Annotated in this window: 55 protein-coding genes, 1 tRNA gene and 1 riboswitch (1 of these 57 only partly in view); of the genes, 27 read left to right on the forward strand and 29 right to left on the reverse strand. The window is 65.2% G+C overall.

What is annotated here, in order from left to right; translation table 11 throughout:
• The 3 genes from LX70_RS19375 to LX70_RS19380 all read right to left on the reverse strand — a co-directional run.
• Positions 1-266 (reverse strand): transposase (locus LX70_RS19375; RefSeq protein WP_146111662.1); only part of this gene is annotated, 266 nt, incomplete at its 3' end.
• 62 nt (positions 267-328) lie between these two features.
• The gene (locus tag LX70_RS20550; RefSeq protein ID WP_146111663.1) at positions 329-661 is read right to left on the reverse strand and encodes a hypothetical protein; all 333 of its coding nucleotides are present in this window, start codon (positions 659-661) and stop codon (positions 329-331) included.
• A 123-nt stretch (positions 662-784) separates the two neighbouring features.
• The gene (locus tag LX70_RS19380) at positions 785-1,543 is read right to left on the reverse strand and encodes an NAD kinase (protein WP_105516452.1); all 759 of its coding nucleotides are present in this window, start codon (positions 1,541-1,543) and stop codon (positions 785-787) included.
• Positions 1,544-1,715: 172 nt separating this feature from the next.
• On the opposite strand from LX70_RS19380, the gene glyA reads away from it, so the two are divergent.
• Positions 1,716-3,011, forward strand: coding sequence for a serine hydroxymethyltransferase (gene glyA / locus LX70_RS19385; RefSeq protein ID WP_105516453.1), 1,296 nt, complete (start codon positions 1,716-1,718; stop codon positions 3,009-3,011).
• Between the two features lie 120 nt (positions 3,012-3,131).
• Here the strand turns inward: glyA and LX70_RS19390 are convergent, their stop codons facing one another.
• Positions 3,132-3,503: a hypothetical protein gene (locus LX70_RS19390; RefSeq protein ID WP_105516454.1), complete on the reverse strand. Its 372-nt coding sequence runs from the start codon at positions 3,501-3,503 to the stop codon at positions 3,132-3,134.
• A gap of 96 nt (positions 3,504-3,599) precedes the next feature.
• On the opposite strand from LX70_RS19390, the gene LX70_RS19395 reads away from it, so the two are divergent.
• On the forward strand, positions 3,600-4,361 hold the full coding sequence (locus LX70_RS19395) for an alpha/beta fold hydrolase (RefSeq protein ID WP_105516455.1): 762 nt from the start codon (positions 3,600-3,602) through the stop codon (positions 4,359-4,361).
• On the opposite strand, the gene LX70_RS19400 is transcribed toward LX70_RS19395, so the two are convergent.
• Together LX70_RS19400 and LX70_RS19405 are read right to left on the reverse strand one after the other, a co-directional pair.
• Positions 4,362-4,544 carry a hypothetical protein gene (locus LX70_RS19400; protein ID WP_105516456.1) on the reverse strand — a complete coding sequence of 61 codons (183 nt, stop codon included), beginning with the start codon at positions 4,542-4,544 and terminating at the stop codon, positions 4,362-4,364.
• Between the two features lie 78 nt (positions 4,545-4,622).
• Positions 4,623-4,934 (reverse strand): hypothetical protein, encoded by a 312-nt coding sequence (locus tag LX70_RS19405; RefSeq protein WP_245885150.1) that lies wholly within the window; start codon positions 4,932-4,934, stop codon positions 4,623-4,625.
• A 104-nt stretch (positions 4,935-5,038) separates the two neighbouring features.
• On the opposite strand from LX70_RS19405, the gene LX70_RS19410 reads away from it, so the two are divergent.
• Positions 5,039-5,176 carry an entericidin A/B family lipoprotein gene (locus tag LX70_RS19410; protein WP_105516457.1) on the forward strand — a complete coding sequence of 46 codons (138 nt, stop codon included), beginning with the start codon at positions 5,039-5,041 and terminating at the stop codon, positions 5,174-5,176.
• Between the two features lie 64 nt (positions 5,177-5,240).
• On the opposite strand, the gene LX70_RS19415 is transcribed toward LX70_RS19410, so the two are convergent.
• From LX70_RS19415 to LX70_RS19440, 6 genes are all read right to left on the reverse strand, one after another.
• The gene (locus LX70_RS19415) at positions 5,241-5,663 is read right to left on the reverse strand and encodes a F0F1 ATP synthase subunit epsilon (RefSeq protein WP_105516458.1); all 423 of its coding nucleotides are present in this window, start codon (positions 5,661-5,663) and stop codon (positions 5,241-5,243) included.
• Positions 5,664-5,672: 9 nt separating this feature from the next.
• Positions 5,673-7,115, reverse strand: a complete 1,443-nt coding sequence (atpD, locus tag LX70_RS19420; protein ID WP_105516459.1) for a F0F1 ATP synthase subunit beta — start codon at positions 7,113-7,115, stop codon at positions 5,673-5,675.
• Between the two features lie 18 nt (positions 7,116-7,133).
• Entirely contained in the window at positions 7,134-8,009 is an 876-nt protein-coding gene (locus LX70_RS19425) for a F0F1 ATP synthase subunit gamma (protein WP_105516460.1), read from the reverse strand.
• Between the two features lie 21 nt (positions 8,010-8,030).
• Complete coding sequence (gene atpA, locus LX70_RS19430; protein ID WP_105516461.1) at positions 8,031-9,569, reverse strand: F0F1 ATP synthase subunit alpha; 1,539 nt, start codon at positions 9,567-9,569, stop codon at positions 8,031-8,033.
• Positions 9,569-10,129 carry a F0F1 ATP synthase subunit delta gene (locus LX70_RS19435; RefSeq protein ID WP_105516462.1) on the reverse strand — a complete coding sequence of 187 codons (561 nt, stop codon included), beginning with the start codon at positions 10,127-10,129 and terminating at the stop codon, positions 9,569-9,571. The genes atpA and LX70_RS19435 overlap by 1 nt, the downstream gene beginning before the upstream one ends.
• Before the next feature lie 294 nt (positions 10,130-10,423).
• A complete protein-coding gene (locus LX70_RS19440) occupies positions 10,424-11,176 on the reverse strand; it encodes a class I SAM-dependent methyltransferase (protein WP_105516463.1) in 753 nt (250 codons plus the stop codon).
• A gap of 62 nt (positions 11,177-11,238) precedes the next feature.
• Between LX70_RS19440 and gloB the strand changes: the two genes are divergently transcribed.
• Together gloB and clpA are read left to right on the forward strand one after the other, a co-directional pair.
• Positions 11,239-12,006: a hydroxyacylglutathione hydrolase gene (gene gloB / locus LX70_RS19445; protein ID WP_105516464.1), complete on the forward strand. Its 768-nt coding sequence runs from the start codon at positions 11,239-11,241 to the stop codon at positions 12,004-12,006.
• Between the two features lie 214 nt (positions 12,007-12,220).
• On the forward strand, positions 12,221-14,542 hold the full coding sequence (gene clpA, locus LX70_RS19450) for an ATP-dependent Clp protease ATP-binding subunit ClpA (protein ID WP_105516505.1): 2,322 nt from the start codon (positions 12,221-12,223) through the stop codon (positions 14,540-14,542).
• Positions 14,543-14,657: 115 nt separating this feature from the next.
• Here clpA and LX70_RS19455 read toward each other — a convergent pair whose 3' ends face one another.
• The 5 genes from LX70_RS19455 to LX70_RS19475 all read right to left on the reverse strand — a co-directional run bounded on the left by LX70_RS19455 (position 14,658) and on the right by LX70_RS19475 (position 19,380).
• Positions 14,658-16,004 carry a pilus assembly protein TadG-related protein gene (locus LX70_RS19455; RefSeq protein WP_105516465.1) on the reverse strand — a complete coding sequence of 449 codons (1,347 nt, stop codon included), beginning with the start codon at positions 16,002-16,004 and terminating at the stop codon, positions 14,658-14,660.
• Positions 16,005-16,007: 3 nt separating this feature from the next.
• Positions 16,008-16,478, reverse strand: coding sequence for a TadE/TadG family type IV pilus assembly protein (locus tag LX70_RS19460; RefSeq protein ID WP_105516466.1), 471 nt, complete (start codon positions 16,476-16,478; stop codon positions 16,008-16,010).
• A 229-nt stretch (positions 16,479-16,707) separates the two neighbouring features.
• Positions 16,708-18,075: a sensor histidine kinase gene (locus LX70_RS19465; RefSeq protein WP_105516467.1), complete on the reverse strand. Its 1,368-nt coding sequence runs from the start codon at positions 18,073-18,075 to the stop codon at positions 16,708-16,710.
• Entirely contained in the window at positions 18,072-18,731 is a 660-nt protein-coding gene (locus LX70_RS19470) for a response regulator (RefSeq protein ID WP_105516468.1), read from the reverse strand. The genes LX70_RS19465 and LX70_RS19470 overlap by 4 nt, the downstream gene beginning before the upstream one ends.
• A 130-nt stretch (positions 18,732-18,861) precedes the next feature.
• A complete protein-coding gene (locus LX70_RS19475) occupies positions 18,862-19,380 on the reverse strand; it encodes a PepSY domain-containing protein (protein WP_105516469.1) in 519 nt (172 codons plus the stop codon).
• A gap of 181 nt (positions 19,381-19,561) precedes the next feature.
• Here LX70_RS19475 and LX70_RS19485 point away from each other — a divergent pair, with 181 nt between their 5' ends.
• Entirely contained in the window at positions 19,562-20,515 is a 954-nt protein-coding gene (locus tag LX70_RS19485; RefSeq protein WP_211301758.1) for a hypothetical protein, read from the forward strand.
• A gap of 213 nt (positions 20,516-20,728) precedes the next feature.
• On the opposite strand, the gene LX70_RS19490 is transcribed toward LX70_RS19485, so the two are convergent.
• Positions 20,729-20,804 (reverse strand) — tRNA-Ala (locus LX70_RS19490).
• 114 nt (positions 20,805-20,918) lie between these two features.
• Between LX70_RS19490 and LX70_RS19495 the strand changes: the two genes are divergently transcribed.
• On the forward strand, positions 20,919-22,193 hold the full coding sequence (locus LX70_RS19495; RefSeq protein ID WP_105516471.1) for a DUF2254 domain-containing protein: 1,275 nt from the start codon (positions 20,919-20,921) through the stop codon (positions 22,191-22,193).
• On the opposite strand, the gene LX70_RS19500 is transcribed toward LX70_RS19495, so the two are convergent.
• The 3 genes from LX70_RS19500 to LX70_RS19510 form a co-directional block, all read right to left on the reverse strand.
• A complete protein-coding gene (locus LX70_RS19500) occupies positions 22,182-22,616 on the reverse strand; it encodes a thioredoxin domain-containing protein (protein WP_105516506.1) in 435 nt (144 codons plus the stop codon). The genes LX70_RS19495 and LX70_RS19500 overlap by 12 nt on opposite strands.
• 77 nt (positions 22,617-22,693) lie before the next feature.
• On the reverse strand, positions 22,694-23,011 hold the full coding sequence (locus LX70_RS19505) for a DUF3775 domain-containing protein (RefSeq protein WP_105516472.1): 318 nt from the start codon (positions 23,009-23,011) through the stop codon (positions 22,694-22,696).
• 87 nt (positions 23,012-23,098) lie between these two features.
• Positions 23,099-24,385 carry an Nramp family divalent metal transporter gene (locus LX70_RS19510; RefSeq protein ID WP_105516473.1) on the reverse strand — a complete coding sequence of 429 codons (1,287 nt, stop codon included), beginning with the start codon at positions 24,383-24,385 and terminating at the stop codon, positions 23,099-23,101.
• Between the two features lie 164 nt (positions 24,386-24,549).
• On the opposite strand from LX70_RS19510, the gene mntR reads away from it, so the two are divergent.
• Positions 24,550-24,966, forward strand: a complete 417-nt coding sequence (mntR, locus tag LX70_RS19515) for a manganese-binding transcriptional regulator MntR (RefSeq protein WP_105516474.1) — start codon at positions 24,550-24,552, stop codon at positions 24,964-24,966.
• Positions 24,967-25,065: 99 nt separating this feature from the next.
• On the opposite strand, the gene gcvP is transcribed toward mntR, so the two are convergent.
• Genes gcvP through gcvT form a run of 3 tightly spaced genes read right to left on the reverse strand, consistent with a single transcriptional unit; the run spans position 25,066 to position 29,429 of the window.
• Positions 25,066-27,915 carry an aminomethyl-transferring glycine dehydrogenase gene (gene gcvP / locus LX70_RS19520; protein WP_105516475.1) on the reverse strand — a complete coding sequence of 950 codons (2,850 nt, stop codon included), beginning with the start codon at positions 27,913-27,915 and terminating at the stop codon, positions 25,066-25,068.
• Positions 27,916-27,926: 11 nt separating this feature from the next.
• Complete coding sequence (gene gcvH, locus LX70_RS19525) at positions 27,927-28,286, reverse strand: glycine cleavage system protein GcvH (RefSeq protein ID WP_105516476.1); 360 nt, start codon at positions 28,284-28,286, stop codon at positions 27,927-27,929.
• Between the two features lie 18 nt (positions 28,287-28,304).
• The gene (gene gcvT, locus LX70_RS19530; RefSeq protein WP_105516477.1) at positions 28,305-29,429 is read right to left on the reverse strand and encodes a glycine cleavage system aminomethyltransferase GcvT; all 1,125 of its coding nucleotides are present in this window, start codon (positions 29,427-29,429) and stop codon (positions 28,305-28,307) included.
• Between the two features lie 148 nt (positions 29,430-29,577).
• Positions 29,578-29,678, reverse strand: a riboswitch (glycine riboswitch).
• Between the two features lie 44 nt (positions 29,679-29,722).
• Between gcvT and LX70_RS19535 the strand changes: the two genes are divergently transcribed.
• On the forward strand, positions 29,723-30,361 hold the full coding sequence (locus tag LX70_RS19535; RefSeq protein ID WP_342747727.1) for a gamma-glutamylcyclotransferase family protein: 639 nt from the start codon (positions 29,723-29,725) through the stop codon (positions 30,359-30,361).
• A 15-nt stretch (positions 30,362-30,376) separates the two neighbouring features.
• Positions 30,377-31,615 carry a peptidase T gene (gene pepT / locus LX70_RS19540; RefSeq protein ID WP_105516479.1) on the forward strand — a complete coding sequence of 413 codons (1,239 nt, stop codon included), beginning with the start codon at positions 30,377-30,379 and terminating at the stop codon, positions 31,613-31,615.
• A gap of 124 nt (positions 31,616-31,739) precedes the next feature.
• Here pepT and gltX read toward each other — a convergent pair whose 3' ends face one another.
• Positions 31,740-33,062, reverse strand: coding sequence for a glutamate--tRNA ligase (gene gltX, locus LX70_RS19545; RefSeq protein ID WP_105516480.1), 1,323 nt, complete (start codon positions 33,060-33,062; stop codon positions 31,740-31,742).
• 81 nt (positions 33,063-33,143) lie between these two features.
• On the opposite strand from gltX, the gene LX70_RS19550 reads away from it, so the two are divergent.
• The 5 genes from LX70_RS19550 to LX70_RS19570 all read left to right on the forward strand — a co-directional run bounded on the left by LX70_RS19550 (position 33,144) and on the right by LX70_RS19570 (position 36,861).
• A complete protein-coding gene (locus LX70_RS19550) occupies positions 33,144-33,551 on the forward strand; it encodes a metallopeptidase family protein (protein ID WP_105516507.1) in 408 nt (135 codons plus the stop codon).
• A gap of 225 nt (positions 33,552-33,776) precedes the next feature.
• Positions 33,777-34,130 (forward strand): CidA/LrgA family protein, encoded by a 354-nt coding sequence (locus LX70_RS19555; protein ID WP_105516481.1) that lies wholly within the window; start codon positions 33,777-33,779, stop codon positions 34,128-34,130.
• On the forward strand, positions 34,123-34,839 hold the full coding sequence (locus LX70_RS19560) for an LrgB family protein (protein WP_105516482.1): 717 nt from the start codon (positions 34,123-34,125) through the stop codon (positions 34,837-34,839). Before LX70_RS19555 ends, LX70_RS19560 begins: the two co-directional genes overlap by 8 nt.
• Positions 34,840-34,914: 75 nt before the next feature.
• The gene (locus LX70_RS19565) at positions 34,915-35,844 is read left to right on the forward strand and encodes an MBL fold metallo-hydrolase (protein WP_105516483.1); all 930 of its coding nucleotides are present in this window, start codon (positions 34,915-34,917) and stop codon (positions 35,842-35,844) included.
• A gap of 72 nt (positions 35,845-35,916) precedes the next feature.
• On the forward strand, positions 35,917-36,861 hold the full coding sequence (locus tag LX70_RS19570; protein WP_105516484.1) for a 1-phosphofructokinase family hexose kinase: 945 nt from the start codon (positions 35,917-35,919) through the stop codon (positions 36,859-36,861).
• 95 nt (positions 36,862-36,956) lie between these two features.
• On the opposite strand, the gene wrbA is transcribed toward LX70_RS19570, so the two are convergent.
• Complete coding sequence (gene wrbA, locus LX70_RS19575; protein ID WP_105516485.1) at positions 36,957-37,550, reverse strand: NAD(P)H:quinone oxidoreductase; 594 nt, start codon at positions 37,548-37,550, stop codon at positions 36,957-36,959.
• Positions 37,551-37,744: 194 nt separating this feature from the next.
• The gene (locus LX70_RS19580) at positions 37,745-39,403 is read right to left on the reverse strand and encodes an NAD+ synthase (RefSeq protein ID WP_105516486.1); all 1,659 of its coding nucleotides are present in this window, start codon (positions 39,401-39,403) and stop codon (positions 37,745-37,747) included.
• 198 nt (positions 39,404-39,601) lie between these two features.
• Here LX70_RS19580 and LX70_RS19585 point away from each other — a divergent pair, with 198 nt between their 5' ends.
• From LX70_RS19585 to LX70_RS19620, 8 genes are all read left to right on the forward strand, one after another.
• Positions 39,602-41,113 carry an MORN repeat-containing protein gene (locus tag LX70_RS19585; RefSeq protein WP_425430606.1) on the forward strand — a complete coding sequence of 504 codons (1,512 nt, stop codon included), beginning with the start codon at positions 39,602-39,604 and terminating at the stop codon, positions 41,111-41,113.
• Between the two features lie 250 nt (positions 41,114-41,363).
• On the forward strand, positions 41,364-42,920 hold the full coding sequence (locus LX70_RS19590; RefSeq protein WP_105516487.1) for a 2-isopropylmalate synthase: 1,557 nt from the start codon (positions 41,364-41,366) through the stop codon (positions 42,918-42,920).
• A gap of 181 nt (positions 42,921-43,101) precedes the next feature.
• Positions 43,102-44,139, forward strand: coding sequence for a rod shape-determining protein (locus LX70_RS19595; RefSeq protein ID WP_105516488.1), 1,038 nt, complete (start codon positions 43,102-43,104; stop codon positions 44,137-44,139).
• Positions 44,140-44,174: 35 nt separating this feature from the next.
• Positions 44,175-45,107, forward strand: coding sequence for a rod shape-determining protein MreC (gene mreC, locus LX70_RS19600; protein WP_105516489.1), 933 nt, complete (start codon positions 44,175-44,177; stop codon positions 45,105-45,107).
• Positions 45,100-45,639 (forward strand): rod shape-determining protein MreD, encoded by a 540-nt coding sequence (locus tag LX70_RS19605; protein ID WP_105516490.1) that lies wholly within the window; start codon positions 45,100-45,102, stop codon positions 45,637-45,639. The genes mreC and LX70_RS19605 overlap by 8 nt, the downstream gene beginning before the upstream one ends.
• Positions 45,636-47,582: a penicillin-binding protein 2 gene (mrdA, locus tag LX70_RS19610; RefSeq protein ID WP_105516491.1), complete on the forward strand. Its 1,947-nt coding sequence runs from the start codon at positions 45,636-45,638 to the stop codon at positions 47,580-47,582. Before LX70_RS19605 ends, mrdA begins: the two co-directional genes overlap by 4 nt.
• A complete protein-coding gene (rodA, locus tag LX70_RS19615; protein WP_105516492.1) occupies positions 47,579-48,718 on the forward strand; it encodes a rod shape-determining protein RodA in 1,140 nt (379 codons plus the stop codon). Before mrdA ends, rodA begins: the two co-directional genes overlap by 4 nt.
• Positions 48,719-48,817: 99 nt before the next feature.
• The gene (locus LX70_RS19620) at positions 48,818-49,756 is read left to right on the forward strand and encodes a 2-hydroxyacid dehydrogenase (protein ID WP_105516493.1); all 939 of its coding nucleotides are present in this window, start codon (positions 48,818-48,820) and stop codon (positions 49,754-49,756) included.
• Here LX70_RS19620 and LX70_RS19625 read toward each other — a convergent pair.
• Together LX70_RS19625 and LX70_RS19630 are read right to left on the reverse strand one after the other, a co-directional pair.
• Positions 49,753-50,514, reverse strand: a complete 762-nt coding sequence (locus LX70_RS19625) for an SseB family protein (protein WP_245885151.1) — start codon at positions 50,512-50,514, stop codon at positions 49,753-49,755. The two genes, LX70_RS19620 and LX70_RS19625, sit on opposite strands and share 4 nt — an antisense overlap.
• Before the next feature lie 31 nt (positions 50,515-50,545).
• Entirely contained in the window at positions 50,546-51,169 is a 624-nt protein-coding gene (locus LX70_RS19630) for a uracil-DNA glycosylase family protein (protein WP_105516495.1), read from the reverse strand.
• 107 nt (positions 51,170-51,276) lie between these two features.
• Here LX70_RS19630 and LX70_RS19635 point away from each other — a divergent pair, with 107 nt between their 5' ends.
• From LX70_RS19635 to kdsA, 4 genes are all read left to right on the forward strand, one after another.
• Positions 51,277-52,530, forward strand: coding sequence for a Na+/H+ antiporter NhaA (locus LX70_RS19635; RefSeq protein ID WP_105516496.1), 1,254 nt, complete (start codon positions 51,277-51,279; stop codon positions 52,528-52,530).
• Between the two features lie 138 nt (positions 52,531-52,668).
• Entirely contained in the window at positions 52,669-53,322 is a 654-nt protein-coding gene (locus tag LX70_RS19640; RefSeq protein WP_105516497.1) for an ABC transporter ATP-binding protein, read from the forward strand.
• Positions 53,323-53,401: 79 nt separating this feature from the next.
• Positions 53,402-54,916, forward strand: coding sequence for a KpsE/RkpR family capsule polysaccharide export protein (locus LX70_RS19645; protein ID WP_342747729.1), 1,515 nt, complete (start codon positions 53,402-53,404; stop codon positions 54,914-54,916).
• Positions 54,917-54,935: 19 nt separating this feature from the next.
• Positions 54,936-55,185, forward strand: partial view of a 3-deoxy-8-phosphooctulonate synthase gene (gene kdsA, locus LX70_RS19650; protein ID WP_105516499.1) — the beginning only. 584 nt of this gene lie beyond the right edge of the window; only the first 250 of its 834 coding nucleotides appear in the window; the start codon lies at positions 54,936-54,938; the stop codon falls past the right edge of the window.

Genomic DNA, 55,185 nt, shown 5'->3' on the forward strand with positions numbered 1-55,185 from the left:
CAGAAGTTTTTTCCGAGCATCTCTTTCAGTGTCGCCACATCCATCATCTGCTCGGCCAACATCTTCTTGAGCTTCGTGTTCTCGGCTTCGAGCGCCTTCAGCCGCTTCGCATCGGCGACCTCCATGCCGCCATACTTGCGCCGCCAGTTGTAGAAAGTCGCGTCGCTGATCCCGTGCTTGCGGCACAGATCCGGCGCGCTCATGCCCGCCTGATGCTCCTTCAGAATACCAATGATCTGCGCTTCGCTGAACCGTGATCTCTTCATCGTCTGTCTCCTCAGTTGGAGAACAGGCTAACCTCAAATCGAGGACTTTTCAGGGGAGCAGGTCACTCTTGATATTCATACTGGCTCATTGGAATGAGAATCTCATTTCTTGCCGCAGATCTTACAACATCCAAAATGCTATCTGATCTATAGTCGGATGGTTCCAGGTGGAGAAAGTGACCGTTTTCTCCAAATACACGAAAAACTGCAATTTGATCGCTCAAATACGGAGAAGAAACAACGGCAATTCTTTTAAGTTTTTCTGGCTCCAGATTCTGCAACGCCTCTTGGATTATAGCTGCAAAATAACCGTTATCCATTTTGCGCGCTCGCTCTTCTGCATTGGAAGGTAAAGACAACGCCATACAGAGAGACAAAAAGATTGTCTCTATCATTTTTCTGCATAACCAAGTTGACCGCATCATCTGGAACTTTCGGATTTCTTTTGTAAGGGATACCTGAGGGAGGTGGTGCCAAGGTAGCCGGAGCCGTCGGAATGCTAACTGGTGAAAAGGGGTTTAAACGAACTGCTCGCGCGTCAGCCTTTCCTCAAGCCCGTGGCCAGGATCGAAGAGGATGCGGTGGCGGATGCGATCCTCGGAACTCACCTCGACCCAAAGGATGTCTCGCGCCGACCGCCCATCGGCATCGGCCATGACCGGGCGTTTACCGGCGTCCAGCACGTCGAACCGCACCTTCGCCGTCTTCGGCAGCAACGCCCCGCGCCAGCGCCGGGGCCGGAAGGCGGCCATCGCGGTCAGGGCCAGAACCTCGGCCCCGATGGGCAGGATCGGGCCATGGGCGGAATAATTATAGGCCGTCGATCCCGCCGGGGTGGACACCAGCGCCCCGTCGCAGACCAGTTCCTCCATCCGCACCTTGCCATCGACGCTGATGCGCAGCTTCGCCGCCTGCGGCCCCGCGCGCAAAAGCGACACCTCATTGATCGCCAGCGCGCGGTGTTCCTTGCCATCGACGCTGATCGCGAGCATCGCCAGCGGGTTGACCACCTCTTCCTCCGCCACGCCCAGCCGCTCGGGCAGGTCCTCCTCACCGTATTCGTTCATCAGAAAACCGATGGTGCCGCAGTTCATACCATAGACCGGCACGTCAAGATGTTCGGTCGCATGAAGGGTCTGAAGCATGAAGCCGTCCCCCCCCAGCGCGACGATCACATCGGCCTTGTCCATCGCGGAATTGCCATAGCGCCCGACCATCCGCTGAAGGGCGGATTGCGCGACCTCGGTCTCGCTCGCGGTGAAGCAGATCTTCTGCATCCTGGCCCTTTCGGTTGTCGTTGCGCGCAATCATCCACCCCCGGCACGGGAAGGCAACCCCCTGCCCCTTCCGCGCCCGTTCGGGGCCGGATGCAAAGAGGTCGGATTCATCCTTTCCGCAAGGGACGCGCTGGGATAAAGAGCCAGCAAGCCTGATCCTGAGGAGATGCCCATGAACGCCCCGCAGCGCGATGCCGGATTTTTCACCGAAGACCTGTCCAGCCGCGACCCCGAACTTTTCGGCACCATCACCGATGAGCTGGGCCGCCAGCGCGACGAGATCGAGCTGATCGCCTCGGAAAACATCGTGTCCCTTGCCGTGCTTCAGGCGCAGGGGTCGGTCCTGACCAACAAATATGCCGAAGGCTATCCGGGCAAGCGCTACTATGGCGGCTGCCAGTTCGTCGATGTGGCCGAAACGCTGGCGATCGAACGGGCGAAAGAGCTTTTCGGCTGCAACTTCGCCAACGTCCAGCCGAACTCTGGCAGCCAGATGAACCAGGCGGTGTTCCTGGCGCTTCTGAAGCCCGGCGACACCTTCATGGGTCTTGACCTGAACTCCGGCGGTCACCTGACCCATGGCTCGCCCGTCAACATGTCGGGCAAGTGGTTCAACGTGGTGTCCTACGGCGTGCGCCAGCAGGATCAGCGGCTGGACATGGAAGACGTCCGCGCCAAGGCGCTTGAGCATAAGCCGAAGCTGATCCTTGCGGGCGGCACCGCCTATAGCCGCGAATGGGACTGGGCCGCGTTCCGCGCCATCGCGGACGAAATCGGCGCCTATCTTCATGTGGATATGGCCCATATCGCGGGCCTGGTGGCGGGCGGCGTCCATGCCTCCCCCCTGCCCCATGCGCATGTCGTGACGACCACCACGCACAAATCGCTCCGCGGTCCGCGCGGCGGCATGATCCTTTGCAATGACGAGGACATCGCGAAGAAGATCAACTCTGCCGTCTTCCCCGGCCTTCAGGGTGGCCCCTTGATGCATGTCATCGCCGCCAAGGCCGTCGCCTTTGGCGAGGCGCTGCGGCCGGGGTTCAAGACCTATGCGGCACAGGTGAAGAAGAACGCCGCCGCCATGGCGGATGAGCTGATGAAGGGCGGCATCGACATCGTGTCGGGCGGCACCGACAACCACCTCTGCCTGGCCGACCTGCGGCCGAAGAAGGTGACCGGCAAGGCCGCCGAGGCCGCCCTTGGCCGCGCCCATATCACCTGCAACAAGAACGGCGTGCCTTTCGACCCGGAAAAGCCCTTCGTGACCTCCGGCATCCGCCTGGGTTCCCCCGCCGGGACCACGCGCGGGTTTGGCGAGGAGGAATTCCGCCAGATCGCCCGCTGGATCGTCGAGGTCGTCGACGGCCTTGCGGCCAACGGTGAGGATGGCAACGGCGCCGTCGAGGAGAAGGTCAAGGGCGAGGTTGCGGCCCTCTGCGCCCGCTTCCCGCTTTACCCCGGCCTTTAAGGTCGAGGACCTGCTGACGAAAGGCCCGGACCGCCCCCGCGCGTCCGGGCTTTTCCTTGCCTAGAGCATGTTGCACAAAAGCGGGAACCGGTTTTGTGCTTCTCGAACATGCGACACGATCTAGACGTAGCCGCGCCAAGCCAGGACCAGGATCACCAGAAGCCCGGTCATGAAGACCGCCGCCCCGACGCCGGTCAACACCTGCAAGGCCAGCGCACGGCGCCGTTCGGACGCGCCGATGGGGCGCAGGTAGCGCAGGCAGGCGTCATAGGCATGGGCGGCGCGGGCGTGGTCGATCTGGACCATCAGCCGGGGGATCTGCGCCTGCTGGGCGACCTCGGCCAGATAGGCGGCCTCGCGCCGGACCCTGCGCGGCAGGCGCCGCCCGCCCCGGCGCAGCTTTTCGGCCAGCGTCCGCCCGCCGACATTCAGCCGCGCCTCGAACAGTTCGGCGACACGGGCCGCCATCTGCTGCACATTCACCGCGCTCATTCACCCCTCCAGACCCCACGGGCCAAGTCTAGCCGCCAAAGCCCCTGCCCCGCAACGCACTGGAAAAGCGGATCGGCCTGCTTTACGCAGCAAGCTATGTTGAATGTCATCGAATACGGCACTTCGGGCGCGCTGCCGACGCTTCTGATCGTTCACGGGCTTTACGGCTCGGCCCGGAACTGGGGCGCCATCGCCCGGCGCATGGCCGATTCCCGGCGCGTGGTCAGCGTCGACATGCGCAATCACGGCGACAGTTTCCGCGCCGACAGCCAGACCTATCCCGACATGGCGGGCGATCTGGCCGAGGTCATCCGCTGGATCGGCGGGCCGGTCGATGTGGTGGGGCATTCGATGGGCGGCAAGGCGTCGATGCAACTGGCGCTGACAGAGGGCGCGCTGGTCAACCGGCTGGTGGTCGCCGATATCGCCCCGGTCGCCTATGGCCATTCGCAGGCCCATCTGGCGCAGGCGATGCGCGATCTGGACCTGACCGGGCTGACCCTGCGATCGGACGCGGATGCGCGGCTGTCAGCACGGGTCAAAGACGCCTCGGTCCGCGCCTTCCTGCTTCAGTCGCTGGACCTGAAGCAGCAGCCGCCGCGCTGGCGTCTGAACCTTGACGTGCTGGAGCGCGACATGGACCTTATCACCGGCTGGCCGGGGACCGAGGGGCGTTATGACGGGCCGGTGCTGTTCCTGTCGGGCGCGGCGTCGGACTACGTGAAATCCGACGACCGGGCGCGGATCAAGGCGCTGTTCCCGAACGCGCGGATGGCGAAGATCCCCGGCGCGGGCCATTGGCTTCACGCCGAGAAACCGCGTGAGTTCGAGGCCGCGCTACGCGCCTTCCTGACCTGATCAGGCGTCCGAAAGCTGCTTGGCGACGACCCAGGCGACCGGAATGGCCACCAGCGCGCCAAGGGCGGCGGCCACGATGATCGAATAGGTATCGAAGCGGTTCATCGTCAGCGCGGCGACCACGGCCGATCCGGCCAGCGTGGAGCCGGCGAGCGTGTAGATGATCAAGAAAAGACGAAACATCGGAAGTCCCCTGTCCGGTCGTGATGCGGTTCCTGCCGCCCAACTATCAGACCGGAAAGGTGAAATCCTTGATCTGGATCATCCGGGGCAGTTCAGGTCGAACCGCGCCACGCCGGTATCGCCGGGGATCTTAGTCGTCATGGAGCCGGGGACGACCGGGCAGCCCGTCGCCTCTTCCACCGCCTCGGCCATCAGGCGCGGGACCGCGGCGCGGGCGGGGCGCGAGAGATAGCCCATGCGCACCACCTCAACCTCCGCGCCGGAGCGATAGATGACGAAACGGATGCCGCCGCGCGTGACCTCCTGCCGCTCTGCCCCGAAGAAATCCGGGGCGGGCGACACGCAGGCGGCCAGCAGGAGAAGCGGGAAAAGGGGGATAAGGCGCAACATCCCCGGACTTTGCGCGGGGAATGGTAAAGGATGTCTTAACGGAACCGGGCCTGCCCCACGGGCGTTACAAGCAGGCAAGACATGCCTGACAGGAGAGATCGACCATGACCCGCATTGCCGTTCTGCTGACCGCCCTTCTCGCGCTTGGCGCCTGTGAAACCATCAAGGGCGCGGGCCAGGACATCGAAAGCGCCGGTCAGGTGATCCAGGATGAGGCGGCCGAGACCCAGGCCGATATGTAACCCGGCCCCCTGAGACGCAAAACGGCCCCCGAGGGGGCCGTTTGCTTGACTAGGTATCGCTCGCTCAGCGCGACGAAATTCCCATGTGATCGCCCATGGCGACCATGTCGGCCAGAAGCTTTGTCGCATCGTCGACAACGTCGTGGCTGCCGTTTTCCTTGGCGGCGCGCAGTTGTTCTTCCGCCCGCGCGACATAGCCCTTCACGATCTCCGGGGTGACCTCGGACACGTGCAGCGACTCTTCCGCCAGAAGCGAAACGCCCGCCTCGGAAATCTCGGCAAAGCCGCCGGTGACGGCGTAGTCGTCCGTCGCGCCGTCGGCCTTGACGATATGAAGGATGCCCGGCCGCAGCGTGGTGATGAGGGGCGCATGCCCCGGCATCGCCGTCAGGTCGCCATCGGCGCCCGGAATGCGCACCTCGCGCGCCTGAACGGAGGCAAGCCGCCGTTCAGGGCTGACGAGGTCGAATTGCATCGTATCGGCCATATCGCCCCCTTACGCCGCTTCCGCGGCCAGACGCTGCGCCTTGGCTTTCACTTCCTCGATGCCGCCGACCATGTAGAAGGCCGCTTCCGGCAGATGGTCGTATTCACCGGCAACCACCGCCTTGAACGAGGAGATGGTTTCCTCCAGCGGCACCTGAACGCCGTCAGAGCCGGTGAAGACCTTCGCCACGTCGAAGGGCTGCGACAGGAAACGCTGGATCTTCCGGGCGCGGGCCACGGTCAGCTTGTCCTCTTCGCTCAGTTCGTCCATGCCGAGAATGGCGATGATGTCCTGAAGCGACTTGTAGCGCTGAAGGATGCCCTGCACGTCACGGGCGACCTGGTAATGCTCTTCGCCCACCACGGCCGGATCGAGGATACGGCTGGTGGAGTCGAGCGGGTCAACCGCCGGGTAGATGCCAAGTTCGGAAATCGCACGCGACAGAACCGTCGTGGCGTCGAGGTGCGCAAACGAGGTCGCCGGCGCCGGGTCGGTCAGGTCGTCGGCCGGAACGTAGATGGCCTGAACGCTCGTGATCGAGCCGGCCTTGGTCGAGGTGATGCGTTCCTGAAGCGCGCCCATGTCGGTCGCCAGCGTCGGCTGGTAGCCCACGGCCGAAGGAATACGGCCGAGAAGCGCGGACACTTCCGAACCCGCCTGCGTGAAGCGGAAGATGTTGTCGACGAAGAACAGAACGTCGGTCCCCGACTGGTCGCGGAACTGTTCGGCCAGCGTCAGGCCGGTCAGCGCGACGCGGGCGCGCGCCCCCGGCGGTTCGTTCATCTGGCCGTAGACCAGCGCCACCTGCGATTTTTCCAGCTCGTCCGGCTTGATGACGCCCGATTCGATCATCTCGTGGTACAGGTCGTTGCCCTCACGGGTCCGCTCACCAACCCCCGCGAACACCGAGAAGCCCGAGTGGACCTTGGCGATGTTGTTGATGAGTTCCATGATGAGAACGGTCTTGCCCACACCGGCGCCGCCGAAGAGGCCGATCTTGCCGCCCTTCGAATAGGGCGCCAGCAGGTCGATGACCTTGATGCCGGTGACGAGAATCTCGGACGAGGTCGCCTGTTCGGAAAACTCCGGCGCGGGCTGGTGGATGGCGCGGGTTTCCTTGGCCGAGACGGCACCCTTTTCGTCCACCGGCTCGCCGATGACGTTGAGGATACGGCCCAGCGTCGCGTTGCCGACCGGAACCGAGATCGGGTGGCCGGTATCGGTCACCTTGGCGCCGCGGACAAGACCCTCGGTCGCGTCCATGGCGATGGTCCGCACGGTGTTCTCACCAAGGTGCTGGGCAACTTCCAGAACCAGACGCTTGCCGTTGTTCTCGGTTTCGAGCGCGTTCAGAATTGCGGGAAGGTGTTCGTCGAACTGAACGTCCACGACGGCGCCGATGACCTGGGTCACCTTGCCGGTAGCGGCGGCAGTTTTCGGTGCTCTTGCCATGTGCTTTCTCCGGTTCCGTTAGAGCGCCTCGGCGCCCGAAATGATTTCGATGAGTTCCTTGGTGATCGCGGCCTGACGCGAGCGGTTGTACTCGATGGTCAGGCGGTCGATCATCTCGCCCGCGTTGCGCGTCGCGTTGTCCATGGCGGACATCCGCGCCCCTTGCTCCGACGCGCCGTTTTCCAAGAGCGCGGTGAAGATCTGGGTGGCAACGCCGCGCGGCAAGAGATCGGCAAGGATGCCTTCTTCCGACGGCTCATACTCATAGAGCGTCGAAGCGGCGTCGGCCTCACCCGCGTCGAAACTCGCCGGGATGATCTGCTGCGCGGTCGGGATCTGGCTGATCACCGACTGGAAGCGGTTGAAGAAGATCGTGGCGACGTCGAACTCACCCGCATCGTAGCGGCGCAGCAGGTCCCGCGCGATGGATTGCGCGTTCTCATAGCCGACCCGCTTGACCTCGGAGAGATCGACATGGGCGACGAAGAGGTCGGCGTAGTCACGCTTCAACTGCTCGCGGCCTTTCTTGCCGACGGTCAGGATCTTCACCGTCTTGCCTTTGGCGATCAGCTCCTGAATCCGCGCGCGGGCAAGCCGCACGATGGTGGAGTTGAAGCCGCCGCAAAGGCCGCGTTCGGCGGTCATCACGACCAGCAGATGGGTCTTGTCCGACCCGGTTCCGGCCAGAAGGCGCGGCGCCGAATCCGACCCGCCGACCGAGGCGGCAAGGCCCGACATGACGGCCGTCATCCGCTCGGCATAGGGCCGGGCGGCTTCGGCCGCTTCCTGGGCGCGGCGGAGCTTGGCCGCCGCGACCATCTGCATGGCCTTGGTGATCTTCCGCGTCGACTTGACGCTTCCGATCCGGTTTTTCAGGTCCTTAAGGCTGGGCATATCGCTTTTCCCCTCCCCCGCTTACGCGAAGGTCTTGGCGAATTCGTCGATCGCGGCCTTGAGCTTGTCCTCGGCATCACCCTTGATCTTGGGATCGTCGTTGGTGATCCAGTCGAGGATGTCCTTGCGGTTCGAGCGCAGGTGCTTGAGAAGACCGGCCTCGAAGCGGCCGACTTCGCGCACCGGCAGCTTGTCGAGGTAGCCCTTGATGCCGGCGAAGATGACCGCGACGATTTCCGCGTTGGTCAGCGGCGAATACTGGGCCTGCTTCATCAGCTCGGTCAGGCGCGCGCCACGGTTCAAAAGCCGCTGCGTCGCCGCGTCGAGGTCGGAACCGAACTGCGCGAAAGCCGCCATTTCGCGGTACTGCGCCAGCTCCAGCTTGACCGAACCCGCGACCGATTTCATCGCGTTGGTCTGCGCGGACGAACCGACGCGCGACACCGAAAGGCCGGTGTTCACGGCCGGGCGGATGCCCTGGTAGAACAGTTCCGTCTCAAGGAAGATCTGGCCGTCGGTGATCGAGATCACGTTGGTCGGAATAAAGGCCGACACGTCGCCGCCCTGGGTTTCGATGATCGGCAGCGCCGTCAGCGAGCCCGCGCCATGATCCTCGTTCAGCTTCGCCGAACGCTCCAGCAGGCGGCTGTGCAGGTAGAAAACGTCGCCCGGATAGGCTTCACGCCCCGGCGGGCGGCGCAGAAGCAGCGACATCTGGCGATAGGCCACGGCCTGCTTCGACAGGTCATCATAGACGATCAGCGCGGCGCGGCCGTTGTCGCGGAAATATTCCGCGATGGCGGTCGCCGAATAGGGCGCGAGGAACTGCATCGGCGCCGGGTCCGACGCGGTCGCGGCGACGACGATGGAATAGGCCATCGCGCCGGTTTCTTCTAGCTTCTTCACCAGCTGGGCGACGGTGGACCGCTTCTGGCCGATGGCGACATAGACGCAGTAAAGCTTCTTCGCCTCGTTGTCGCCCGCGGCTTCGTTGTAGGATTTCTGGTTCAGGATCGCGTCGAGCGCGACGGCGGTCTTGCCGGTCTGGCGGTCGCCGATGATAAGTTCCCGCTGGCCACGGCCGATCGGGATCATCGAGTCGATGGCCTTGAGGCCGGTCGCCATCGGTTCATGCACCGATTTGCGCGGGATGATGCCCGGCGCCTTCACGTCGGCGATGGCGCGCTTCTTGGTCTTGATCGGGCCCTTGCCGTCGATCGGGTTGCCAAGGCCGTCCACGACCCGGCCCAGCAACTCGTCGCCCACCGGCACGTCCACGATGGACTTGGTTCGCTTGACGGTGTCGCCTTCCTTGATGTCCTGGTCCGAACCGAAGATAACGACACCGACGTTGTCGACCTCAAGGTTCAGCGCCATCCCGCGGATGCCGCCGGGGAATTCGACCATCTCACCGGCCTGGACGTTGTCCAGCCCGTAGACGCGCGCGATACCGTCACCGACGGACAGCACGCGGCCGACTTCGGTCACTTCTGCTTCCTGACCGAAGTTCTTGATCTGCTCCTTAAGGATCGCAGAGATCTCGGCTGCCTGGATTCCCATTATCCGACCTCTTTCATAGCATTCTGGAGGGAGGCGAGCTTCGAGCGGATCGAGGTGTCGATCATCTTCGAGCCAACCTTGACGATAAGACCACCGATAAGGCTGTCATCGACGGTCGTATTAAGCTTCACGGTCTTGCCGACCGAAGCGGAGAGCGATTTCGCAAGCCGGTCGGCCTGTGTCTTTGTCAGCGCCTCGGCCGCGGTCACGTCGGCGGTCACTTCGCCCTTCTCTTCCGCGATCATCGCCTGAAGGGCGGCGATCAGCTGCGGCAGGACGAACAGGCGGCGCCCCTGCGCCATCAGGCCAAGCGTGTTGGACAGCGTCTGCGACAGGCCCATCTTGGTGGCCAGCGCGCCGATCGCCCTGGTCTGCTGATCGCGCGTGTAGATCGGCGAGGAGATCAGCGCGCGCAGGTCGGCGCTGTCCTTCACGGCCCCTTCCAGCGCGGCCACATCGGCCTCAAGCGCCTTCAGCCCTTTCGCTTCCTTGACAAGTTCGAAGACGGCCGTCGCATAGCGACCGGCAATGCCTGCTGAAATCGAAGCTGGTTCGGACACGTCGATCCTTCCGATTTGTTGTACCCCGCGCCCCTTGGTTCAGGTCAGGGGCTACCCTTAGGGTGCGCTGGCGCGCACTCTTGATCGCGGCGGGGTGTAGCAGAGGTCCCCGCCCCTCGCAACTGCCTAGGTCAACAGAAAGTGAATGCTTTGGCCCATAATCCGGGCCGTTTACGGTATCAGTCGGAAAATGTTCCGGCGTGGTCGGGCGTGAAGCCACGCCCAGGGCCGGACCGGGCGTGTTGCGGCGGCAGAGATTCGGGCGCTGCGGCGCGGCATGGCGCGGCGGCGCGGTCAGGCCGGTTCGGCATTGGGCGTCGGCGCGGGCAGCGCGTCCAGCACGCGCATCGGGCGGCGCACCGTCGCGGCAAGCCCCGGCCGCTGCGGGGCATGGACCTGTTTCGACACTTCCAGCATCAGGACACCCCCGGCCACGACGCTGGACACCCGCAGGCCGAAGCGTTCCCACATCGGCGCCGTGCGCAGCCAGAAACGCTGCGTCGAGGGCGGCGCGAACAGCGCCGATTGCTGCCGTTCGGCGGCGAAGTTGTGCTTGCGAAGCTGCGCCTCAAGCTGGCTCATCGAATAGGGGCGGCCAAAGCCGAAGGGCGTCTTGTCCGACCGCGACCAGAGGCCCGAGCGGTTCGGCACGATGAACAGCGCCCTGCCCCCCGGCCCCAGCACACGCCAGCATTCGTCCAGAAGCGCCGTCGCGCTGTCCGAGGTTTCAAGCCCGTGCAACAGCACCAAACGGTCCACCATGCCGGTGTCGATGGGCCAGGCCGTTTCTTCGCACAGGACGGAAACATTGTCGCCCCCGGCGGGCCAGGGCATCACCCCCTGCGGCCCCGGCATCAGGCCGATCACACGGCGGGCCTGGTCCAGATAGGGGCGCAAAAGCGGCACCGCAAAGCCGTATCCGGCGACCGTCTGGCCCTTGACGTCGGGCCAGAGCGCCACGACCTGTTCGCGGATCGCGCGCTGCGCCACGCGGCCCAACTGGGTGCGATAGTAGAAATTCCGCAGATCGAGAACATCAAGATGCATTGCGCTGGGGCCAAGCTTGGGCAAAAGTCGCGATGACAATAAGCGAACAGAACCGAAAAGCCATGCCCCTGGAGATCGTTACCGTCCCCTGCCTGTCGGACAACTACGCCTACCTCGCCAATGACCCGGCCACCGGCGCGACCATGGTCGTGGACGTGCCAGAGGCGGCGGCGATCCTGAATGCGCTGGCCGAACGCGAATGGCACGCGAGCCACATCCTTATCACCCATCACCATGACGACCATATCGCGGGCGTCCGGGCGCTGGCCGCCGCGACCGGCGCGCGGGTGATCGGGGCCGCCGCCGACGCCCACCGCCTGCCCCATCTGGATGAGGCAGTCGCCCCCGGCGACACGATCCGCATCGGCATGTTCGAAGGCCGGGTGATCGACGTCTCGGGCCACACGATCGGCCATGTCGCCTATTATTTCCCCGATGCGGGGGCCGTCTTTACCGCCGACAGCCTGATGGCGCTTGGCTGTGGGCGGGTGTTCGAAGGCACGCCCGCGATGATGTGGGACAGCCTGTCGCGCCTTGCCGCCCTGCCGCCCGAAACGCTGGTCTATTCCGGCCACGAATACGCCCAGTCGAACGCCCGTTTCGCGCTGACCATTGAACCGGACAATCCCGCGCTTATATCCCGTGCGAACGCAATCGCCGAAGCCCGGAACGCCGGGCGGCCCACAGTCCCCACAACCCTCTCGCACGAACTTGCCACCAACCCCTTCCTGCGCGCCAACCTTCCCGGCGTGAAGGAGTTGATCGGAATGCCCGGCGCCAGCGACGCCGAGGCCTTTGCCGAAATCCGCGGCCGCAAGGATCGTTTCTGAACGATCCCGCAATCCTTCGGATTTCCGACAATCCTGTCGCACCACCATCACAGGTGCCGTCAATCCGATCACAATTTGGGCTCTGCCCCGCGAACGGGCAATTAATTGCGAGAAAAGACTTGCAGCCGCCCCAATTCCACCGATCTTTAAAGGTATGAGGCGACGGTGGACCGGGGCCACGCGGCCCTTCCGCCCGAAGGAAAGGAGCACGCAGGTGCCGTCATTTTCGAACACGCTCGAACAGGCAATCCACGCCGCGCTGGCGCTCGCCAATGCGCGCAGACACGAACTCGCGACGCTGGAACACCTGCTGCTCGCGCTGCTGGACGAACCGGACGCGACCAAGGTGATGCGCGCCTGTTCGGTCAATATCGAGGAGTTGCGGCAAACGCTGGTCGATTTCATCGACGATGACCTCTCGACCCTGGTGACCACTGTCGAGGGGTCCGAAGCGGTGCCGACCGCCGCTTTCCAGCGCGTGATCCAGCGCGCGGCGATCCATGTCCAGTCCTCCGGCCGGACCGAGGTGACCGGCGCCAACGTTCTTGTCGCGATCTTTGCCGAACGCGAAAGCAACGCCGCCTATTTCCTTCAGGAACAGGACATGACGCGCTATGACGCGGTGAATTTCATCGCCCATGGCGTCGCCAAGGACCCGTCCTTCGGCGAAAGCCGCCCGGTTTCCGGCGCGCCGGAGCAAGAGGACCATCAGGCCGCCGAGACGCATGGCGAGGCCAAGGAAAGCGCGCTTGCGAAATATTGCGTCGACCTGAACGCCAAGTCGCTGAAAGGCGATGTCGACCCCCTGATCGGACGTGAGTCGGAGATCGAGCGCTGCATTCAGGTCCTTTGCCGTCGGCGCAAGAACAACCCGCTTCTGGTCGGTGATCCCGGCGTCGGCAAGACCGCCATCGCCGAGGGTCTCGCGCTGAAGATCACGCGGGGCGAGACGCCCGAGGTACTGAAAGGCTCCACCATCTATTCGCTCGACATGGGCGCGCTTCTGGCCGGAACCCGCTATCGCGGCGATTTCGAGGAACGGCTGAAAGCCGTCGTGAAAGAGCTTGAGGATCACGAGGACGCGGTCCTCTTCATTGATGAGATCCACACCGTCATCGGCGCGGGCGCCACCTCGGGCGGGGCGATGGATGCATCGAACCTGCTGAAACCCGCGCTTCAGGGCGGCAAGCTGCGCTGCATGGGATCGACCACGTATAAAGAGTTCCGCCAGCATTTCGAAAAGGACCGCGCGCTTTCCCGCCGGTTCCAGAAGATCGACGTGAACGAGCCTTCGGTGGACGACACGATCAAGATCCTGATGGGCCTCAAGCCCTATTTCGAAAAGCACCACGACCTGCGCTATACCCATGACGCGATCAAGTCGGCGGTGGAACTGTCGGCGCGCTACATCCACGACCGCAAGCTGCCCGACAAGGCCATCGACGTGATTGATGAGGCGGGCGCGGCGCAGCATCTGGTCGCCGAAAGCAAGCGCCGCAAGACCATCGGCCCGAAAGAGATCGAGGCGGTGGTGGCCAAGATCGCCCGCATCCCGCCGAAGAACGTGTCCAAGGACGATGCCGAGGTGCTGAAGGATCTGGAAAGGACCCTCAAGCGCGTCGTCTTCGGTCAGGACAAGGCGATCGAGGCGCTGTCATCCGCCATCAAGCTGGCCCGCGCGGGCCTGCGCGAACCGGAAAAGCCGATCGGCAACTACCTGTTCGCCGGGCCGACCGGCGTCGGCAAGACCGAGGTGGCAAAGCAACTGGCCGACAGCCTCGGCGTGGAACTGCTGCGCTTCGACATGTCGGAATACATGGAAAAGCACGCGGTTTCCCGCCTGATCGGCGCGCCTCCGGGCTATGTCGGCTTTGACCAGGGCGGCATGCTGACCGACGGCATCGACCAGCACCCCCATTGCGTCCTGCTGCTGGACGAGATCGAGAAGGCGCACCCGGATGTCTACAACATCCTGTTGCAGATCATGGACCACGGCAAGCTGACCGACCATAACGGGCGGCAGGTGGATTTCCGCAACGTGATCCTGATCATGACGTCGAATGCCGGCGCCGCCGACATGGCCAAGGCCGCCATCGGCTTTGGCCGCGACCGGCGCGAGGGCGAGGATACGGCAGCCATCGAACGCATGTTCACACCGGAGTTCCGCAACCGGCTGGACGCGGTCATCTCGTTCGCGCCCCTGTCGCGCGACGTGATCCTTCAGGTCGTCGACAAGTTCGTCCTGCAACTCGAAGCGCAGCTTCTGGACCGCAACGTCCATATCGAGCTGACGCCCGAGGCGGCGAGCTGGCTGGCCGAGAAGGGCTACGACGACAAGATGGGCGCACGTCCCCTTGGCCGCGTGATCCAGGAGCATATCAAGAAGCCGCTGGCGGAAGAACTGCTCTTTGGCAAGCTGACCAAAGGCGGCGTGGTCAAGGTCACCCTCAAGGACGACCAGATCGCACTTGAGGTCGAGGAACCGCAAAAGCCGCGCCTGACCGGATCGAAGCCGCCCCTGCTGACGGCGGACTGACCGGCAAAACGGCCCCCGCCCGCCGGGGGCCGCCCTTTCCCCTGCGACAAAAAATCTCCGCCCGAGAGGGGCGGAGAGTTTTGACACGAGGGACTTGGTCGTTTCTTGCGGCTGGCTACTTCGCCAGCCGGAAATAGGCCGCCTGATAGGTATTGCCCAACCCGTCGCCTCCGCAGAAGCCGAACGTGCCGTTCGAGGTCACGTCAAGCTGACCGCCGGACACGATCGACGCGCCTTCCATGCCATCAGCGTTGGAGGTAACGGACACATCGCCCACGGCAAGGATCTGGCTGCCGTAAAGGCCAAGGCCAGAGGGGAAGGACACGCCGCCCAGCGTAATCAGCGTCGATCCGCCACCTTCAGCGCAATGGTCGTCGCGGCCAATCGTGATGTTCGCAGAACCATTCAGCGCCGCCACATCGGTGTTGGTCGAAACGATGATGCTGTCCTCGATGACCGTCCCGGACGAAAAAGTCAGAATACAGTCCGAGACGATGACGGTGTCATGGATCTCGAACCCGTCAGCGAAGGTCTTGTGCTGGTTATCGTTCTTGCAGGTCATGTAGTTGACCTGGCCCGTCTTGAAGTAATTGGGGTCCAGGTTCGTCTTGCCCCTGGCTTTCACCTGGTTGACCGTCGCATTGGTGATGTAGGGCCGGTAATAGGGCGAGGTCGGCGTCATGATCCCGTAAAGCGGGTCAGTCGGGTTTTCGATGCCTGCGATGATATCCTTGATGCGCCCGATGATCTTGATCTGGCGCTGCCCGGCCAGAAGCGCGTCGGCAAGACCCGTGTTCGACTCGAGACCCGAGCTGGGCAGTTCCACATCGGCCAGCCGCGGCATCGAGACGACCGATCCCGTCTCGAACGTATTGCCGGAGTTGAACGAGGCGTAATGTTCGGAATGGATGCAGAAGCCCGAGGCAAAGAGGTTATTTGACTGGATTTCAACGCGCTCCTGCGCCACCAGCCCTTCCTTGAAACAGGTCGGGTAATAGGTTTCGAACACCGAGCCTGCATTGACGTCCAACTGCTCGCGCCCGGCAAGCCGCATCAGGAAGGTCACGACGCCGTTGCCGTTCGCCTGGGTCCGGTGGGTCTGCACCATGACCGCGTCTTTCAGGGTCGGGTCGATGGTAAAGACCTGGGCATCACGGTCCCAGCTTCCGAAATTGACATCGCTGGCCGTCATCACGTTGCCGTACTTGCCGGCAGGCATGTTCAGCGCGCCAATCTTCACCGCCTCCTCGGCGGATGCATCCGCCGAATGGAACTCGCGCGTCACGAGGGCGGCATGGGCCGTCGCGTCGGCAGCGACCTGCAACCTAGTCTGCGCGCTCATCCCGTTGCCGAAATCGACGGCAAGCGCGCCGATGGCGCAGGTGGCCAGGAACATCTGAAGGCTGAGCGCCGTGATCGCGCCGTCTTCGTCGCGCAGGAAGTCTGTGATCTTGGCAGCCATCCCTCACATCTCCTTGAGCTGATCGGCCTGAACGCGCATTTGGCCGTTGCGGAAGATGCCCGCGACACCGAAGAGGTCCAGATCATCCATCGGAACCGTCGCAACCGTCGTGATGATGCCATCGGCCGACACGGTGGTGACGGCGCTGACATTCTTGCTGAGCGGCTGAACGCGGCTGATGACATAGTCCTGCGTCTCGGTCGTCGTGGTGAAGCGGCCGATCGACATGGTCCGGTTCGCGTCCTGCACGATCCGCAGAAGGCGCGACTGGTTGAAGAACACCATCGACACATCGGCGAGCGCGCCGAAGAGCATGAAGAAGAAAGGAAGCCAAAGCACGGCTTCAATCGTGGCGGCCCCGTCTTCCTTCGACCTGAAGCGGTTCAGAGGCCTCAGAACATATCCAAAGCAACGCATGTCGAGTTCCGTTTCCCTTCGATCACCGTTGACCGGCAATCTGTTTCCCACCCCCATATGGGTTGCCCAAATGTGTCCAAAATGCGGCGACTGCGCCCGGATCCGTGTAAAATCCCTTTATTTCATTAGGATTGGCGCTTCTGTTAATGGTGGGTTCATGTTCAGGATAGGGCGTTAATCTGGCGTTCATCTTGCGACGGATCGCGTTCATGGAGCGTTCACCACGGCGTTCCAGCAGATTCGGGGGCGATTCGCGGCCTATGCGTTACCCTGTGAGGGTGCGCAATCAGAGGTTGCGTCCCTCGCCCCCCACCCCGCCGGGTGTCAGCGTGTTGGGGACCATGATGCGGACGGACAGGCCGCCAAGCACCTCCGCCACGCCAAGCTCCACCGTCCCGCCATAGGCCGAGACGAGGTCGTTGACGATCGTCAGGCCAAGCCCCGAGCCGGGCATAGAGACATCCAGCCGCGCGCCGGGGCGCAGGGCCTCCTCCCGCGCCGCCTTCGCGATGCCGGGGCCGTCATCCTCAACGCTCAGCATGACCCCGTTCGGAACCGGCACGGCACGGACCCGCACCTTCTTTCGCGACCACTTGAAGGCGTTTTCAAAGAGGTTGCCGAGGATCTCCTCCAGGTCCTGCTGATCCATGCGCACCCGCAACCCCTCCGGCACGTCAACCTCAAGCTGCCGCCCCTCTGCACCGGTCGCACGGAACAGCCGCGCCATCCGGTCGGCGGACACGCGCAGGTCGGTCTGAAGCCGCGCATCCGCCCCGCTCGCCGCCGCGCGGACGCGCGCCAGCGAGCGCATGATCTGCGCATCGACCCGGCCCAGCGCGATCTCTGCATCCGCCACGTCCACGCCCTGCCCCGCCAGCGCCTCAAGCTCATTGCGCAGGATGGCCGAAGGCGTCTTCAGCGCATGGGCCAGATCGGCCGCCTGCCGCCGCCCGCGCTCGACAATATCGCGGTTGCGATCCAGAAGCGTGCGGATATCGGCCACCAGCGGCGCCACCTCCACCGGATAGCCGCCGGGGTCCAGCGCCTCCGCATCCTCCCACCTCTTGGTGACCTCATGGCGCAGCCGGTTCAGCGGGCGGACGACGAAACTCGCCTGCACGACCGTCGCGGCGATCCCCAGCGCCCCGATCAGAAGCAGCGTCGTCAGAAGGCTGCGGCGGATCTGCGCCCGGTCGTCGCTAAGCGAGGCGACGGATTCGGCAACCGACACCGTCCAGCGCTCCCCGCCCTCCATCACGACCGGCCCGGTGATCCCCCGGACGGCCCCGTCCGGCCCGGCCCCTTGCCAGGTCGCAGGCTCTTGCAACGGCACGGCGGGCGCGGGCAGCAAGGCATCGAACAGAGAGCGCGACACGATCTGCCCCCCGTCCGGCCCGGTGATCTGCCAGTAATGGCCGGAATAGGGCCGCTGATAGAGCGGATCGGTCAGATAGCTTTCCAGCGCGTCACTGTCGCCGCCGCTGCTGCCCAGCGCGGCAACCACCCGCAGGTAGCGGGCCGACAGCGTTTCGTCAAAACGGCGCAAGGTCAGGCTGTCGAGGACGAAGAACAGCGCGACCCCGCCCAGCACGATGGCGATTCCGGCCCAGATCATACCGCCGAGAATCGCGCGCCCGCGCAGGGACCGGATCATTCCGCGTCGATCATGTAGCCGCGCCCGCGCACCGTCTGGATGAAATCGGCGCCAAGCTTCTTGCGCAGCCGCGTCACGAAGACCGCGATGGTGTTGGAATCGCGGTCGCCGTCATACTGGTAGATGTGTTCGGACAGTTCGGAGCGTGAGATCAGCCGCCCCGCATTATGGATCAGATAGCTTAGCACCGCGCATTCCTGCGCCGTGATCTCGACCGGGAAACCATCGACGACAACACGGTTGGTGCGGGTGTCGAACTCCACCGGCCCCTTGGCGAAGACCGGGTTGCTCATCCCCGACCGGCGCCGCAGAAGCGCCCGGATCCGCGCGCCGAGTTCGGCCATGTGGAAGGGTTTCGACATGTAGTCGTCGGCACCGGCATCCAGCCCGTCGACACGCTGGCTCCACCCGTCGCGGGCGGTCAGGATCAGGACCGGCACCTCAACCCCCGCCGCGCGCCATTCCTTCAGGACGGTGATGCCGTCCTTCTTCGGCAGGCCGATGTCGAGGATGACCGCGTCATAGGGTTCGGTGGACCCGAGGAACCCGGCCTCTTCACCGTCATGGGCTACGTCCACGGCATGACCCTCAGAGGCCAGCGCCTTCTGGATCTGGCCACTCAGGAGGGTTTCGTCTTCGGCGATCAGAATTCTCATTGGCGCCTATCATGCAACAATCTTTGGGAAACGCCAGTCCTATAGCATTTCGGGTTTGCACTGGATCAGAACTTGAACTTATTTCGTTCGAATTCAGACACTTACTTTATCAACGCAAACCCGAAACGGTTTAGTTCCGGCCATTCCCGCCGCCGTTGCCGCCGCCATTCCCACCGCCACCGCCATTGCCACCGCCGCCGCCATTGCCGCCGGAATTCCCGCCGCCATTGCCTTTGCCGTTGCCACCGGCGTTGCTGTTGCCCTTGCCCTGGCTCTTGCCGTTCGACACGCCAGAGGCGGAAGAGCTTCCGCCCCGCGCCGCGTTGCGCACGGCTTTCGCCTGGCTCGACCCGTTCGAGGCGATCCGCCCCGTCGCCGCATCGACGACGACACTGACAAGCTGCCCGGTCGGGCGCATGACAAGGACATGGAAATAGACCGAGCCCATTTCGAAGGCGCGCACATCGACCGCCTCGCCCGGCACCGCCCGCGCGACGCCCTTCATGACGTCAGACAGGCTCATGCTCTTGCCCGCGGCGATGTTCTGACGAAGCTCCTTCTGGCTCAACTCATGCAGCGCCGCAGGGAACGCCGGACCCGCCGCCAGGGCGACCAGAACTGCCAAACCAGGAAAAATACGCGTCATCATGCCTCTTTCCTTAGCGGCAACAGGGTGAATGCAGGATGAACACCCTGTTGTCGGGGCGTTCAAGTCACCTGTGCCAGGTTCCGGGTCAAGGGATCTACCGGCGCCGATTCCCCGCGACCAGACGCGCGGCTGCCGGAAAAGCGGATCATTACGAAACACGACCTCGGAAAGGCTGACGACCATGACCACTCGGACCAGGACATTCTTCAAGGCGGCGTGCTTCGGCATCGCCCTTCTCGGCGGCACCGCCATCGCCACAACCGTGATGCTGCCGGATACCGCCTATGCCAACAACGGCAATGGCGGTGGAAATGGCGGCGGCAACGGCGGTGGCAATGGGGGCGGCAACGGCGGTGGAAACGGCGGCGGCGGCGGTAAAGGCAATGGCGGCAGCCATGCCGGGTCCAGCCAGAAGGGCGGCAAGTCCAGCGCCAAGGCCACCCAGACCCGCACGAAGACCCAGAAGGCCACCAAAACCGCGGCGCAGGTGAAGACGCAGGCGAAGGTGAAGACCCAGACCAAAGCCAAGGTCGCGGCGACCGATGATCTCGCCCCCAACCTCAAGGGCAAGTGGAACGCCTCGAACGCCAATCAGGCCGCGCTCGACGCCCATATCCGCAACCAGAACTTCAACGGCACCATCGGCGCGCTGGCGCAGATGCAGCTTGCCGCCAAGGCCGCCGCCGGTGAACCGCTCAGCGACGCGGAACTCGCCGCGCTCGAGTCCTTCATCGGCAGCGAGGAGATGGCCGTCGACGATAGCGCGCTGGCCGATCTCCTGAACGCCGACGCGGTCGACACCGATCCGGTCTACAGCGTCGAGGACGGCGTCGTCAGCTGCACCGCAAACTGCGACAATGCCGATGTCGAGGCCGCGCAAGCGACCGCCGATGCCGAGGCGGAGCGGCTTCAGGAAGAGGCGCAGCAAGCCGCGCTCGACGGGTTCCTGGCGGACTCCGAGGCCCGGATCGTGGACGAATCGAACAAGACCCTGTCGCCGGATCAGACAGAAACGCTTCTCGACGGCATCGCCGCCGACCTGGGCGTGACGCGCGCCAGCGCCACCGACGAAGATACGGCAGCCGACGAGACGGCCGAAGACACCAGTGTCGAGGATACCGGCGCCGACGGATAAGTTTGGCCACCACTCCGGCGGATAACGGTAACCTGGGCTCTACCCGGCACTTCGGTGTCGGGTATGAGCTTTTCTGGCCCCACGCGACCGACACCGCGCCCCGCACCTCATTTCATCTTGCCAGAAACACCTCTGCCCCGACCGCGCAACACACGCGCGGCCATGGTCATGCCCCGCCGGGGCGGGCCGCAACATCGCGTCATTCAAGAGGTTTGGTGGAGCAGAGGGGGATCGAACCCCTGACCTCGTCATTGCGAACGACGCGCTCTCCCAACTGAGCTACTGCCCCGCACCGGCGCGGTATCTGGGGCAAATCGGCAGCGGTGTCAAGAAGGGTCTTGCCATTCATTGCGGATTTCGCGGAACCTGACCGGACCCTTGGTCCTCAACAGGTTACACGCGGATGAAACCCCGCAGGTTCGTCTCAACTTCGCTTTTCCGGCTCCGCAAGGTACTGCGCCGGATGTGGGTGCGCACGACGGCCTTCGCGGTACTGGCGCTGGTCGCGGCGGCGCTCAGCCGCATCATCGCACCGCTTCTGCCGGACGCGCTGGTGAAGGTCGTCCATGTCGATGCGGTGCTGGACATCCTCACGGTGCTGTCCTCCTCGATGCTGGCGGTCACGACCTTTTCGCTCGGCGTCGTCATGTCGGCCCGGCAGGCGATCAGCAGCAACATCACCCCCCGCGCGCATCAGTTCGTGGCCGAGGATCAGACGATCCAGCGGGTGCTGGCGACCTTCATGGGCGCCTTCACCTATGCGCTGACGGCGCAAGTCCTGCTTCGAACCGGGTTCTACGCCCAGGCCTCCTCGGCGGTGATCCTGATCGTAACCGTGCTGGTGCTGATCCTCGTCATCATCGCCATGCTCGCCTGGATCGAACATCTGACCCAGATCGGCAGCATCCCCGACACAGTGGCAGAGCTTGAGGCCTCAATGACCGGCGCCATCTCCGACTGGAAAAGCCGCCCCGCGCTTGGCGCCTGCCCCTCGCCCTCCGACGCGCCACTGCCCGCCGGGGCGACCACCGCCGTCACGGCGGAAGGCTCGGGCTATGTGCAGTATATCGACGTCTCCGCCCTCGACCGTCTCGCCAGGGACGCGGGCGGGCAGGTTTATGTCGAGGCAGCGGTCGGCGCCCATGTCATCGCGGGCGGCACGCTCTGCCACCACAGCGGCACCATCGACGCAGAGACCCTGCGCGACGCCTTCACCATCGACAGCGGCCGCACCTACGAACAGGATGTCCGCTTCGGCATCATCGTTCTGTCGGAGATCGCGCAACGCGCGCTCTCCCCCGCCGTCAACGATCCCGGCACCGCGATCTTCATCATCGACCGGATCACGGCACTTCTGGGCAGTGGCGGACAGCCAGCCAAGGCCGAGGCCCCCGACTACCCCAATGTCTTCATACCCGCCGTCACCAGCGCCGATCTGGTGATGGACGGCTACGCCCCCATCGCCCGCGACGGTGCCGCCATGGTTGAGATCCAGACCCGCCTGCAAAAGGCCTTCGCCGCGCTGGCGGGGCTGGGCGATGCCGCGATGCAGGACGCGGCCCTGACCGCCTCAACCCGCGCCGCCGCTCTGGCCGAAGCCGCGCTGACGCTGGAGGAGGACCGCGCCCGCATCGCTACCCTCGCGGACCGGGTCAAACGCGCCGCCTTAAAGGTGTGAGCGGACAAAGCCCTCGATCTCGGCCGCGGGCCGCGCGCCGGGCAGCCGCGCAATCTCACGCCCGCCCTTCCACAGCACCAAAAGCGGGATACCGCGTATGCCCATCTTCTGCGACACGGCCGGGAAATCGTCGGTGTTGATCTTGGCAAAGCGCGCCTTGCCCTTCAGCGCCCCCGCCGCCCTGGCGAATTCCGGCGCCATCATCCGGCAGGGGCCGCACCAGGGCGCCCAGTAATCGACGATCAGCGGCATCTCATCGCCCTTCGTCGCCTTGTCATGCGTCGGCGCGTCGAGTTCCGCCACCTTGCCGGTGACCAGCGGATCGCCGCAGCTTCCGCATTTCGGCCCCTCGGACAACCGCACGACCGGCACCCGGTTCGCCTGCCCGCAGGTCTCGCAGATCAGTTTGACGGCATCGGCCATCGTCATCGCCCCTTATATATTCGCGTTACGGAATATATCTGTCGCGCCCGCCCCGCTTTCAAGGCCCCGGCCGGGCGTCAGAGCAGGTCTTCCTCCTCGCCCGACACGTCGATCTCCAGCGCCTCCAGCCCCGCCTCAAGGTTCTCGGCCAGATGCGGCATCCCCATCAGGTAATCCTCGGTCGGTGTCGTCGCCTCGGCGATGGCGGTCGCGACCGCCTCGTCGAATTCCTCGGCCTCGAAGGCGCCGCGCCCGATCCAGGCAATCGCCGTCAGCTGCGGCTTTTCCTCCTCGTTCAGCCCGGCAATGAATTCATGCAACTGCGCGCCGCTTTGCGGCAGGTCGCGCGCCAGCAGGATGACCTGCACGACGCTGGCCGGTGTGATGTCCATCATGGTCGCGTTCCCTCGCTCATCTGTCCTCAGGACAGCATGAAGGATAGCACCCCGCCTTGTCCTTGATCAAAGCATGAAGCGCGTGGATCAGCCGCGCAGGAACGGCACCGGAAACCCGAAGGCCAGCGCAAGCAGGATGAAGTTCAGCCCCAGCACCACGATGGCCCCGCCCCCCGCCAGCACCCTGACCAGCGGCCCGGCGACAAAGGCCCCCATGATGTCGCGGCGCGAAACGAAGTACAGCAGCGCCAGCATCGGCACCGGCAGGGCGATGGACAACACCACCTGGCTCAGCACCAGCGCCTCGGTCGCATTCACGCCCATGGCGACGACCGCGAAGGCGGGCAGCATCGTCACCAGACGACGCAGCCAGATCGGCACCCGGACCCGCAGGAAGCCCTGCATGATCATCTGCCCCGCCATCGTGCCCACGACCGAGCTTGAGATGCCCGAGGCGATCAGTGAGGTCAGGAAGATCGCCGCCGCCGCCGCGCCCAGAAGCGGGGTCAGCGTGTGATAGGCGGTCTCGATCTCCGCCACATCGGCGTGACCACGGTAAAAGGCCGAGGCCGCCATCATCACCATCGCAATATTGACCATCCCGGCAACCGCCAGCGCCACCACCACCTCGATATTGGAAAAGCGCAGGACCTTGCGCCGCTCGCCCTCGGTGGTGATCCGCGCGCGCGATTGCGTCAGGCCGGAATGCAGATAGATCGCATGGGGCATCACGGTGGCGCCGATGATTCCGACCGCGATCATAAGCGCGGTGCCGTCCGGCAGGGCGGGCGTCATCAACCCGCGCGCCGCACTGCCCCACTCGACCGGGGCGATCACCACCTCGGCCAGATAACTCAGCCCGATCACCAGAACCAGCGCGCCGATGATCAACTCCATCGGCCGGAACCCCTGCCGCTCGAAGATCAGGATCGCATAGGTGACGACGGCGGTAATCGCCATGCCGACCATCAGCGGCAACCCGAAAAGCAGCGACAAGCCGATTGCACCGCCGAGGAACTCCGCCAGGTCGGTCGCCATTGCCGCGACCTCGCTGATCGCCCACATGACCCAGACCAGAGGCCGGGGCAGGTTGTCGCGGCTCAGCTCCGCCAGGTTCTTGCCGGTCACGATCCCCAGCCGCGCCGAGAGCGCCTGAAACAGCATCGCGATCAGGTTGGCCAGCAGCACGACCCAAAGCAGCGTATAGCCATAGCCCGCCCCCGCCTGGATGTTCGTCGCATAGTTGCCGGGATCCATATAGGCGACCGAGGCGATGATCGCCGGCCCCGCGAAGGCAAGCCTCCGCTTCCAGTCGCCCTGCCCCGCAAGCACGGCGGACATGCTGGCCTGTGTCCGGTCGCTAAGCGTCGTCATCGCGGTCCTTCCCTTTTCGCCTCAAAATATAGCCCAAGCTATATTTATTACAAGTGGCGATACAATCGCGATCAGGCTATCTCGCCCCGGGCGTTTTGTCTGGCCCCGCACCAAAGCCCCGGCTATACAGCATTCCTTGGCAGATCTGATCGAAAGACGCCCCGATGACCGATGCCCCGCCCAGCGACGCCGACCGTTTCGCCCGCGCCCGGCGCAAGCAATCCGTGGCGCTTCTGGAGGATTACGTCGAACTCATCGGCGACCTGATCGCGGAAACCGGCGAGGCGCGCGTGGCCGACATCGCCGACCGCATGGGCGTGGCGCAACCGACCGCGACCAAGACCGTGGCGCGGCTCAAACGCGAAGGCCTCGCCACCTCGCGCCCCTATCGTGGCGTCTTCCTGACCGAGGCCGGTGCCGCACTGGCTGACCGCGTCCGCGCCCGCCACCGCACCGTCGTGGCGCTTCTGATCGCCGTCGGTGTCCCGCAAGAGGCCGCCGAACTCGACGCCGAGGGGATCGAACACCACGTCTCTGACCGCTCCCTCGCCGCGTTCGAGGCCTTCCTGAAACGCGACTGAACCGACGCGCGCGCGCCGGTTTCTTCCCCCGGCTTCTTCGTTGTCAAAATACTCTCGGGGGGTCCGGGGGGCAGACCGCCCCCCGGCTGTCGCGCCAGACTACTCGGCAGCCTCCGCATAGCTCTCGACCGGCGGGCAGATGCAGACAAGGTGGCGGTCGCCATAGACGTTGTCCACCCGCCCGACCGGCGGCCAGTACTTGTCGACACGGAAGGAGGCGGGCGGGAAGCAGCCCTGCTCGCGGCTATAGGGCCGGTCCCAGTCACCGATCAGCGCATTGACCGTATGGGGCGCGTGTTTCAGCGGATTGTTCTCCGCATCCATCTCGCCCCTTTCGATCGCCGCGATCTCTTCCCGGATCGACAGCATGGCGGTGACGAAACGGTCAAGCTCCGCCTTGGTCTCCGATTCCGTCGGCTCCACCATCAGCGTTCCGGCCACCGGCCAGCTCATCGTCGGCGCGTGAAAGCCGTTGTCGATCAGCCGCTTGGCGATGTCGTCAACGGTCACATGGGCGCTGTCGGCGAAGGGCCGCGTGTCAAGGATGCATTCATGCGCCACGCGCCCGTTCCGGCCGTTGAAAAGGACGCCGTAAGCCCCTTCCAGCCGCTTCGCGATATAGTTGGCGTTCAGGATCGCGACCTTGGTCGCCTGCGTCAGCCCCTCGCCGCCCATCATCAGGACATAGGCCCATGAGATCGGCAGAATCGCGGCCGATCCCCAGGGCGCGGCGCTGACCGGCCCTTCCTGCCCGCCGGTCGCCGGATGGCCCGGCAGATAGGGCGCCAGATGCGCCTTGACGCCGATCGGCCCCATGCCCGGCCCGCCGCCGCCATGCGGGATGCAGAAGGTCTTGTGCAGGTTCAGGTGGCTGACATCGCCGCCCAGATCGCCCGGCCGCACCAGCCCCACCATCGCGTTCATGTTGGCGCCGTCGATATAGACCTGACCGCCCTGCCGATGGGTGATCTCGCAGACCTCGCGCACCGTCTCCTCGAACACGCCGTGGGTCGAGGGGTAGGTGATCATGCAGGCCGCCAGCTTTTCGCCCGCCGCTTCCGCCTTGGCACGGAAATCCTCGACGTCGATATCGCCGTTTTCGGCCGCCTTCACGACCACGACCTTCATCCCCGCCATCTGCGCCGAGGCCGGGTTGGTGCCATGGGCCGAGGTCGGGATCAGGCAGACATCCCGATGCCCCTCGCCCCGCGCCCGGTGATAGGCCTGGATCGTCAGAAGCCCGGCATATTCCCCCTGCGCGCCGGAATTGGGCTGCAAGCTCATCGCGTCGTACCCCGTGATGACGCACAGCTTTTCCGACAGGTCGCGGAACATGTCGGCATAGCCCTGCGCCTGATCGGCGGGGGCGAAGGGATGCATGTTGGCGAATTCCGGCCAGGTGATCGGCATCATCTCCGCCGCCGCGTTCAGCTTCATCGTGCAGGAGCCGAGCGGGATCATCGCCCGGTCCAGCGCAAGGTCCCGGTCGGCAAGACGGCGCATGTAGCGCATCATCTCGGTCTCGGCCCGGTTCATGTGGAAGACCGGGTGGGTGAGGTAGGCGCTTTCCCGCAACAACCCCTCGGGGATGCGGAAAAAGGCCGCCTCACCATCCGCCGCACCCTCGATCCCGAAGGCGCGGCACAGGCGTTCCACCGTCTCGGACCGTGTGGTTTCGTCCAGAGAGATACCGACCTGCGTCGTCCCGACCTTGCGCAGGTTGATCCGTTCCTCCCGCGCGGCGCGCAGGATTGCGCCCTGAAGCGGGCCGACATCCACCGTCAGCGTGTCGAAGAAATACTCGGGCGCGACGGTATAGCCCGCCTCTGCCAGCACCTCGGCCAGCCTTGCGGTACGCCGGTGGATGCGCTGCGCGATGGCCTTCAGACCCTCCGGCCCGTGGAACACCGCGTAGAACGAGGCCATGTTGGCCAAAAGCGCCTGCGCCGTGCAGACATTCGACGTCGCCTTCTCGCGCCGGATATGCTGCTCGCGGGTCTGGAGCGACAGGCGATACGCCTTGCCCCCCTGCGCGTCGATCGAGACGCCAATGATCCGGCCCGGCATCTGGCGTTTATGCGCGTCCTTGCAGGCCATATAGGCCGCCGACGGCCCGCCATAGCCCATCGGCACCCCGAAACGCTGGGTCGAGCCGACGGCGATATCCGCCCCCATGGCGCCCGGTTCCTTGAGGATACAGAGCGCCAGCGGATCGGCGATCAGGATGCCGACCGCGCCCGCCTCATGCAGTTTTGCGATATGCGGGCCGAAATCCGTCAACCCGCCATAGGTGCCGGGATACTGGAAGATCGCCCCGAAAACCGTTGACGGATCAAGCTTTTCCGGGTCGCCCACGACGATCTCGATGCCCAGCGGCTCGGCGCGGGTTTGCATAACCGCGATATTTTGCGGGTGGCAGTTTTCGTCAACGAAGAACGCGGTCGCCTTCGACTTCGCCACCCGCTGCGCCATGGTCATGGCTTCCGCCGCCGCCGTCGCCTCATCCAGAAGCGAGGCATTGGCCATCTCAAGCCCGGTCAGGTCGCAGATCATCGTCTGGTAGTTCAAAAGCGCCTCAAGCCGACCTTGCGAAATCTCCGGCTGATAGGGCGTGTAGGCCGTGTACCAGGCGGGATTTTCAAGGATATTCCGCTGGATAGCGGGCGGCGTTACAGTGCCGTAGAAACCCTGCCCGATCATCGTGGTGAAGACCTGGTTCTTCTTCGCCACCTGTCGCATGTACCACAACAGCTCGCGTTCCGACTTCGGCGCGCCGAAATCCAGCGGCGCGTCCTGACGCAGGCTTTTCGGCACGGTCTGGTCGATCAGCTCGTCCAGATCCTTCACCCCCAGCACCTCGAACATCTCCGCCATCTCGGCGGGCGATGGCCCGATGTGACGGCGGTTGGCGAAATCGTAGGGATCGTAGTCGGTGGGGGTGAAGGGCATGGCTGTCGTCCTTATCCGATCAGGTCGTTATAGGCGGCCTCGTCCATCAGCCCGTCGAGCTTGGACATATCCGCCACCTTCATCTTGAAGAACCACGCCGTGCCGGTCGGGTCCTCGTTCACAAGGCCCGGATTGTCGACGATGGCGTCATTGACCGCGACGATCTCGCCGTCCAGCGGCGCGCGGATGTCGGACGCCGCCTTGACGCTTTCGATCACGCAGATCTCATCGCCGGTGGACACGGCCTTGCCCGGCTCGGGCAGTTCGACAAAGACGACATCGCCCAGTTGCTCCGAGGCGTGCGCCGTGATGCCGACGACGACCACGTCGCCCTCGGTCTTCAGCCATTCATGGTCTTCGGTATATTTCATGGGTCTCTTCCCTGATGGTTAACGCTTGTAAGTCGTCGGCTGGAACGGCATCGGCGCGATGGTGGCGGGCAGCCGCTTGCCACGCACCTCGCCATAAACCGTCGCCCCCTCGGCCAGATCGGCGGGCAGGTAGGCCATCGCCATCGGCGCCTCGATCGACGGGCCGAACCCGCCAGAGGTCACGGCACCGATCGGCGCGCCGCCCTCGGGTCCGGCGAAAATCTCCGTCCCCTCGCGCATCGGCGCACGCCCTTCGGGGCGCAGACCGACACGGCGGCGGGCCGGGCCGTCGGCAAGGTCCTTCAGGATACGCGCCGCGCCGGGAAAGCCGCCCGCGCGCGCGCCGCCCGCCCGGCGGGCCTTCTGGATCGCCCAGGTCAGGTTGCCCTCGACCGGGGTCGTCCCCTCGTCAATATCATGGCCGTAAAGGCACATCCCGGCCTCAAGCCGCAGGCTGTCGCGGGCGCCAAGCCCGATGGGCGCCACCTCTTCCATCGCCAGCAGCTTGCGCGCGAAAGCCTCGGCAAAGGCGTTCGGGACCGAGATTTCGAACCCGTCCTCGCCGGTATAGCCAGAGCGGGAAATCCAAAGCTCCGCCGTGTCCCATTGCCGGATCGCAACATCCATGAACCTCATGTCCACCACATCCGGCACCAGCCGCGCCAGCGCCGCCTCGGCCGCCGGTCCTTGCAGCGCCAGAAGCGCGCGGTCGGTGACCATGCCCAGATCGCAATCGGGCAGACCGGCGGTCAGATGGGCGAAATCGGCCTCCTTACAGGCGGCATTGACCACCAGGAACAGGTGGTCGCCCCGGTTCGCGACCATCAGGTCGTCGAGGATGCCGCCCGCATCATTGGTGAAAAACGCATAGCGCTGCCGCCCCTCGGCCAGCCCCGCCACGTCCACCGGCACCAGCCGTTCCAGCGCCAGCGCCGCGTCCTCGACCCGGCCCGATTTGGCGGTCAGCAGGATCTGGCCCATATGGCTGACATCGAACAACCCCGCCTGCGCGCGGGTGTGCAGATGTTCCTTCAACACCCCCATCGGGTATTGCACGGGCATCTGATAGCCTGCGAAGGGGACCATCTTCGCGCCAAGCTCCAGATGCAGATCGTAAAGAACCGTTCGTTTCAGGTCGGCCATCGCCGTCCTCCCCTGTCTCGCCGGTTCAATGGGTCCGGCATCGCCTCCGGGCAAAATCCGCCCGCACCGATGCCCCCTCTGTCCCTTCGCCTGAGATCGTTATCCCTTCGGCGCCCCGGCGCGAAGCCGAGATCTCTCCAGAGTTTTCGTGGCCAGGCCGGTCCTTGCGCCTGAGAGATTACCGGGGCGGTTGCTCCTTCGGCACCGGCGCGGGGGGTGACCCCGACCGGATTCTCCCGGACCTGACGCCTCTCGTTACCCCGGATCGCCTGCGTTCGGCAAGAGGGTATGCCATGGGATACGACACTTCGGCGCAAGTTAGCGACACCCTTGCGCCACCCCGCGCGGCCGGGTCATATCGCGCCATGACCGACCGCCACCCCGCCTTCTTTGGCTATGGATCGCTCGTCAACCGGGCGACGCATGACTATGCGCCCGCCACCCCCGCCCGGCTCTCTGGCTGGCGCCGGGTCTGGCGGCACACCCGGCTGCGCGACTGGCCCTATCTGTCCGCCGAACCCGCCGAGGCGGAGATCGACGGGCTGATCGCCGCCGTTCCGGGCGACGACTGGGCCACCCTCGACCTGCGCGAGGCCGCCTATCGCCGCCATCCCCTCTCCCATGACCGTCTCACCACCGCGCCCGGCTGGGCGCAGCGGATCGAGATCTACGCCGTGGATGAAGCACATGGCCTGCCGCCCAATGCCCACCCGATCCTGCTAAGCTATCTCGATACCGTGGTGCAGGGCTTCCTGCGCGAATTCGGGCCGGCCGGCGTCGCGGGCTTTTTCGCCACCACCGCCGGATGGTGCGCGCTTCTCGACGACCGCGCCGCGCCGCATTACCCGCGCAGTCAGCCCACCACCACCGCCGAACGCCGCCTTGTCGATGACCATGCCGAGGCACTTGGCCTGACGCGGCTGCCATCCTGATCCCCGGAGACCCCGATGCGAACCGATTTCGACGCCGAGCTTGAAGAGCGCCTTCTGCGCTACACCGCCATCGACACCCAAAGCGATGAGGCATCCGACAGCCAGCCCAGCACGGCGATCCAGCTGAACCTTTCGCGCCTGCTGGAACAGGAACTGACGGCGATCGGGGCGAAGGACGTGCGCCTGACCGATTACGGCGCGGTGCTTGCCACGATCCCCGCCACCGCACCGGACGCGCCGACCATCGGCTTTCTCGCCCATGTCGATACCGCCCCGCAGTTCAACGCCACCGGCGTCAAGCCGCGCGTTCACCGCGCCTGGGACGGCAGCGCCATCACCTACCCCGACGCCCCCGACCTGGTGCTGTCGCCCGAGACCTCCGCCTATCTTGGCACCAAGACCGGGGACGACATCGTCACCGCCAGCGGCGCGACGCTTCTGGGGGCCGACGACAAGGCCGGGGTCGCGATCGTCATGACCGCCGCCCGGCACCTTCTGGCAAACCCCGCGATCCCGCATGGCAAGATCCGCATCGCCTTCACGCCGGACGAAGAGGTCGGGCGCGGCGTCGATCCCCGGCTGCCAAAGGACCTTGACGCCGATTTCGCCTATACGCTCGACGGCGGAAAACTGGGGGAGATCGAATACGAAAGCTTCTCCGCCGACGGGGCCACGGTCACGATCAAGGGCGTCTCGATCCACCCCGGCTGGGCCAAAGGCAAGCTGGTGAACGCCCTGCATCTGGCTGCGAAGATCGTCCAGACCCTGCCGCAGGCCACCATGACGCCCGAGACGACAGAGGGCCGCGAGGGGTTCCTCCATGTCTATGAGATGTCGGGCGGCGCGGCCGAGGCGCGGATCAAGCTGATCCTGCGCGACTTCGAACTCGACAGCCTCGCCGCGAAGGGCGCGCTTCTGCAACAGGTCTGCGCGGCCGTCCAGGCAGGCGAACCCCGCGCGCAGATCGCCTGCGAGATCAGGCCGCAATACCGCAACATGCGCTACTGGCTGGAAAAGGACATGACGCCCGTCGACCTCGCCCGTGCCGCCTGCCGCGAGATCGGGGTTGATCCCGTCTCGGTCCCCATTCGTGGCGGCACCGACGGTTCGCGCCTGACCGAGATGGGCGTGCCCTGCCCCAACGTCTTCACCGGCATGCAGGAAATTCACGGGCCCCTGGAATGGATCAGCGTGCAGGACATGGCGGCTGCCACCAAGGTCTGCCTCAGGCTCATGGAACTCGCCGCCCCGTAGGATGGGCGATATCGCCCATTCTGGTGGAACTGGTTACCCGGTCGGATGGGCATATTGCCCATCCTACACTGGTGGAACTGGAGGCACTGTAGGATGGGCAATATGCCCATCCCATATTCGGCGCCTACCCCCGCGCGCGGACCTTTTGCAAAAGCGGCATCAGTTCGCCCATGTCCGGCCCCTGCGCCTCGCCCGTGACGGCAAGCCTCAGCGGCATGAAAAGCCCCTTGCCCTTGCGGCCGGTCTTGTCCTTCACCGCCGCGGTCCACTCGGCCCAGGTCGTGTCGGAATAGGGCGGCGGCGGCAGAAGCGCCATCGCCTCCTTCACGAACGCCGCATCCTCTGCCGCGACGACCGGCTCCGCCCCGTCGCGGCACAGCGTCCACCAGTGGCCAAGGTCATCCAGCCGGGTGATGTTCTGCGAGGCGACGCGCCAGAACCGCTCCGCCATCCCGTCCGGCACGCCCAGCGCCGCGATTCTGTCCTTCACCGTCTCGAAGGGCAGCGCATGGTTGCGCGCGCGGGTCAGCGGCCAGAGGTCTTCGGCGTCGAACTTCGTCGGCGCCGCGCCGAATTGCGACAGCTCAAACCCGTCCGCAATCTCGTCCAGCGACATCATCAGTTCCACCGGCTGCGAGGAGCCGAGCCGCGCCATCAGGCTCAAGAGCGCCTCTTTCGCCACGCCCTCTGCCCGCAGGTCACGCAAGCTCAGCGTGCCAAGGCGTTTCGACAGCCCTTCACCCTGCGGCCCGGTCAGCAGCGAATGGTGCGCGAAGGCGGGGGGCGTGCCACCGATGGCGCGCATGATCTGCACCTGCGTCGCGGTATTGGTCACATGGTCCGCACCACGCACGATATGGGTGATGCCCATGTCCACGTCATCGACCGAAGACGCGAAGGTATAAAGCACCTGCCCGTCGGCGCGGATCAGGACCGGGTCCGATACGCTGGCGGTGTCGATGGAGACCGGCCCGAGGATCCCATCCGTCCATTCCGTCCGCTGCTGGTCCAGCTTGAAGCGCCAATAGGGGTCCTTTTCGGCCCGCAGCTTGTCCTTTTCCGCCGTCGACAGGTCCAACCCGGCGCGGTCATAGACCGGCGGCTTGCCCATGTTCAGCAGTTTCTTGCGCTTCAGGTCCAGTTCGGTCGGGGTCTCGAACACCTCGTAAAGATCGCCCGAGGCGCGCAGCCCGTCGGCCACCTCGGCGTAGCGGTCCAGCCGCTTCGACTGCTGCTCGATCCGGTCCCAGTGCAGGCCCAGCCAGTCGAGATCCTGCTTGATCCCGTCCATATACTCCTGCTTCGAGCGTTCCTGGTCGGTATCGTCCAGACGCAGGATGAACGTGCCGCCGGTCTTGCGGGCGATCAGGTAGTTCATCAGCGCGGTGCGCAGGTTGCCCACATGGATATAGCCGGTGGGCGACGGGGCGAAACGGGTCACGGTCATGGGTTGTCTCCTGTCCGCCCCCCTCTTTCACAGGACGCGGATTTTGTCCATATGAAGCCCTGGAACCGCAAGGACGGACGCATGAATGACTGGCTGGGGCGTGTCGCGCCCGATCTTGAGACGATCGAGCAGATGGCGCTGAACACCATCGCGGCGCTGCCGCCGAAATTCGCAGGCCCGGCGCGCGGCGTCATCGTGCGGGTTGAGGACTTCGCCCCCGATGAGGTTCTCGACGATATGGAGATCGAGAACCCCTTTGAGCTGACGGGCATCTATGACGGGATTCCGCTGACCGAAAAGTCGGTGATGGACGTGATCGACCGGCCCGACATGATCTGGCTGTTCCGCCGCCCGATCCTTGACGAATGGGCCGAACGCGGCGACGTGAGCCTTGGCCAGCTGGTCGCGCATGTGATGATCCACGAGCTTGCCCACCATTTCGGCTGGTCCGACGAGGAAATCGCCACAATCGACAGGTGGTGGGAGTGAGGTGCGCCCGGACGATCTTCCAGTGGAAGATCGTCAGCACCGAACGCCCGAGGTGAAAACCGAGGGCCAACGGGATCAGAAATCGTCCAGTGGACGATTTCCCCGTCGAACGCCCGAGGCCTCTGCCGAGGGCAAGCGCCCCCGGCGCCCCCCCCCCCAACGCCCCACTTGGCAGCGCCCCCGCCCCGGCCTAGCCTTGGCCGCGATCCCAGCCGGAGGCGACCGATGATCCAGCCCCTTCTCGCCCTTCTCGCCTGCCAGCTTGGCGGTGAGGCCGCCGCCCGCGTGCTTGCCGTACCGCTTCCCGGCCCGGTGATCGGGATGCTCCTCATGCTCGCGCTCCTTCTCACCCTGCCGCGCTTCGTCACCCTGATGCGCCCGCTGGCGGAGGGGATCCTTGCCCATCTATCGCTTCTCTTCGTTCCGGCGGGGGTGGGGGTGGTCGGCCATGTCGCCACGCTCGGCACGCAGGCGGTGGCCCTTCTGGTCGCGGTCGTCGTCTCGACCGTTCTGGCGATCGCAGCCGGGGCGCTGACCTTCGTCGCGGTGGCGCGGCTGACGGGGGCGGGCGATGACTGATCTCGCGACCTTCTGGTCCTACCTTTCGGAGGGGCCGCTTCTGTGGCTGACGCTGACGCTTGCGGCCTACCTCGTCGGTGACGCGGCCTATCGCCGGTCGGGGCGGAAGCCTTACGTCAACACCGTCCTCGTCGCCGTGGCGATCCTGGCGCTGATCCTCTGGGCGACCGGCACACCCTACGGCACCTATTTCGAGGGCGCGCAATTCGTCCACTTCCTGCTTGGCCCCGCCACCGTCGCGCTGGCGCTGCCGCTTTACGACAACCTCGCGCGCCTGCGCCGCGCCGCGCTGCCGGTCGTGGCAGCGGTGATCGTCGGGTCCAGCGTCGCCGCAGGTTCGGCTGTCGGCATCGCCGCTCTCATGGGCGCCGGGGATCAGGCGTTGGCCTCGCTCGCCCCGAAATCGGCCACCGCCCCGGTCGCCATCGGCATTGCCGAACAGATCGGCGGCGCGCCGACGCTGACCGCCGTCCTCGTGATCCTGACTGGCATCACCGGCGCGGTGATCGCAACGCCGCTTCTGAACGCGCTCGGCATTCGCGACTGGCGCGCGCGGGGCCTGTCGGTAGGGGTGGCCGCCCATGGTATCGGCACCGCCCGCGCCTTTCAGGTCAACCCCACGGCAGGCGCCTTTTCCGGCCTCGGCATGGCGCTGAATGCCGTTGCCACCGCCTTTGTCGCGCCGCTGGTCCTTGATCTGTTCCGATAAGACGACACGGGATTGTGATCCGCCCGCACGCCCCGCGCCGCTACCCTTGAGACTTTACCCCAAGGGAGAGACGACATGTTTTCAGGTCCGAAGCTGAGCCGCCGCCACGCCCTTCTTGCCGGGGCCGCCGCCCCCCTCGTGGCGCTTTCCGCACGCCCGGCCGTCGCCAAGGCCGACATGATGGGCATGGCCACCCCCGGTTTCAGCCGCTTCAAGCACGGCGATTTCGAGGTCACCACCCTTCTGGCCGGAACCCGCCCGGTCCCCGACCCGCACACGATCTTCGGCCTGAACGCCGATGACGCCGCCTTTGCGGAAACCTCCGCCGCCGCGCATCTGCCGACCGATGTCGCGCAGTTCTTCTTCACCCCGACCCTCATCAACACCGGCGCCGAACTGATCCTTTTCGACACCGGCCTTGCGCCGGAAGGCATCACCGCAGCCCTTCAGGGTGCGGGCTACAGCGCCGATCAGGTCGATACCGTGGTCCTGACCCATATGCATGGCGATCATATCGGCGGCATGGCCGGGGATGGCGGCGCCACCTTCGCCAATGCCCGCTACGTCACCGGGCAGGTCGAATACGACCACTGGGCGGCGGCTGGGAATGAAGGCTTCGACACCAAGGTCCGCCCCTTCGCCGAAAAGTTCACCTTCCTGGATGACGGCGGCAGCGTTGCGCCCGGCATCACCGCCATCGCCGCCTTTGGCCACACGCCCGGCCATATGGGGTATATGGTGGAAAGCGGCGGCAAGGGCCTTGTCCTCATCGCCGACACGGCGAACCATTACGTCTGGTCGCTCGCCCGCCCGGACTGGGAGGTGAAGTTCGACATGGACAAGGCGATGGCGGCAGAGACCCGGCGCCGTGTCCTTGGCATGATCGCCGCCGACCGGCTGCCCTTCATCGGCTATCACATGCCCTTCCCCGCTACCGGCTTCATCGACGCCGACGGCGACGGGTTCCGCTATGTGCCGTCCTCCTACCAGCTGATGCTTGGCTGATCCGGGCGCGGGGCCTTCACGGCCCCCGCCTTTCCTGCCAGTCTGGGGGCAGGCAGATAACCCGGAGCGGCCATGACCCCGATTGTCACCGTCACGCTCAACCCCGCGCTCGACGTTTCCACCGCGACCGAGACAGTCGCCCCCGGCCGCAAACTGCGGTGCGAGGCGCCGCGCATCGACCCCGGCGGCGGCGGCATCAATGTCAGCCGGGTGATCCGGCGGCTGGGCGGCCACAGCCTTGCTCTCGTGGCGCTGGCCGGTGCGACGGGGGAGCGGCTGAAACAGGCGCTTGAGGCCGACGGCATCGCCGCCCGCTACCTGCGTGCGCCCGGCGAGACGCGCGAAAGCCTGTCGGTGATCGACCGCACTACGGGCGAACAGTACCGCTTCGTCCTGCCCGGCACACAGTGGGGCGTCGATGACGGCGAAGCGGCGCTGGATGCCGTCGCGGTCGCCACGCCCCCCGGTGCGCTGGTGGTGATGTCGGGCAGCCAGCCGCCCGGCCTTGCGCCCGACCTGCCCGCCGAACTGGCCCGCCGCCTCGCCCCGAAGGGCGCGCACCTCATCCTCGACACCTCGGGCGCCGCGCTTGCAGCCGCGCGCCATTCCCCCCATCCCGCCCATGTCCTCAGGATGGATGAGGTCGAGGCAGAGGCACTGGCGGGCCGCCCCCTGCCCGAACGCACCCACACCGCCGATTTCGCGGAAGAGCTGATCCGCGACGGCGCGGCGCAGATCGTCATCATCGCCCGCGGCGCGGACGGCTCCGTCCTTGCCACCCAAGGCGCGCGCCATTTCTGCCGCGCGGCCCAGGTGCCGGTGAACAGCAAGACCGGCGCGGGCGACAGTTTCCTTGCCGCCTTCACCCTGGCGCTTGCGCAAGAGGCCGACCACCCGACGGCCCTGACCGCCGCCGTCGCCGCCGCCAGCGCCGCCGTGATGACCGAGGCGACAGAGTTGTGCCGCGCCGAGGATGCGCTGCGGCTGATCGCCGATTGCCCCTCGACGCAGCTTTGAAGCGTTCCGGGTTTTCGTTGAGAACGTAAGTGTCAGAATTCGAACGAAATAAGCTCGAATTCTGAGTCAGTGCAAACCCGAAATGCTATAACCGCTTACCCGCGCAGCTTCTTCGTCATCTCGACCAGACGCTTCGCCTGATGCGCGACCGCCGCCCGGCCCTTGTCGTCGAACTGGCCCGCATTGGCGGAATAGCCATAGGGGTTGCCGCCGGCGTCAGAAACCACCTGATCGGTATAGCCCGGCGGCACCAGCACCGCGCCCCAATGCATCGCGCTGGTGTAAAGCGACAGCAGCGTCGCCTCCTGCCCGCCATGCGCGTTGCCCGCGCTCGTCGTCGCGGTAAAGGTCTTGTCGGTCAGCCCGCCCTTTTGCCAAAGCGGGCCAAGCGTGTCGATGAAGGCGCGCATCTGGCTTGCCACCACCCCATAGCGCGTGGGGCCAGAGAAGAAATAGCCATCGGCCCAGCCCATGTCCTCGGGCGTGGCATGCTCGACATGGGCGGTCTTCTCGGCATGGGCCTTCCAGGCATCCTGCCCTTTCACGACCTCGTCCGGCGCGGTCTCACGCACCTTGCGGAGCCGCACCTCGGCGCCCGCCTCTTCGGCGGCCTTCGCGGCGGCCTCGGCGATGGCGTGGTTGGTGCCATAGGTGGAATAGTAGACAACGGCGATCTTCGGCTTGGACATGGAACCCTCCTTTCGGGATTGTTCCAGTCTAACGCAAAGCAGCTGATCCGGTTCTCCGCCACCGCCCACAGCCGCTGTGCGCGGTCGCACAATTCCGGCACCCGTCGCGACGAAAACCCTACGGATACCCTACAGAAATCCTACAAAAAACCCACAGGGGTTTCTTGTAAAGTCAAAGGGTTACGACCCACTCGTCAGCCCTCATCGCGCCAGCGGTTGACGATCGGATAGCGCCGGTCAAGCCAGAAGGCCATCGTCGTCAGCCGCGTTCCCGGCGCCGACTGGAACCGCTTGTGTTCCGAGATATAAAGAAGATGTTCGACCTTCTTGACGGTCGCCCGGTCAAAGCCCGCCGCGACGATCTCTGCCACCGACTGCTCGCCCTCGATCAGCCGTTCAAGGATCGCGTCCAGCACTTCATAGGGCGGCAGGCTGTCCTGATCCTTCTGGTTGTCCCGCAGTTCGGCCGAGGGCGGCTTGTCGATGACGCGGGGCGGAATGACCTCGCCCGCCGGCCCCATCATCCAGTCGCGGTGATTGCGGTTGCGCCAGCGGCAGGTTTCGAAGACGCGCGTTTTATACAGGTCTTTCAGCGGGTTATACCCCCCCGCCATGTCGCCGTAGATGGTGCAGTAACCCACCGCGACCTCGGACTTGTTGCCGGTGGTCAGCAACATACCCCCGAACTTGTTGGAGATCGCCATCAGGATCAGTCCGCGCAAACGCGACTGGATATTTTCCTCCGCGATGCCGGGTTTGGTCCCGGCGAAAAGTCCGCCCAGCGCCGTCTCGACCGCATCGCGCGGCCCCTCGATCGGCACCGTATCATAGGGGCAGCCAAGCGCATTGGCGACCGCCGCCGCATCCTCAAGCGAATGGGCAGAGGTGTATTCCGACGGCAGCATCACGCAGCGCACGTTTTCCGGCCCGATCGCGTCCGAGGCGATGGTGGCCACCAGCGCGGAATCGATCCCGCCCGACAGGCCAAGCAGCACCTTTCCGAAGCCACTTTTGCGCAAATAATCCCGCAAGGACAAGACCATGGCGTGGTAGTCCTGTTCCCAGTCATCGGGCTGCGGCGCCATTTCGCCCGGCAGGATACGCCAGCCGTCAGCGCCATTCTCAAGGTCCAGATGGGTGATCGCCTCGACCATCGGCGGCAGTTGCATCATCAGCTTGCCACCGGGGTTCAGCGCGAAACTCGCCCCGTCGAAGACCTGATCGTCCTGCGCGCCGACCGTATTCAGGTAGATCAGCGGCAACCCCGTCTCCACCACCCGCGCGACCATATGCTGCATCCGCAGGTCGATCTTGCGGCGCCGATAGGGGGAGCCGTTGGGGATGAACAGCACCTCGGCCCCGGTTTCCTCAAGCGTCTCTGCCACGTCCTCATGCCAGGCATCCTCGCAGACAGGCGTGCCAAGGCGCAGCGGACCGATCCGGTAAGGCCCTGAAATCGGGCCGGAATCGAAGATGCGCACCTCATCGAACACATCCTCGTTCGGAAGGTGATGCTTCAGCATCTTCGCCTCGATCCGCCCGCCCCGCAGGATGAAATAGGCGTTGTAAAGCCTGCCACCCTCTGCCCATGGCCCGCCGATGCCCAACGCGGGGCCATCCGTTACCGTGGCCGCCAGCGCCTCGACCGCCGCCATCGCGTCGCGGCGGAAGGCCGGGCGGCGCACCAGATCCTGCGTCTGATAGCCGGTCACGAACATTTCAGGCAGCGCGACAATGTCGGTCCCTGCCGCCTTGCCGTCCTCCCACGCGGCGCGTGCCTTGGCGATGTTGTCGGCGATCGCGCCCACGGTGGGGTTAAGCTGTGCCAGGGTCAGGCGGAATCTCTCGGCCATCGGGGTCTCCCGCAGTCTTGGTTTCCCCCTCTCTTAGCAGAGTTGCCGGGCGGCGAAAGCCTGCACGGCCATCGCGGCCAATGTCTTGCCACTGCAAGGCGCTGGCTTTAGGTTTCTTCCCCGTGGGTAAGGTCGGTCCGGGCGGCGGGTTTCAATGCGCCGCGGACCGGGAACAAGAAGCAGAAGAGGTGGTCGGGTATGGGTCTGAAAGGCAGCATGGCGTTCCGGGGGCTGATCGCGGCGGCGATGATTCTGCCCCCCCTCGGCGCGCTCGCGCAGGATGTCGTCACCAAGGAATATGACGACGGCGGGATCTATGAAGGCACCTTCAAGGACGGCAAGCAACACGGTCAGGGCAGCTACAAGCTTCCCAACGGCTACGAATATACCGGCGACTGGGTCGAGGGGGAGATCCTCGGCCAGGGCATCGCGCATTATCCCAACGGTTCGGTCTATACCGGCGCTTTCGTGAAGGGCAAACCGGAAGGCAAGGGCAAGATCACCTTTGCCGATGGCGGCACCTACGAAGGCGACTGGGTGAACGGTGAGATCGAGGGCCAGGGGACCGCGCATTACGCCAATGGCGTGACCTATACCGGCGGCTTCACCAAGGCGCTGCACAACGGCACCGGCAAGATGGAAAGCCCCGGCGGCTACACCTATGAGGGCGACTGGGTGATGGGCGTCAAGGAGGGCAAGGGCAAGATCACCTATCCCGACGGCGCGGTCTATGAAGGCGACATGCTGCGCGGCCAGCGCGCCGGTCAGGGCAAGCTGACGCTGGCCGACGGGCTGACCTATGACGGCGCCTGGGTCGATGGCCAGATGAACGGACAGGGCAAGCTGACCCAGCCCAACGGCGATGTGTATGAGGGCGATTTCGCCGCCGGAAAACGCGACGGTCAGGGCAAGCTGACCTATGCCTCCGGCGATGTCTATGAGGGCAGCTTTGCCGCCGACAAGCGTCAGGGCAAGGGCGTCTTTCGCGGCACCGACGGCTATATCTATGACGGCGACTGGGTCGAGGGCCGGATCGAAGGGGCGGGCAAGGTCACCTATCCCGATGGCTCGGTCTATGAGGGGCAGTTCGCCCGCGATCTGGCCAACGGCAAGGGCAAGATCACCTATGCAGACGGCGCCACCTATGAAGGCGACTGGAAGGACGGCGTGATCGAGGGCGCGGGCATCGCCACCTATGCCAACGGCCTTGTTTATGAAGGCGCGTTCAAGGCCGGCAAGAACGACGGCAAGGGCAAGATGACCTATCACGACGGCTATACCTATGACGGCGACTGGAAAGCGGGCCAGCGCGCGGGTCAGGGTGTCGCGACCTATGCCGACGGCACGGTCTATACCGGCGGCTTCGCCAACGGTCAGCGCGAGGGTCAGGGCGAGATCGTGATGCCCGACGGCTTCAAATATTCCGGCGCATGGAAGGCGGGCGAGATCGACGGCAAGGGCATTGCGACCTATGCCAATGGCGACGTCTATGAGGGCAATTTCGTCAAGGGCAAGCGGCAGGGCCAGGGCGTCATGCGCTATGCCACGGGCGAGACGGAATCCGGCACCTGGACCGAGGGCGCGCTGACCGAAGAGGCGCCGGTCACCGATCCCGCCGCCCCCGATGCCGCCGCGACCGGCGAAAGTGTTGCGCCGCCCGCCGACGCGACCCCGCCGCAGGACGGCACCACCCCGCCCCCGGCCAACTGACCCGGCGGAAACGGCAAAAACCCAAGGCAGGGCGGGAAGCGATTTTTCCGTCTTTCCTTTTCCGAATCCCTGCCTATAGTCGCAGCCCATGACACGAAGCCTGCATATCGCATCTCTCGCCCGCGCGCCCCGCGCGGCGTCGCTTCGTGGACTGCTCCTCCTTAGCCGCCTCTGAGCGTGCCTTTCGGCGCGACCGCTCAGAGGTGACACCGCGCCACAGATGCTAAGGACAGAACGAGAGATCAGGACCATGACAACCAAACCCGAAAATGACCGCGTCGTAATCTTCGACACGACCCTGCGCGATGGCGAACAGTCGCCCGGCGCGACCATGACCCATGACGAAAAGCTCGAAATCGCCGAGATGCTGGACGAGATGGGCGTGGACATCATCGAGGCGGGCTTTCCCATCGCCTCCGAAGGGGACTTCGAGGCGGTTTCTGACATCGCGAAACAGGCGAAGAACGCGGTGATCTGCGGGCTGGCGCGCGCGCAGTTCAAGGATATCGACCGCTGCTGGGAGGCGGTGAAACACGCGAAACGCCCGCGCATTCACACCTTCATCGGCACCTCGCCGCTCCACCGCGCTATCCCCAATCTGGACATGGACCAGATGGCGGAGCGTATTCACGACACCGTCAGCCATGCCCGCAACCTCTGCGACAACGTCCAGTGGTCGCCGATGGACGCGACCCGGACGGAACACGACTATCTCTGCCGCGTGGTGGAGATTGCGATCAAGGCGGGCGCGACGACGATCAACATCCCCGACACCGTGGGCTACACCGCCCCGCGCGAGTCGGCCGACCTGATCCGCATGCTGATCGAAAAAGTGCCGGGCGCGGATGAGGTGGTCTTTGCCACCCACTGCCACAACGATCTCGGCATGGCGACGGCGAACTCTCTGGCCGCCGTCGAGGCGGGCGCGCGCCAGATCGAATGCACGATCAACGGTCTGGGCGAACGCGCGGGCAACACCGCGCTTGAGGAAGTGGTGATGGCGCTGAAGGTACGCCATGACATCATGCCCTATTCGACCGCCATCGACACGACGAAGATCATGAACATCTCCCGCCGCGTCGCCGCCGTGTCGGGCTTTCCGGTGCAGTTCAACAAGGCCATCGTCGGCAAGAACGCCTTTGCCCATGAAAGCGGCATCCATCAGGACGGGATGCTGAAGAACTCAGAGACGTTCGAGATCATGCGCCCGCAGGACATCGGCCTTGCCGGGACCTCGCTGCCCTTGGGCAAGCATTCGGGGCGCGCCGCGCTGCGCGCGAAGCTGAACGATCTGGGCTTTGACCTTGCGGACAACCAGCTCAACGACGTTTTCGTGCGGTTCAAGGCGCTCGCCGACCGCAAGAAAGAGGTCTATGACGACGATCTGGTCGCCCTGATGGCCGACAGCGCCTCCGAGGAAAACGACCGCATCCAGGTCAAGTTCCTGCGCGTGATCTGCGGCACCGAGGCGCCGCAATCGGCCGACCTGATCCTGACCATCGACGGCACCGATCATCAGGTGACGGCGCAGGGCGACGGGCCTGTGGACGCGACGTTCAACGCGGTCAAGCGGCTTTTCCCGCATACCGCGCGGCTGGCGCTTTATCAGGTTCATGCGGTGACCGAAGGCACCGACGCGCAGGCCACCGTTTCGGTGCGTCTGGAAGAGGACGGCAAGATCGTCACCGGCCAGTCTTCGGACACCGATACGGTCGTCGCCAGCGCCAAGGCCTATGTCAGCGCGCTCAACAACCTCATCGTTCGGCGTGCCAAGACCAAGCCCGCGGAAGAGCTGAAGTCGGCTTAGTGACATTCCACGGGGTGGTGGCACCCTGCCCCGCCCCGTGGATGTTCGATATTGAAAAGCAGGCGAAATCCTGCGTGAGCGGCTGACCAGCCCCTTTCGCTGATGGGTCCCGACGCCTATAACAACCCCCGGCCCGCGCACCCTGAGTCGCGGGCCGTGGATTTTACGGAGCGGACGGATCATGGCAGGATTTGGCGGGCTGTTTTCACAGGACATGGCGATCGACCTCGGCACGGCGAACACGCTGGTCTATGTGCGCGGCAAGGGTATCGTGCTGAACGAACCCTCGGTCGTGGCCTACCACGTCAAGGACGGCAAGAAGCAGGTGCTGGCCGTGGGCGAGGATGCCAAGCTGATGCTCGGCCGCACCCCCGGCTCTATCGAGGCGATCCGGCCGATGCGCGAGGGCGTCATCGCCGATTTCGACACCGCCGAGGAGATGATCAAGCACTTCATCCGCAAGGTCCATCGCCGCTCCACCTTCTCCAAGCCGAAGATCATCGTCTGCGTCCCCCATGGCGCGACCCCGGTTGAAAAGCGCGCGATCCGCCAGTCGGTCATTTCCGCTGGCGCCCGCAAGGCCGGGCTGATCGCCGAACCCATCGCTGCCGCCATCGGCGCGGGGATGCCGATCACCGATCCGACCGGGTCCATGGTCGTCGACATCGGCGGCGGCACCACCGAGGTCGCGGTGCTGTCGCTGGGTGACATCGTCTATGCCCGTTCCGTTCGTGTCGGCGGCGACCGCATGGATGAGGCCATCGTCAGCCACCTGCGCCGCCAGCAGAACCTGTTGATCGGCGAAAGCACGGCCGAGCGGATCAAGACCTCCATCGGCACCGCGCGGATGCCCGATGACGGGCGCGGCGCCTCGATGCAGATCCGTGGCCGTGACCTTCTGAACGGCGTCCCGAAGGAGATTGAGATCAACCAGGCACAGGTCGCCGAGGCGCTGGCCGAACCCGTCCAGCAGATCTGCGAGGCGGTGATGACCGCGCTTGAGGCGACGCCCCCCGACCTTGCCGCCGACATCGTCGATCGCGGCGTCATGCTGACCGGCGGCGGCGCGCTTCTGGGGGAACTTGATCTGGCGCTGCGTGAACAGACGGGGCTTTCGATCTCTATCGCCGACCAGTCACTGAATTGTGTGGCGCTGGGGACCGGCAAGGCTCTGGAGTATGAAAAACAGCTCCGGCATGTCATAGATTACGACAGCTGAGCCAAGGCGCCCAGCGCCCGTAAACGAGGCCGCGCGTGGCAAGAGACCGCAACGCTGATTACGATTTCCGAACCCCGGTTCGCCGCATCCTGATCGGGGTGGTCGGTTTCCTGTTGCTGGTCATCTTCCTGATCTGGCGCATCGACAGCCCGCGCGTCGAACGGTTCCGCACCGCCTTTATCGACCGCGTGGTGCCGAACATGGACTGGGCCATGGCGCCGGTGACGAAACTTGCCGACATGGTCGGCGGGTTTCAGTCCTATGCAAGCCTTTACGAACAGAATCAGGAGCTGCGGCGCGAGTTGCAGCGGATGAAGTCGTGGAAAGAGGCGGCGGTTCAGCTGGAACAGCAAAACGCCAAGCTTCTGGCGCAGAATCAGGTCCGGCTTGATCCAAAGCTGACTTCGGTTTCGGGCGTCGTGCTGGCCGACAGCGGATCGCCCTTCCGCCAGTCGGTGCTGCTGAACGTGGGCGCGCGCGACGGGATCGTGGATGGCTGGGCGACGATGGACGGGCTTGGCCTTGTCGGCCGCATCTCGGGCGTGGGCGAACGCACCGCCCGCGTGATCCTTCTGACCGACGCCTCCAGCCGCATTCCGGTGACGATCCAGCCTTCCGGCCAGCGCGCGATGCTGGTGGGCGACAACACCCCCGCCCCGCCGGTTGAATTCCTTGAAACGCCCGAACAGGTCCGCCCCGGCGACCGGGTGATTTCCTCGGGCGATGGCGGCATCTTCCCCGCCGGGCTTCTGGTCGGCGTGGTAGAGGCCGACAGCGAACGGCGCCTGCGGGTGCGGCTGGCGGCCGATTACGAACGGCTCAGCTTTCTGCGCGTCCTGCGCAGCCACCCGGCGGAAGAGATCAACGAGGCGGGCAGCCTGATCCTGCCCGCCTTCCCGCCGATCCAGCCTGCGGTCACGCTGCCGGAAAACGCGCCCCCCGCAACGGTGGAGCCGGGCGATGGTTGATCCCGCCACCGCCGCCCGCCTCAGCCACCGGCTGCTTTTCGTGGCGCTCGCCGCGCTGCTGATCTTCCTGCGCCTCTTGCCGCTAAGCTCCATGCCGGTGCGCTGGCCGGGGCCGGACCTGTTGACCTGCCTGACCTTCGCCTGGCTGATGCGGCGGCCCGACTATGTTCCGGCCCTGATCGTCGTCGCGGTGTTCTTTATCGACGATCTGCTGACCATGCGCCCGCCCGGCCTCTGGCCGCTGCTTGTCCTGATGGCGACCGAATTCCTGCGCTCTCGCGAGGTGTTCCTGCGCGACCTGCCCTTCGCGCTGGAATGGGCGGTCTTCGCGGCGATGGTGATGGTGATGACGGTGGTGGACCGGCTGGTCCTGACGCTGTTCATGGTGCCGCAGACCGGGTTTGACCTTATCATCCTTCAGGTGCTGTCGACGCTGGCGGCCTATCCGCTGGTCGTGCTGGCCAATATCTGGCTGTTCGGCCTGCGGCGGCTGCCCTCCGGTCAGCCCGACACGGCGCGGGGGCGGGCATGAGACGGTCGCCGAAGGACAATCTGGAAAGCCATCGCAAGATCAGCCGCCGGGGGCTGATGCTGGGCGGGATACAGGCGGCGGCGGTGCTGACGCTGACCTACCGCATGCGCCACCTTCAGGTCGATCAGGCCGACCAGTTCAAGCTTCTGGCCGAAGAGAACTCGATCAAGATCCGCCTTCTGCCACCGGCGCGGGGGCTGATCTTCGACCGTAGCGGCGCGGTCATCGCCGGGAACGAACAGAATTACCGGATCACGATCACGCCCGAGGATGCGGGCGACCCGGAGATGGTGCTTGAGCGTCTGCAAGCGCTGATCCCCTTGTCGCCCGAGGATCTCGACCGGACGCGGCGGGAGATCGCGCGGCGCAGCCCGACCCTGCCCATCTCCATCGCCGACCGGCTGAGCTGGGAGCAGTTCAGCCTTGTCGCCGTCAACGCCCCCGCCCTGCCCGGCGTGACGACCGAGGTCGGCCTGAGCCGGGTCTACCCGCAAGGCCCCGATTTCGCGCATGTTCTGGGCTATGTCGGCCCGGTCAGCGATTACGACCTGTCAAAGCTGGAAGACCCCGACCCGCTGTTGCAGATCCCGCGCTTCCAGATCGGCAAGCTCGGCGTCGAGGCAAAGCTTGAGGACGCGCTGCGCGGCAAGGCCGGGACGCGGCGGATCGAGGTGAATTCCAGCGGCCGCGTGATGCGGGAGCTTGGCCGGAAAGAGGGCGACGCTGGCGCCAACGTGCAACTGACCATCGACCGGCGCCTGCAGAATTACGTTCAGGCGCGTCTTGGCGTCGACAGCGCTGCCGCCGTGGTCATCGACACCCTGACCGGCGACATCCTTGCCATCAGCTCGGCCCCCAGCTTCGATCCCAACCTCTTCGTGCGCGGCATCTCCTCGGCCGATTACCGGGAACTGACCGAGAATGACCACCGCCCGCTGGCCGACAAATCGGTGCAGGGCGCCTATCCGCCCGGCTCTACCTTCAAGGTCGTCACCGCGCTGGCCGCACTTGAGGCCGGGGTGGTGGGCCTTGACGAAACCGTCTGGTGTCCCGGCTTCCTGAAACTGGGCGACCGGCGCTTTCACTGCTGGAAACGGGCGGGCCACGGCCATGTTCACCTGACCCAAAGCCTCGAACAGTCCTGCGACGTCTATTACTACGACATCGCCCAGCGCGTCGGCATCGACAAGATCGCCGCCATGGCGCGGCGTCTTGGCGTGGGGGAAGAGTTTGACCTGCCCATGTCCGCGATCAGCGGCGGGCTGGCGCCCGACAAGGATTGGAAGAAACGGACCTATGGCAAGGACTGGCTGATCGGCGATACGCTGAACGCCGGGATCGGGCAGGGCTTTGTCCTCGCCTCGCCCCTGCAACTCGCGGTGATGAGCGCACGGGTCGCCTCGGGGCGGAACGTGATGCCGCGGCTGATCCGGGCCATCGGGGGTGAGGAAACGCCCGTCGCAGAACCGGCAGAGCTTGGCATCAACCCGGCCCATCTGGCGGCCGTCCGCCGGGGCATGTTCGACGTGACGAACGCGCGCCGTGGCACGGCCTATAGCGCGCGCGTGGTCGATGACACGATGCGGATCGCGGGCAAGACCGGCACCAGCCAGGTCCGCAACATCACCGCCGCCGAACGCGCGCGCGGCGTCATCTCGAATGACGACCTGCCCTGGAACCGGCGCGACCATGCGCTGTTCGTCTGTTTCGGCCCGACCGATGCGCCGCGTATCGCGGTGTCTGTCGTGGTCGAACATGGCGGTGGCGGGTCCGCCGTGGCGGCGCCCATCGCGCGCGACATCATCCTTCAGGCGATGGCGGGCGGCACCCCGCCCCTGACCGCCTATCCAGAAAGCCAGCGCAACCGGATCGAGTCCGAACGCAATGAGCTGCAACTGATGGAGCTGCCGCCCCCCGACGGCAAGGGGCAAAGCCGCGCATGAGCTATCTGGAATATAACGTCAAGACGGTCCCCTCGGGCCTGCGCAAGGTCCTCTTCGTCAACTGGCCGCTGGCGCTTTTGCTGGCCGCCGTCGCCTGCCTTGGCTTCCTGATGCTCTATTCGGTCGCGGGCGGGCGGCTGGAGGTCTGGGCCGAACCGCAGATGAAGCGCTTCGTCGTGGGGATGCTGGCGATGTTCATCGTCGGTTTCATCCCGATCTGGTTCTGGCGCAACGTCTCTGCCGTGGTCTATCTCGGCGCGCTTGTGCTGCTGGTGGCGGTGGAGCTTTTCGGTGATGTCGGCAAGGGCGCGCAGCGCTGGCTCGACCTCGGGCCGATCCGGCTGCAACCGTCCGAGATGATGAAGATCGCCCTCGTGATGTTCCTGGCCGCCTATTACGACTGGCTGGATGTCAAGAAGGTCTCGCGCCCGCTTTGGGTGCTGATACCGCTGATCTTCATCTTGGTGCCGACCTTCCTGGTGCTGAAACAGCCCGACCTTGGCACCGCGATCCTGCTGGTCGCGGGGGGCGGGATCGTGATGTTCGCGGCCGGGGTCAGCCTTTGGTATTTCGGTACCGTCCTTGCGCTGGTCGTCGCACTGGTTTTCGCCGTTTTCGAAAGCCGTGGCACCGACTGGCAGTTGATCGAGGATTATCAGTTCAAGCGGATCGACACCTTCCTCGATCCCGGCTCCGATCCGCTTGGCGCGGGTTACAACATCACCCAGGCGCAGATCGCGCTGGGGTCCGGCGGCTGGGCGGGCAAGGGCTATATGCAAGGTACGCAGTCGCGGCTGAACTTCCTGCCCGAAAAGCACACCGACTTTATCTTCACCACGCTGGCCGAGGAATTCGGCTTTGTCGGCGCCTTTTCCCTGCTGATCCTTTACGCGCTGATCGTCGGGTTCTGCATCTTCTCCGGGCTGACGAACCGCGACCGATACGCCTCTCTCCTGACCTACGGGATCGCGGGGACGTTCTTTTTGTTCTTCATGGTCAACATGTCGATGGTGACCGGACTGATGCCCGTCGTCGGCGTGCCCTTGCCGCTGGTCTCCTATGGCGGGACCGCGATGATCGTGTTGCTTGCCGCCTTCGGGCTGGTACAAAGTGCGCATATCCACCGCCCGCGCTAAAGCGTTTCGGGTTTCCGTTGAGAAAGCAAGTATCAGAATTCGAACGAAATAAGTTCGAATTCTGAGTCAGTGTAAACCCGAAATGCTATAGGAGCCCAGATGACCCTTCGCATCTATTTCAGCGCCCCCGCCGCTGACTGGCCGGAATATGGCCCGCACCTGACATCCGCCTTCGCAGAAGCCGGGATCGCGGCGGAGCTGTCACCCGAACTGGGTGACCCGGCGAAGGTCGACTACATCGTCTATGCGCCGAACCCGGATCTGACCGATTTCACGCCTTTCACCCGCTGCAAGGCGGTGCTGAGCCTTTGGGCGGGGGTAGAGCGGATCGTGACCGACCCGACACTGACCCAGCCGCTCTGCCGGATGGTGGATCCCGGCATGACCGAAAGCATGGTCGAATACGTCACCGGCCATGTGCTGCGCCATCACCTTGGGATGGATACACATATTCTTGGCAAGGACGGCGTCTGGCGGCACGACAGCAAGCCGCCCTTGGCCCGCGAACGGCCGGTGGCCATGCTGGGCCTGGGGCAGCTTGGCCAGGCCTGCGCGGCGTCCCTGCGCGCGCTGCGCTTTCCGGTGCTGGGCTGGAGCCGGACGGCCAAGGACATTGCGGGCGTGGAGTGTCACGCAGGCGAAAGCGGGCTGCGCGCGGTCCTCAGCCGGGCACAGATCGCGGTCCTTCTGATGCCGCTGACGGAAGGCACGCGGGACCTGATGAATGCGGACCGTCTGGCGCTGATGCCGAAGGGCGCGGTGATCGTGAACCCCGGACGCGGGCCGCTGATCGATGACGCAGCCCTTCTGGCGGCGCTTGACAGCGGCCAGATCGGCCATGCCACGCTCGACGTCTTTCGGACCGAACCGCTGCCCCCCGATCACCGCTTCTGGTCCCATCCGCGCGTGACGGTGACGCCGCATATCGCCGCCGACACCAAGGCGGTCACGGCAACGCGGGTCATCGCGGAAAACATCCGCCGCGCCGAGGCGGCGGAGCCGCTCTTGCACCTCGTCGACCGGCAGCGGGGGTATTAACGCAGCTTCGGCGGCCGGTCCGGGTCCATGCCGGGCGCGGCGGGGCCGCCGATGATCTGGGCGGTTTCGCGCGCAGGTTCGGGCAGGTCGAAGCGCAGCCCTCGTGCGGCGATGGCCGCCCATGCGGGGCTGTCTTCGGTCAGGAAAGTCACGTCCAGTTCCCCCGCATCGAGGCCGGAGAAGACCAGCGCCTCGGACACCGCCTTGGCCAGCGCCGCCTCGGCCCCGCTGACATGGCCCGCGAAGGCCAGCAGATGCCCGCGCCGCCCGTCGGCATAGTCCACCCCCGCCAGTACGGCCACCCGCGCCAGCCCGGCCAGACGCGCCAGCTTTTCGTCAAGCGCACTCAGAAGCGCCTCTGGCAGCCCCCCCGGCCGGTGAAATGCCACCGGCCGCGCCTCGGCCGATGCGGGGCCGGTGCCAAGCGTCTTCCCCAGCCAGTCGAGTGCCTCGGTCGGCAAGAGCATGGCCGAGGGCGCCACCCCGATGTTGAAGCCCAAGCCCAGCCCCGCCGCCGCCAGTTCGCGCGCAACGATCCGGCCCGGCAGCGCGGCATAGGGCGCGGGCGCGTCGGAGAAGGTCGCCAGACGCTCCTCCCGGTCGAAGGCCATGGCGAAGTCGCCCTCTTCCAGCCGGAAGACCGCCGGGCGGATCGTGCCGCCATCGCTTTCGTCCGCCAGCAGCAGGTAAAGCTCTGCATCCGCCAGACGTTCGTAGAACCGCAACCGCAGCGCATCGCTGTCCGGCGCGGCCTCCATCAGCGCGTGGGCCTGATCGAGCGGGGTCTGGTCAGTCACCGGAAAGCACATCCCTAAGCTGCTGGCGCGCGGCGGGCAGAAGATCGGCCTCGAACCAGGGGTTTTTCTTCAGCCATGCCGTATTGCGCCACGAGGGGTGAGGCAAGGGGAAGATCGCGGGTGCATGATCGCGCCAGGCGGCCACGGTGCGCGTCACGCCCCCCTTGGCGGCGCGGCCCAGATGCCACAGCTGGGCATGGCCGCCGACAAGGAAGGTCACGCGGATGTCGGGAAGCAGCGCCAGCGCCCTTGCCCGCCACGTCGCGGCGCAGCGCTTTGGCGGCGGCAGATCGGACCCGGCGGCATCATAGCCCGGAAAGCAGAAGGCCATCGGCAGGATCGCCACGCGGTCACGGTCGTAAAACAGCCCCTCATCCATCCCCAGCCAGTCGCGCAGCCGGTCGCCCGAAGGGTCGGTGAAAGGCCGGCCCGAGGCATGGACCCGCGCGCCCGGCGCCTGCCCCGCGATCAGAACCCGCGCCGTGGGCCGCACCCAGAAGACCGGGCGCGGGTCATGCGCGGTCGCGGTGGCGGCGAAATCATCGGCACAAAGCCTGCACGCCCCCACGCGGCGCACCAGATCCTGCCAGTCCTGCGGCTCGGCTACGGTCGTCATGGGCCAAGGATAGGCCCCGCCCGCCCTTCCGGCAATCGTGACCGGGCCTTTCCCTTGCCCGTCCCGCCCCTATCCTCTATCGAAAGGGTATCAGGAGGGGGGACCGCATGTATCGCGTTTGGAACTACGTCACCAATTACTCGCTTCTCCTGATCGCCGGTGCGCTGATCGCGCTGGTCTGGGCCAATATCGACGCCAACAGCTATCACCACTTCATCCACTGGGTGATCGCCGAGGATTTCCTGATCGGTGAGGCCCATGCCGAAGGCGGCGGTGTCACACGAACCCTGACGCTGCATTTCCTTGTCAACGACGTCCTCATGGCCTTCTTCTTCGCCATCGCCGCGAAAGAGGTGTGGGAGGCGGTGATCCTCGAAAACGGCTCGCTGCGCGGCAAGAAGGCGATGACGCCTCTGATCGCCACGGCAGGCGGGATGCTGGGGCCGGTCGTCGTCTATCTCGGCCTTGCCGCCGCCCTTGGCATCTTCGACAGCGTCCATCGCGGCTGGGCGATTCCGACGGCGACCGACATCGCGTTTTCCTACCTCGTCGGACGGCTGGTCTTCGGCGCGGGCCACCCGGCGATCCGCTTCCTGCTGCTTCTGGCCATCGCCGACGACGCGGCGGGGCTTATCATCCTGGCGATCTTCTACCCATCCGGCGAACTGGCCCCGCTCTGGCTGCTTTTGTCCTTCGGCGCGGCGCTGGCGGTCTTTCTGCTCTGCAACTGGCTGCCCCGCCATCTGGACCGTGGCGATCAGGTCCGCCCCAACTCCACCTGGGTGCGCCAGAAGCTGTCGTTCTGGCCCTACCTGATCGCTGGCTGCCTAAGCTGGTTCGGCTTTCAGGAGGCGGGCATTCACCCCGCGCTTGGCCTTCTGCCCATCGTGCCGACGATCCCCCATGCCGACCGCGCCTTCGGCATCTTCGCCGAGGCCGAGCAATACCTGACCGACCTTCTGAACTGGATCGAGCATCACCTGAAATACCCGGTGGAGATCATCCTCTTCTTCTTCGGCCTGATGAATGCCGGGGTGGAGTTCAGTGCGATTTCCGCCCCGACCTGGCTGGTCCTTCTTGGCCTTATCATCGGCAAGCCGCTGGGCATCTTCATCATGGGCTGGATCGCCGCCAAACCGATGCGGCTGGGCCTGCCCGAAGGGATGCGGATGGCCGATCTGGTGGTCGTGGGCTTTGTCGCGGCGATCGGCTTTACCGTCGCGCTGTTCGTGGCCTCGGTCGCCTTCGATGCCGGGCCGGTTCAGGACGCGGCGAAGATGGGCGCGCTCTTCAGCTTTGGCGCCGGTGCGCTGGCGATCGTCGCGGGGATCGTGGCGCGGGTCCAGAAGGTTCGCGACTGACGGACACGGGGCTGTGACGTTGTCAACAAGGGCCGCGCCGGTCATAATTCCGGCGCGGTTTTCGGGTACCGCGATTTGTTAACCGTGCGACGATAAGACAAGACGCGGCGCAATAATCGGGCAAGGCGAGAGTTCCGGGTGCTTGAGTTTGAGAATGTCAGCAAGTCCTTCTGGACGGGCAAGCAGCGCAAGGTGATCCTTGACCGCGCCAGCTTTCGCGTGGAGATCGGGCGCTCGCTGGGCATTCTCGCGCCGAACGGCACCGGCAAGACCACGATCATCCGCATGATGGCGGGCCTTGAAAAGCCCGATGAGGGGACGATCCGCAAGACCAGCCGCGTGTCCTTCCCGCTGGGCTTCATGGGCGGCGTGGTGGCAAAGCATTCGGGGCGCGAAAACGCGCGCTTCATCGCCCGGCTCTACGGCCTTGACCCTGACTATGTCGAAGCGTTCAGCCGCTGGCTCTGCGGGATCGAGGAATATTTCGACATGCCGGTCGGCGTCTACAGTTCCGGCATGAAGTCGCGTTTCACCTTCTCGCTGCTCCTCGCGCTGGAATTCGACATCTACCTGATCGACGAGGGCATGCCTTCGACCACCGATGTCGATTTCAACCGCAAGGCCGGGTCGATCCTGCGCGACCGGCTGAGAAGTTCCACCGTCGTCATCGTCTCTCACCAGCCCACCACGATCGAGAAATTCTGTAGCCAGGCCGCCGTTCTCAGGGATGGGCGGCTGCATATGTTCGAGACCCTCGAAGAAGCGAAGCGCATGTATGACTACGCCTCCTAAAGCCCCGAAGTTTCGCATCCGCCGCCCTTCAGGCAATGCCGCGGCGGCCGGAAAGGCCGCCAGCGCGGCGGATGGCGACATGCCCTTTGCGCCGGGGTCGAATGACGACGGGTTCGGCGACATGTCGTTCCGTCCCGATGCCGGGGGCGGCAAGCCCGCCCGCCCGCTGACCGAAGAGGTCGCGGCGGTGCGCGAAGAAGGGCTGTCGGCCCGCCAATTGCGCACCGCGCGGCGTCTTGCGGTGAAGAACGGCATCACCGCCGCCGACGATTTCGAGGCGGTGGCCCTTCTGCGCCGCAAGGGGATCGACCCGTTCAACGCCTCTTCCCCCGCCCTCTCGCTGGTCAAGGGAACGCCCGACGATGCGGGGGACGAGGCGCGCGTCCAGCTTCCCCAGACCGTCCGCAAGGGCGAACAACTGCCCGCCCCGCAAACCTATGGCGAGGCGCAGCGGGCGCAGGAAATCATCCGCATCCAGCAGGACATCGTCCGCCGCAGGCGGCGCAACTTCATGATGCTGATGGCCCGGCTGGCGGTCTTCGTGATCCTGCCGACCATCGTCGCGGGCTATTACTATTTTGCCGTCGCGACGCCGATGTATGCCACCCGCAGCGAATTCGTGATCCAGCAGGCCGAAGGGCAGTCCGGTGGTCTCGGCTCCCTCTTCCGGGGGACGCAATTCGCCACCTCGCAGGATTCGATCACGGTCCAATCCTACCTTCAGTCCCGCGACGCGATGCTGCGGCTGGATCAGGACCTTGGTTTCAAGGCGCATTTCAGCGAACCCGACATCGACCCGATCCAGCGGCTTGACCCCGGCGCCACGAATGAAGAGGCCTACCGGCTTTACAAGAAGACGGTGAAGATCGGCTATGACCCGACCGAAGGCATCATCAAGATGGAGGTGATCGCCCCCGACCCCGCGATCAGCGAGGCGTTCTCCCAGGCGCTGCTGCGCTATGCCGAGGATCAGGTGGACAACCTTACCCAGCGGCTGCGCGCCGACCAGATGACCGGCGCGCGCGACAGCTTTACCGATGCCGAGGCCAAGGTGACGGCGGCGCAGACCCGTATCCTTGACCTGCAACAGCAACTGGGCGTGCTTGACCCGATGTCGGAAAGCAGTTCGGCCATGGGGCAGATTTCCACTTTCGAGGTGGAGTTGCAGAAGAAGCGGCTTGAGCTTCAGCAACTTCTCGACAACGCCCGCCCGAACACGGCGCGTGTCGAGGGGACCAAGGGCGACATCGCCCGGCTTGAAACGCTGATCGGCGACCTCAGGAACCGGCTGACCGTCGGCAGCGAGGATGCCGCCTCCCTCGCCCAGATCACCGGGCAATTGCGGATCGCGGAGAGTGAGCTTGAGACGCGCCAGCAACTCCTCGCCCAGGCCATGGCGCAGCTTGAAACCGCCCGGATCGAGGCCAACCGCCAGGTGCGCTACCTCTCGCTTGGCGTCAGCCCGGTCGCGCCGGATGAGGCGACTTATCCCAAGGCGTTCCAGAACACGCTGCTTGCCTTCCTGATCTTCGCCGGTATTTACCTGATGCTGTCGCTTACCGCCTCGATCCTGCGAGAGCAGGTGACGGCCTGAACCGGGGTCAGAGATGACGATGAAAGACGTGACATTCGGCGGGCTGACCGTCGGCAATGACCGGGGCCTGACCGTGATCGCCGGGCCATGCCAGCTTGAAAGCGCCGATCACGCGCAGATGATCGCGGGCCGCATGGCCGAGATCTGTGCGAAAGCGGGCGCGCAATACGTCTTCAAGGCAAGCTATGACAAGGCCAACCGCACCTCGCTGAAGGGCAGGCGCGGGCTGGGCATCGACGCCGGGCTGAAGGTGCTGGACGGGGTGCGGC

It is taken from the genome of Albidovulum denitrificans (assembly GCF_002973535.1).
Classification (GTDB): Bacteria; Pseudomonadota; Alphaproteobacteria; order Rhodobacterales; family Rhodobacteraceae; genus Albidovulum; species Albidovulum denitrificans.

What these genes read in the sequence shown, in the direction of transcription:
- LX70_RS19620 (WP_105516493.1), top strand. Translation starts at nt 48,818, where the DNA reads ATGACCCTTCGCATCTATTTCAGCGCCCCCGCCGCTGACTGGCCGGAA.
- LX70_RS19645 (WP_342747729.1), top strand. Translation starts at nt 53,402, where the DNA reads ATGCCCTTTGCGCCGGGGTCGAATGACGACGGGTTCGGCGACATGTCG.
- LX70_RS19475 (WP_105516469.1), bottom strand. Translation starts at nt 19,380, where the DNA reads ATGATGACGCGTATTTTTCCTGGTTTGGCAGTTCTGGTCGCCCTGGCG.
- LX70_RS19455 (WP_105516465.1), bottom strand. Translation starts at nt 16,004, where the DNA reads ATGGCTGCCAAGATCACAGACTTCCTGCGCGACGAAGACGGCGCGATC.
- mrdA (WP_105516491.1), top strand. Translation starts at nt 45,636, where the DNA reads ATGAGACGGTCGCCGAAGGACAATCTGGAAAGCCATCGCAAGATCAGC.
- LX70_RS19570 (WP_105516484.1), top strand. Translation starts at nt 35,917, where the DNA reads ATGACCCCGATTGTCACCGTCACGCTCAACCCCGCGCTCGACGTTTCC.
- LX70_RS20550 (WP_146111663.1), bottom strand. Translation starts at nt 661, where the DNA reads ATGATAGAGACAATCTTTTTGTCTCTCTGTATGGCGTTGTCTTTACCT.
- gcvT (WP_105516477.1), bottom strand. Translation starts at nt 29,429, where the DNA reads ATGGCCGACCTGAAACGAACGGTTCTTTACGATCTGCATCTGGAGCTT.
- LX70_RS19410 (WP_105516457.1), top strand. Translation starts at nt 5,039, where the DNA reads ATGACCCGCATTGCCGTTCTGCTGACCGCCCTTCTCGCGCTTGGCGCC.
- gltX (WP_105516480.1), bottom strand. Translation starts at nt 33,062, where the DNA reads ATGACCGTGACCCGTTTCGCCCCGTCGCCCACCGGCTATATCCATGTG.
- atpA (WP_105516461.1), bottom strand. Translation starts at nt 9,569, where the DNA reads ATGGGAATCCAGGCAGCCGAGATCTCTGCGATCCTTAAGGAGCAGATC.
- LX70_RS19605 (WP_105516490.1), top strand. Translation starts at nt 45,100, where the DNA reads ATGGTTGATCCCGCCACCGCCGCCCGCCTCAGCCACCGGCTGCTTTTC.
- LX70_RS19630 (WP_105516495.1), bottom strand. Translation starts at nt 51,169, where the DNA reads ATGACGACCGTAGCCGAGCCGCAGGACTGGCAGGATCTGGTGCGCCGC.
- LX70_RS19585 (WP_425430606.1), top strand. Translation starts at nt 39,602, where the DNA reads ATGGGTCTGAAAGGCAGCATGGCGTTCCGGGGGCTGATCGCGGCGGCG.
- gloB (WP_105516464.1), top strand. Translation starts at nt 11,239, where the DNA reads ATGCCCCTGGAGATCGTTACCGTCCCCTGCCTGTCGGACAACTACGCC.
- LX70_RS19485 (WP_211301758.1), top strand. Translation starts at nt 19,562, where the DNA reads ATGACCACTCGGACCAGGACATTCTTCAAGGCGGCGTGCTTCGGCATC.
- LX70_RS19380 (WP_105516452.1), bottom strand. Translation starts at nt 1,543, where the DNA reads ATGCAGAAGATCTGCTTCACCGCGAGCGAGACCGAGGTCGCGCAATCC.
- LX70_RS19405 (WP_245885150.1), bottom strand. Translation starts at nt 4,934, where the DNA reads ATGTTGCGCCTTATCCCCCTTTTCCCGCTTCTCCTGCTGGCCGCCTGC.
- gcvH (WP_105516476.1), bottom strand. Translation starts at nt 28,286, where the DNA reads ATGAAATATACCGAAGACCATGAATGGCTGAAGACCGAGGGCGACGTG.
- LX70_RS19535 (WP_342747727.1), top strand. Translation starts at nt 29,723, where the DNA reads ATGGGATACGACACTTCGGCGCAAGTTAGCGACACCCTTGCGCCACCC.
- LX70_RS19460 (WP_105516466.1), bottom strand. Translation starts at nt 16,478, where the DNA reads ATGGGGGTGGGAAACAGATTGCCGGTCAACGGTGATCGAAGGGAAACG.
- pepT (WP_105516479.1), top strand. Translation starts at nt 30,377, where the DNA reads ATGCGAACCGATTTCGACGCCGAGCTTGAAGAGCGCCTTCTGCGCTAC.
- LX70_RS19595 (WP_105516488.1), top strand. Translation starts at nt 43,102, where the DNA reads ATGGCAGGATTTGGCGGGCTGTTTTCACAGGACATGGCGATCGACCTC.
- LX70_RS19625 (WP_245885151.1), bottom strand. Translation starts at nt 50,514, where the DNA reads ATGGAGGCCGCGCCGGACAGCGATGCGCTGCGGTTGCGGTTCTACGAA.
- LX70_RS19400 (WP_105516456.1), bottom strand. Translation starts at nt 4,544, where the DNA reads ATGTTTCGTCTTTTCTTGATCATCTACACGCTCGCCGGCTCCACGCTG.
- LX70_RS19425 (WP_105516460.1), bottom strand. Translation starts at nt 8,009, where the DNA reads ATGCCCAGCCTTAAGGACCTGAAAAACCGGATCGGAAGCGTCAAGTCG.
- LX70_RS19550 (WP_105516507.1), top strand. Translation starts at nt 33,144, where the DNA reads ATGAATGACTGGCTGGGGCGTGTCGCGCCCGATCTTGAGACGATCGAG.
- LX70_RS19505 (WP_105516472.1), bottom strand. Translation starts at nt 23,011, where the DNA reads ATGATGGACATCACACCGGCCAGCGTCGTGCAGGTCATCCTGCTGGCG.
- LX70_RS19590 (WP_105516487.1), top strand. Translation starts at nt 41,364, where the DNA reads ATGACAACCAAACCCGAAAATGACCGCGTCGTAATCTTCGACACGACC.
- mntR (WP_105516474.1), top strand. Translation starts at nt 24,550, where the DNA reads ATGACCGATGCCCCGCCCAGCGACGCCGACCGTTTCGCCCGCGCCCGG.
- wrbA (WP_105516485.1), bottom strand. Translation starts at nt 37,550, where the DNA reads ATGTCCAAGCCGAAGATCGCCGTTGTCTACTATTCCACCTATGGCACC.
- LX70_RS19555 (WP_105516481.1), top strand. Translation starts at nt 33,777, where the DNA reads ATGATCCAGCCCCTTCTCGCCCTTCTCGCCTGCCAGCTTGGCGGTGAG.
- LX70_RS19415 (WP_105516458.1), bottom strand. Translation starts at nt 5,663, where the DNA reads ATGGCCGATACGATGCAATTCGACCTCGTCAGCCCTGAACGGCGGCTT.
- gcvP (WP_105516475.1), bottom strand. Translation starts at nt 27,915, where the DNA reads ATGCCCTTCACCCCCACCGACTACGATCCCTACGATTTCGCCAACCGC.
- LX70_RS19560 (WP_105516482.1), top strand. Translation starts at nt 34,123, where the DNA reads ATGACTGATCTCGCGACCTTCTGGTCCTACCTTTCGGAGGGGCCGCTT.
- LX70_RS19440 (WP_105516463.1), bottom strand. Translation starts at nt 11,176, where the DNA reads ATGCATCTTGATGTTCTCGATCTGCGGAATTTCTACTATCGCACCCAG.
- LX70_RS19635 (WP_105516496.1), top strand. Translation starts at nt 51,277, where the DNA reads ATGTATCGCGTTTGGAACTACGTCACCAATTACTCGCTTCTCCTGATC.
- atpD (WP_105516459.1), bottom strand. Translation starts at nt 7,115, where the DNA reads ATGGCAAGAGCACCGAAAACTGCCGCCGCTACCGGCAAGGTGACCCAG.
- glyA (WP_105516453.1), top strand. Translation starts at nt 1,716, where the DNA reads ATGAACGCCCCGCAGCGCGATGCCGGATTTTTCACCGAAGACCTGTCC.
- LX70_RS19565 (WP_105516483.1), top strand. Translation starts at nt 34,915, where the DNA reads ATGTTTTCAGGTCCGAAGCTGAGCCGCCGCCACGCCCTTCTTGCCGGG.
- LX70_RS19580 (WP_105516486.1), bottom strand. Translation starts at nt 39,403, where the DNA reads ATGGCCGAGAGATTCCGCCTGACCCTGGCACAGCTTAACCCCACCGTG.
- LX70_RS19500 (WP_105516506.1), bottom strand. Translation starts at nt 22,616, where the DNA reads ATGGCCGATGCCGTCAAACTGATCTGCGAGACCTGCGGGCAGGCGAAC.
- LX70_RS19470 (WP_105516468.1), bottom strand. Translation starts at nt 18,731, where the DNA reads ATGAGAATTCTGATCGCCGAAGACGAAACCCTCCTGAGTGGCCAGATC.
- LX70_RS19495 (WP_105516471.1), top strand. Translation starts at nt 20,919, where the DNA reads ATGAAACCCCGCAGGTTCGTCTCAACTTCGCTTTTCCGGCTCCGCAAG.
- LX70_RS19510 (WP_105516473.1), bottom strand. Translation starts at nt 24,385, where the DNA reads ATGACGACGCTTAGCGACCGGACACAGGCCAGCATGTCCGCCGTGCTT.
- LX70_RS19395 (WP_105516455.1), top strand. Translation starts at nt 3,600, where the DNA reads ATGTTGAATGTCATCGAATACGGCACTTCGGGCGCGCTGCCGACGCTT.
- LX70_RS19390 (WP_105516454.1), bottom strand. Translation starts at nt 3,503, where the DNA reads ATGAGCGCGGTGAATGTGCAGCAGATGGCGGCCCGTGTCGCCGAACTG.
- LX70_RS19465 (WP_105516467.1), bottom strand. Translation starts at nt 18,075, where the DNA reads ATGATCCGGTCCCTGCGCGGGCGCGCGATTCTCGGCGGTATGATCTGG.
- rodA (WP_105516492.1), top strand. Translation starts at nt 47,579, where the DNA reads ATGAGCTATCTGGAATATAACGTCAAGACGGTCCCCTCGGGCCTGCGC.